This is a genomic window from Pelomonas sp. V22 (genome assembly GCF_030014915.1).
In the GTDB taxonomy this organism is placed as follows: Bacteria; Pseudomonadota; Gammaproteobacteria; order Burkholderiales; family Burkholderiaceae_C; genus JAUASW01.
Genome location: NZ_JAGIXS010000006.1, coordinates 167842 through 224748 on the forward strand (window position 1 = coordinate 167842; position 56907 = coordinate 224748).

Genomic DNA, 56907 nt, shown 5'->3' on the forward strand with positions numbered 1-56907 from the left:
CGGCGCAGCAGGGCCTCCAGGCCGCGGCTGGAGAGCGTGCCTTGCGGCGCGCGCAGCTCGCCGTCGCGCAGGCCCAGCTCCAGCAGCGGCGAGAACTCGAAGTCTTCTTCCTTGCGGCGCTGCGACAGCTCCTGGCGCTCGACACGGGCCGAGAACACGCGGCCCCAGTTGATCTGCAGGAGCTCGCGCTCCAGCTCGGTGGCCGTCATGCCGCTGGCGTAGAGGCCACCGATGATGGCACCCATCGAGGTGCCGGCAATCAGGTCGACCGGGATGCGCTCACGCTCCAGCACCTTGAGCACACCGACGTGGGCCAGGCCGCGCGCACCACCGCCGGAAAGCACCAGGCCCAGCTTGGGGCGCTGTACCGGCGGAGGCGGGGAAGCTTGCGCGGGATCAGCCGGGCCGGCGGCTGCTGCGGCGGCGCAGGCCAGCAGCACGAGACCGACCAGGCGGCACATCAGGAACCGAGGTCCTGCATCAGGGTATCGACCGCGCGCTGCACCACCGTCTCTTCGGCGAGCGAGGTGATCAGGCCGTTGGACAGCAGCTTCTCCAGCGCGCCGCGCGTCAGCGAATGGCGGTCTTCCGCATCCTGGCCGACGAACAGGAAGAACTGGCGGCTCTCGCTGATCCAGGCGATCTGGGCGGTCAGCCATTGGCTCTGGATGAACAGGTGGTGCCACTGGCCCACCTCCAGCCCGTCGACCCAGGCGGCCAGGGCGGCGCGCGACTCGGGGCTGTTGTCGGCATCGTAGAGCTGGGTCGGCACCGTGGGCAGGTGGCCCCGGTCGACCTGGTCATGGGCCCAGCGCGAGGGCATCTGCGATTCGCGCTCGGTCAGCAGCTGCTGCAGCAGCTCCTCGGGGCTGAGCTCGCGGTTGTCGGTGGCCTTCAGTGCAGAAACAGGCGCCACTGCGGGCTGGCCTTGCATGACGCGCTGGTGCATCTGGGCCAGCTCGTGGATCAGGGCCTGGGCCTTGGGCGCCGGCAGGGCGATGGAAGCAAAGCCCTGCTCCAGGCGCTGCACCAGGCCCGGCAGGCGGCTGCGCAGGCGCGCGAGCTCGGCCGGTGTCTTGCAGGGCTCGAGGCTGGACAGCAGCTCGTCCACGGTGTCGATGTGGGCGTGGGCCTCGGGCGCGTCGCGGCCATGCAGCACCATGGCCTGCACGATGACATCGACCCAGGTGGTCTTGAGGAAGGCGCGCAAAGCCGGGCTGACCGGTGCGTCGATCATCTGGTCGCCGACCTGCTCGCGCAGCACCGTCGTCCATTGCTCACGCATCTGCTCGCGCTCCAGCGCGGCCAGTGCCGTGGCGCTGCGCTCGCTGCGCTGGCGGGCCTGCGAGCCGATGTGCTCGTCGACCTGGGTCAGCACCTGCTGGAACAGCTGGGCGCTGGGCGAGGGCGTGGCCACCAGCATGGACAGGCGCGACTCCATGAACTGCAGGAACTGCTGCAGGCGCTCGTCGTTCGGGTTGTCGAAGCCCATGCCATGCGAGGCCACGCGGTTGAGCAACTGCCAGGTCGGATGCTCCTGGCGCCGCAGCAGGCTGGGGTCGATGCGGGCCAGGCGCACGACCGGGATCTGCAGCCGGGCCAGCAGGGCCTTGACCGGCGGCAGCAGGCGCGGGTCAGCGAGGATCTGGTCGTACAGCCGGGTCAGCAGGTCGCCGGTGCCGCTGGCAGCGGCCGGGCTGAAATTGATGGCACCCGGCGTGGGCGGCAGCTGGGGCTCTACGGCCAGCTTCTGCGGTCGGCTGTTGACCTCGTCGACACGCCGGGCCAGGCTGTCCAGTGTGGCCGGGTTGGCCTTGCCGGCTTCGGCCAGGTGACGCATCCGCGGATCCTGACTGCTGCCGGCACCGTAGCTGGACACCATCTGGCTCAATCGCGCGGCCTGAAGCTGGCTGCAAAGCGAGGCGTAGTGGTGCTGCAGGTTCTCGGTCAGCGGGCCGGCGGCCACCTTGAGCATGGCGTAGCGGCCCTCGGCGTCGAGGCTGGTGTCGACCAGGGCGTCGTACATGGCCTGGGCGAACAGGGCCGGGCGCAGCGGGTTGTCGTCCTTGCGGACAGCGGTGCCGCCGCGCAGCGCTGCGAAGAAGTTGCCGAGCTGGTGCAGCTCGGGCTTGCACTGCTCCTCGACCGTGGAAATCAGGTGGGCGATGGCCACGTCCTGCAGGGCCTGGTGCTCGTCGACCAGGCTCAGCGCGTCCAGCGTCAGCGGCGCGGAGCGGCGCAGCGGGTCCTGGCCGCGCCGGGCAATCTCGAGCATGGGGCGCAGCACGGCTTCGAAGGTGCTGGCAAAGCGGCCGCGCTGGCGGCGCCAGCCTTCCAGCAGGGCGAAATGCTGGGGGCGCCGCTCCAGTTCATCCTGGGTGGCATCCTGGACCGCGCGGGCAAACATCGGCAGGGCGGCGAGGGTGTCGTCGACCAGGGTCTGCAGGGTTGGGGCTTGTGACATGTCTTGACTTTGACGGATGCCGCATTATGAAGTGGCCGACCACGCAAAAGCTGATGGCGCGCAAGCCCCCCCTGAGGGTGAATGGTCTGGGCGACAGAGCATGAAATATCACCGCTTTTCGGCCGTTCCAGGCAATAAAAAAGGGCCGCATTGCTGCAGCCCTTCTTGTGCTTGAGCGTCGGATGCTCAGGCGACGAACATTACATGTCCATGCCCATGCCACCCATGCCGCCCATGCCACCAGGCATGCCGCCGGCCGGTGCGTCGTCCTTCGGCGATTCGGCGACCATGCACTCGGTCGTCAGCATCAGCGAAGCGACCGAGGCAGCGTTCTGCAGCGCGGTGCGGGTCACCTTGGTCGGGTCCAGGATGCCCATTTCGATCATGTCGCCATAGGTGCCGTTGGCGGCGTTGTAGCCATAGTTGCCCTTGCCCGACAGCACGGCGTTCACGACGACCGACGATTCCTCGCCAGCGTTGTAGACGATCTCGCGCAGCGGCGCTTCGATGGCCTTCAGGATCAGCTTGATGCCGGCGTCTTGATCGGCGTTGTCGCCCTTGATCTCGCCAGCAGCTTGCTTGGCACGCAGCAGAGCCACGCCACCACCGGCCACGATGCCTTCTTCAACGGCAGCACGCGTGGCGTGCAGCGCGTCTTCGACACGGGCCTTCTTTTCCTTCATTTCGACTTCGGTGGCAGCGCCCACCTTGATCACGGCAACACCGCCGGCCAGCTTGGCCACGCGCTCTTGCAGCTTCTCGCGGTCGTAGTCGCTGGTGGCTTCCTCGATCTGGATGCGCACTTGCTTGACGCGGGCTTCGATGTCGGCAGCAGCACCCATGCCATCGATGATGGTGGTGTTTTCCTTGCCCACTTCGACGCGCTTGGCCTGGCCGAGGTCAGCCAGCGTGACCTTCTCGAGCGTGAGGCCCACTTCTTCGGCGATGACCTTGCCGCCGGTCAGGATGGCGATGTCTTCCAGCATGGCCTTGCGACGGTCGCCGAAGCCCGGAGCCTTGACAGCCACGACCTTCAGGATGCCGCGGATGGTGTTGACCACCAGCGTAGCCAGCGCTTCACCGTCGACTTCTTCGGCAATGATCAGCAGCGGGCGGCCCGACTTGGCCACTTGCTCCAGCGTCGGCAGCAGGTCGCGGATGTTCGAGATCTTCTTGTCGTACAGCAGGACAAACGGGTTGTCCAGCAGGGCGGCTTGCTTCTCGGGGTTGTTGATGAAGTAGGGCGACAGGTAGCCGCGGTCGAACTGCATGCCTTCGACGACGTCCAGCTCGTTGTTCAGGCTCTTGCCGTCTTCAACGGTGATCACGCCTTCCTTGCCCACCTTGTCCATTGCCGAGGCAATGATCTGGCCGACGTCGGCATCGCTGTTGGCCGAGATCGTGCCGACCTGGGCGATTTCCTTGGAGGTGGTGGTGGCCTTCGAAGCCTTCTTCAGCTCGGCGACCAGGGCCGTCACAGCCTTGTCGATGCCGCGCTTCAGGTCCATCGGGTTCATGCCGGCGGCCACGTACTTCATGCCTTCGCGGACGATGGCCTGGGCCAGGACCGTGGCGGTCGTCGTGCCGTCACCGGCGTTGTCCGAGGTCTTGGAAGCGACTTCCTTGACCATCTGGGCGCCCATGTTCTGCAGCTTGTCCTTCAGCTCGATTTCCTTGGCGACGGACACGCCGTCCTTGGTCACCGTGGGGGCGCCGAACGAGCGCTCCAGCACCACGTTGCGGCCCTTGGGGCCCAGGGTCACCTTGACCGCGTTGGCCAGGATGTTCACGCCTTCGACCATGCGGGCACGGGCCTCGCCGCCAAAGATCACGTCTTTTGCTGCCATGTGTATTTCTCCGGATTCTTTAAAAGAGGGTGTTCAGCTGAGGGCAGGAATTACTTCTGCACCACGGCGAAGAGGTCTTCCTCGCGCATCACCAGCAGTTCGTCGCCATCGACCTTGACGGTCTGGCCGCTGTACTTGCCGAACAGCACGCGGTCGCCCACGTTGACGTTCAGGGCAATGAATTGACCCTTGTCGTCGCGCTTGCCCGGACCCACGGCCAGCACTTCGCCTTGATCGGGCTTTTCGGCGGCGGCGTCGGGGATGAAGATGCCAGAAGCGGTCTTGGTTTCTTGTTCGAGGCGCTTAACGATCACGCGATCGTGCAGAGGACGCAGGTTCATCACATCTCCTAGAAGGATTCTTGGGCTTTGAAAATGGAGATCCGCCAGGGCCCGGGGGCCGGGGCGGATCGTTAGCACTCTAGTTTGCTGAGTGCTAGCAGGAGGATTATAGGGTTGGCGAATCGGCTTTCAAGAGGGCCGGGTTTCTTGGACCGAGCTTTGCGGAGTTCGAATGACGCACATGGAACTATGCGCAAGACGCATAGGGTTAACCCGCATGATCTAGGTAATTTCCCTAGAATGGCGGCATTCGCAACGCAAAGAGGAGATAGAAAAAATGGAACTGCTGATCATCACCCTGGCCCTGTCGGCCGTCGCCCTGATCGTCCAACTGAAGGACCTGGTGCAGGCGGACCTCGGCACCGCGCTGTAAGCCCCGACCAACGACGAACAAGCCTCCCTAGGGAGGCTTTTTTATTGGCTGTGTGCTTTGGTGAGGCGCTTGGGCTTCAGCCGGTCAGCGCGCGCATCAGCAGGGCCTGGACCAGCAGATGCTCGAGCTCACTCGGGCTGCTGATCCGCAGCTCCTCGCTCCAGTCGAGCGGGCAGGCGGCCAGGCCGGCCTGGCTATCGAGCACGGGCACACCGCCGTGCTGGCGCAATTGCTCAAGCAACTCGGGCGGCAGGCCCTGGCATTCGATGGCGTCGTAGAGCCGGCCCAGCATGCGCGTGGTGGCCAGGGCGCTGGCGGGCTGCAAGAGGCCGGCATGACTGGGTCGTATCAGCGCGACCTGGGCTCCGAGGCCCTGGGCGGCCGCGATGAAGCGGGTGGCGGCGTCCTCATCGGGGTCCTCGCTCAGCAGGCCTATGTTCTTGCCGCGCAGCAGAATGCGCCCATGGCCGCTGGCAGCGGCATGCTGCAAGGCCTTGGCGCTGCTGAGCAGGGCGGCGAGTTCGGTGGCTGTCATTGGAGACTGGAGGAGGGCACGGCACATGGTTCGCCAGAATGCTAGTGAGCGGCCATCCCGGGGCGTTGACCGCGATCAACAAGCGAGCCTGCTGCAGGGAAAACCTGCCCCATCTGAGGGGTGTGCCTGTGCTGGGGCCGCCCGCTGTTACCGAGCATTTACCAAGCGCTTGCGCTTTGCTTCAAACCAGGCATGACGGTTGTCATGCTGTTGGCATGCCCTTCCTAGACTGCATGCATCGACAACACCGCAACACAGGGATCCACCATGATGAACAGCAGCAGCCCCATCGCCTTCAATCCGCAGGCCGCCGCCAACACGGTGGTCCTGCATGGACAGGCGACGCGTCGCATCGCCGAGCAGCGTGCCCAACTGAACGCCAGCCAGCAGATCGCCGATGCTCTGGCCCTGGTCAGCGACAGCCTGGCGCCGCAGCGCCTGATGGTGCGGGCCGGCGACGTGATCTGCCAGGCTGGCGCGCGCTTCGACTGCCTCTACCTGCTGAACTCCGGTTTCGTGAAGATCATCAGCCTGTCCAGCGACGGCCGCGAGCAGGTCGTGGGCCTCAAGTTCCGCGGCGACTGGCTGGGCTTCGACGGCATTGCCAATCAGCGCTACAGCTGCGACGCCGTGGCCATGGACACCGGTGAAATCTGGGCCATCCGCTATGACACCCTGCTCGAGGCCAGCCTGCGCCGTCCGGCCCTGCTTGGTTTGTTGCACCAGGCCATGAGCCGCGAGATCTCGAACGACCGCGACTCGCTGATGTCGGTCTGCACGCTGCCGGCCGATGCCCGTGTGGCCGACTTCCTGCGCTACTGGGCCGACGCGCTGGCCAAGCGTGGCCTGCGCACCGACCAGATCAAGCTGCGGATGACGCGTGCCGAGATCGGCAACTACCTCGGCATGACGCTGGAAACGGTCAGCCGTGGGCTCTCGCGCCTGGCCAAGGCCGGCTTGATCGAGTTCGCGGAAGGCGGCCGTCGCGACATCCTGATCCCCGAGGTCGATGCGCTGCGGGCCTTCATCCAGGGCGGCACGGCCCCGGCTCCGGCCCTGTTGCAGTGAGCCGGCAGTCCTTCCGTCTGCATCAAGGGATCAGCCGTTGACCAGCCGCGCAATCGCGGCGGCCAGCTCTTCGCGCCCGTAGGGCTTGCGCAGCAGTTCCCAGCTCGGTGGCGAATCCCGGTCTGCCTCCAGCAGCTCCGATGAATAGCCTGACATCAAGAGCACCGCCATCTCCGGCCGACTGGCCTGTGCGCGGGCTGCCAGCTCCGTGCCACGCAGGCCGGGGCCCAGGGCAATGTCGCTCAGCAGCAGATCGAAATGCGGGGGCTCCCCCTGCGGCGGCGTCAACAGCAACAGGGCTTGCTCTGCGCTGGCCGCCTGCTCCACCACACAGGCGAGGCCGAGCAGGAAGGTGTTCACGATGCTGCGCACCTCGGCGTCGTCCTCGACCAGCAGCACGCGCAGGCCTGCACGCAGCGGGGCTGGCTCCGGCACCACCTCGCTCTCGCGCACCGGGTCCCACGGCTGCGGGATGTAGAGCGTGAGCGTGGTGCCGGCACCCGGGCTGCTGGCAATGGCGATGGCCCCCTTGGATTGCTTGACGAAGCCATAGACCGTCGCGAGGCCGAGGCCAGTGCCGCGCCCGGCCTCCTTGGTCGTGAAGAAGGGCTCGAAAGCCCGCTCACGGACGGATTCGGGCATGCCCTGGCCGGTGTCTGAGATGCTGATCTCGACGAAGCGGTCCACTGCCGCGCTGGGGTCGTCCAGCTCCGCACGCAGCTCGTCCGGCAAGGCGGCACAGGCGCCTGCGCGGAAGCTCAGCCGCCCGCCTTCCGGCATGGCATCGCGGGCATTGATGGCGATGTTCAGCAGTGCCGATTCCAGCTGCGCCGGGTCGGCCAGCACCAGCGGGCAGGCGGCGTTCACCTCGACCTCGATGGCGATGCGCTGGTCCAGCGTGCGCGTCAGCATGTCGGCCAGCGAATGCAGCAGGGCCTGCAGGTCGATGGGCGAGGGCTGCAGCACCTGGCGCCGTGCGAAGGTCAGCAGCTTGGCCGTCAGCTCGGCGGCGCGCCGGCTGGCGCGCATGGCGGCCGCCAGCAGCGGTTGCGCCACCTCTGCCTGCTGCAGTGCCGGCAGTTCTTCCAGCACCTGCAGATTGCCCTGGATCACGGTCAGCAGGTTGTTGAAGTCGTGGGCAATGCCGCCGGTCAGCTGGCCCACGCTCTCCAGCCGCTGGGAATGGTTCAGCGCCTCCTCGGTCTGGGCGCGCTGCAGGCTGCTGGTCAGCAGATTGGCCAGCGATTCGAGGAAGTGCACCTCGTCGTCGCCGAAGCGCTGGCTGCGCGTGGAGCGCACCGTCAGCGCGCCCACCATGCGGCCGCGTTCGGCCAGAGGCACGGCCAGCGCGCTGCGCAGCCCGGCCTGCAGGTAGCTGTCGGGCACGGCAAAGCGGGTCTCGGTGGCGTAATCAGCCACCACCACGGGGCGGCCCTGACCGACGACGAAGCCGGGCGGTGTGTTCGGCCGGTTCGGCAGCACCGTGCCCTGCGGCTCGCCCGGCAGCAGGCCTACACCACTGGCCAGACGGAACTGCTTGCGCTCGCCGTCGAGCAGGAAGACGCCGGCCAGCTCCACCTGCATGGCCTCGGCCGCGATCGCACAGACGCGCTCCAGCAACTGCTGAGGATCGCGGTTGTCCAGCGCCAGGCGGCCGAGCTGGGCCAAGTGCTCGCTGTAGCGGGCCCGCTGCAGCGCCTGCTTGACGCGCGGATAGTTGCCCACGTCGCGGATCGCCGCCACCACGAGGCCTTGCTCGCGCAGCGGGCTCAGCGCGATCTCGACCATCACCTCTGAGCCATCGCGGCGCCGCGCCACCAGCTCCATCTGCGTGCCCATGGGCCGCGCGCGCGGCGCCTTGCCATAGGCCTCGCGGTACTCGGCGTGGCGCGGGCGTATCGCGTCGGGCACCAGGGCATCGACGGTCAGCCCGTGCAGTTCGTCAACCGAGTAGCCCAGCAGCTCGGACGCGGCCTGGTTGCACAGCACGATGTGCCCGGCCTTGTCGACCAGCAAGAGCGCATCCGGAAAGGCCTGGAACAGCGCGCGGAACACTGCTTCCGGGTTGAGGTCCGGAGGCAGGGCCGGAGTCTCGCCGCCGGGCTTCATGAGGACGCCGGGCTCACAGCCGGCACCAGGATGTAGCCGGCGCCACGCACCGACTTGATGATCTGCGGCGTCTCGGCTTCGGGCTCCAGCTTCTTGCGCAGCCGCCCGACCTGCACGTCGATCGTCCGATCAAAGGGCCCGGCCTCGCGGCCGCGCGTGTGCTCCAGCAGGAAGTCGCGCGACAGCACGCGCCCCGGGTGCTGGGCAAAGGCCAGCAGCAGGTCGAACTCGCCGCTGGTGAGCAGCACCTCCTGGCCCTCCGGCGAGCGCAGTCGCCTGGCCGGCACGTCGAGCTGGAAGCCGGCAAACGCCAGGCGTTCCCCGCTCGGTGGTGGCGCTTCCGCTGCCGGTTCGGCCGGCTGCAGGCGCCTCAGCACGGCCTTGACGCGGGCGAGCAGCTCGCGCAGGTCGAAGGGCTTGGTCACGTAGTCGTCGGCGCCGACCTCGAGGCCCACCACCTTGTCGATGGCGTCGCCACGCCCGGTCACGATCACGAGGCCACAGCGCCAGTGCTCGCGCAGCTGGCGGGCGATGGAGAAGCCGTCCTCGCCGGGCAGGCCCAGGTCCAGCAGCACGAGGGCGGGCGCATCGCTGCGCATCAGCTGCATCAGCGCATGGCCGCTGTGCAGTGCGGTGATGCGAAAACCGTGGGCCTGCAGATAGCTGCTCAACAGCTGGGTGATATCGGGCTCGTCGTCGACGATGGCAATGTGAGCGGCAACCGTATTCATCGGCGCGAAGCCTAGCAGGAAAGCCCGGCGCGGCGCTGACAATGGGCGCTGTTCGCAACGGTATGCCGAAGGCAGAACCGCAACCCCCTAATTCCAGAGTTCGCATGCCCGACCTTTCCGCTTCCCAACTGTGGGTGCTCGGTGTTTTTGGCACCGTCTACCTGGGCATGATCCTCGGCGGTCTGCCGCGCCTGCAGCTGGACCGCACCGGCGTGGCCCTGCTGGGCGCCATCGCCATCGTCGGTGCAGGCGTGATGACCCCCGAGGCCGCCGCGGAGGCCATCCACCTGCCCACCATCCTGCTGCTGTTCTCCTTCATGGTGATCTCGGCACAGATGCGGCTCGGCGGTTTCTACGGCGCGCTGACGCGCCGCATCGCCGCGCTGCCGCTGGGCCCGGCCGGCCTGATGGGCGTGGTGATTGCGGCGTCGGGTGCGCTGTCGGCCGTGTTCTCCAACGACATCGTCTGCCTGGCGATGGCGCCGCTGCTGCTTGAGGCCTGCCTGCGCCGCCGGCTCGACCCGATTCCGTTCCTGCTGGGCCTGGCCTGCGCCAGCAACATCGGCTCGGCCGCCACGCTGATCGGCAATCCGCAGAACATGCTGATCGGCGAGGTGCTGAAGCTGCACTTCGGCAACTACAGCCTGCAGGCCTTGCCGCCGGTGCTGGCCGGCCTCGCGCTGCTCTGGGCCTTGCTGGCCTGGCAGATGCGCCACGGCGCGCCGGCTGCCGAGCAGCAAGCGCCGCCGCCCGACGAGCCGCCGTTCGACGCCTGGCAAACGGCAAAGGGCCTGATCGTGGCCGGCGTGCTGGTGGCCGTGTTCCTGTTCAGCCCCTGGCCGCGCGACGTGGCGGCCCTGGTCGGCGCCGGCTTGCTGCTGCTCAGCCAGCGCTTCCATTCCAGCAAGGTGATGGGCCTGATCGACTGGGAGCTGCTGATCCTCTTCATGGGCCTCTTCGTCGTCAATGCGGCGCTGGAGCGCAGCGGCATGACGCAGGCGGCCATCCACTGGCTGCTGGCCCAGGGCCTGGACCTGAGCCAGCCCGGGCCCTTGTTCGGCGCCACGCTCGCACTGTCCAACCTGGTTTCCAACGTGCCGGCGGTGATGCTGCTGCTGCCCGGCGCCAGCTCGGCAACAGCCGCACCGACCGCGGGCGTGGCGCTGGCCCTGGTCAGCACGCTGGCGGGCAATCTGCTGATCGTCGGCTCCATCGCCAACATCATCGTGGTCGATGCCGCACGCCGCGCCGGCGTCGTGATCGACTGGCGCCGCCATGCGCGCACTGGCCTGCCGGTCACGTTGCTCAGCCTGGCTTTCACCGCGCTGTGGCTGGCCTGGCTGGCCCGACCCTGAGCCGGTTTCCAGGCTCGGTGAAACCCCTGTCGTAAGTCACTTGCGCGGTCTCGCGAATCTCTTCTACATTTGTAGTACTACATCTGTAGAAGAGATCCCATGGACGAAGACAAGAGCAATGACCTGGCCCTCAGCGAGCTGCAGCTGGCGCTGATGCGTGTGCTGTGGGCGCGTGGCGAGGCGAGCACGGCCGAGGTGGTCGAGGCCCTGCACGAGGCCGGCCGGCCGCTCGCGCACACGACGGTGGCGACGCTGCTGACCCGCTTGGAGAAGCGCGGCCTGATCAGCGCCAGCCGCGACGGCCGCCAGCTGCGCTACCGCGCGGTGGTGGACGAGCCCGAGGTGCAGCGCTCCATGGTCTCGGGCCTCCTGAGCACGCTGTTCCAGGGCCAGCCCAGCCGATTGATGAACCACCTGCTGAGCGAGGGCGAGATCGGCGAGGACGACCTCGTTCAGATGCGCGCCCTGCTGGCACGACGCGGAGGCCGCCATGCTTGAAGCCCTGGCCGCCTGGCTGCTCAACTACCTGCTGCACAGCAGCCTGCTGCTCGGCGGCGCGGCGTTGGCCGAGCGCCATCCCGCGCTGCAGCGATCACTGAATGCGCGCGAGCTGCTGTGGCGCATCGCGCTGTTCGGTGGCCTGCTCAGCGCCACGGCCCAAGCACTGGCGCCGCCGCTGCTTGATGCCTGGCGGCAGCTGCCGCAGCAAGCCAGCAGCCTGCCCGCCGAGCCGCGCAGCGCCGGCCTGGTGTTGGCGGCCGTGGAGCCCCTGGAGCGCGCGGCCGAAGGCCGGCTCGCGCCGGCACCGGTGGCGGAGCTCGCTGCGCCCGTCCGGATCAGGCAAGACCTGGCCCTGTCGGCGCGCGTCAGCAATGCGGTCGGCATCCTCACGCTGGCCTGGGTGCTCGTCGCCCTAGGTGGCCTGGTGCTGCTGGGCCTGCGCCTGGCGGCGCTGCGCTGGCAGGTGCGCCGCCTGCGCCTCGCCGCCGAGCCGGCCTGGCAGCAGGCCGCACAGCGCCTTGCTGGCCTTGCCGGCCTGCCCACACCCAGTCTGCGCCTGAGCGAGAACTGGCAAAGCCCGCTGGTGACGCCGGATGGCGCAATCTGCCTGCCGCGCTGGCTGGCCGCCAAGCTGGACGAGCGCCAATGCGAGGCCGTGCTGGCCCATGAAATTGCCCACCTGCTGCGCCGCGATCCGGCCTGGCGCCTGGCCGGCCAATGGGTGGCGGCGCTGGGCTGGCTGCAGCCGCTCAACCAACTGGCCCTGCGCCGCCTCGACGCGCTGGCCGAGCTGGCCTGCGACCGCTGGGCCGCTCAGGCCTCGGGCCAGCCGGTGGCCTTGGCTGAAAGCCTTTATGCCTGTGCCGAGCAGATCGTCCGCCGTGGCCGCGCGCCCCATCTGGCGGCTGCGATGGCGCGCCCCGATTCGGCGCTGCTGCAGCGCATCCGTTCACTGATGGAGGACACACCCATGCAAGAAGGACAAGCAGGCCTGGTGGCCAAGCGATTCAAATGGCGCTGGCTCGCGCTGGCCGCTGTGCTGTCAGCGCTGTTCGGCGCGGTGGCCGTGCCGGCCGTGGTGCTCGGCAAGATGGATTCCGACTGGGTGATGGAGCTGCAGGACGGCTTCAGCTTCCATCGAGGCACCCGCATCGTCAGCAACGACGGCCAGGGCTCGACCCGCGTCAGCGTGCGCGGCAGCGACCTGCGCTTCAACGAGGCCGAGGACGAGATCATCGGCGTGACCGGCTCGGTCAAGATCAGCGAAAAGCGCGGCGGCCTGCGCCGCGAGGCGTTCATCGAGAGCCAGCCGGGTGGTGCGCTCAAGACCAGCTACAGCGTCGATGGCAAGGTCCAGGAGTTCGATGCCGCCGGCCGTGAATGGCTGAAGACCATGGTGAGGCAGCTGGCCGACACCATGGTCAGCGCCGACGAGCGTGTCCGCAAGCTGTTCGCCAAGGGGGGTCTGGAGGCCGTGCTGACCGACCTCGACAAGCCGCGCTCCGACTTCGATCGTCGCGCCCGCATCGAAGCCCTGGTGGGCCTGCGCGAAGTCGGCGCCCTGACGCCGGCCGCGCTTGATCGGGTGATTGCGGCGGTCGGCGCCATGGGCTCGGACTACGACCGCCGCGCGGCCTTCGTGGCCCTGCTCGAGAACCAGAAGCTGCCGGCTACCCAGCAGGTGGCGCTGCTGGACGGCACGGCCCGCATAGGTTCGGACTTCGACCGCCGCACGGTGCTGGAGGCCCTGGTGCCGCAGCAGCTCGAAGAGGGCGCGGTGCTGCAGGCCTGGGTCAAGGTGATGCGTTCCATGGGTTCTGACTTCGACCGTCGCACCGCCATCGAGCAGCTGATGGACCGCAAGCCGCTGGGCAAGCCCACGCTGGATGCGGCACTGCAGGTCAGCACCCTGCTCGGCTCGGACTTTGATCGCCGCACCGCCCTGCAGCGCATCGCGCCGCGCCTGGACCTGTCTACCCAGGTCGAGGCCTACGTGCAGTCCGCCTCGCGCATGGGCAGCGACTTCGACCAGCGCGAAGCCCTGGTGACCCTGATCGAACGCGGACCGCTGGACAAGGCGGCCACGCTGCTGATCCTGGACGGCACCCGGAACCTGGGCTCGGACTTTGAACTGGCCAACGTGCTGAAGGCGCTGGCCGAGCAGATGCCGGCCGATGCCGAGCTGCTGAGCCGCTACCGCAAGGTGGCGCGCCGGCTCAGCGACCACGAACGTGGCCAGGTTGAAAAGGCTCTGGATCGTTTGGACAGAAGCTGAAATGAAAAGAGGGCCCGCAGGCCCTCTTCTCACATCAAGCGCGAGGCTTGCCTTACTTCTTGGCCTTGGCGGCCGGCTTCTTGGCAGCGGCGGCGGGAGCCTTGGCAGCCTTGCGGGCAGCGGCCTTCGGGTCCACGGCGGCCTTGAAGGTGGCGCCAGCGGTGAACTTCGGCAGCTTGGCGGCGGCGATCTTGATCTTGTCGCCGGTCGAGGGGTTCACGCCGGTGCGGGCGGCGCGGGCATGCTGCTTGAACGAGCCGAAGCCGGGGATCGTGACAGCGCCGCCCTTCTTGACGGTGGTGACGATGGCGTCCAGCAGCGTTTCCAGCACGCGGCCGGCTTCGGCCTTGCTCAGTTCGTGCGCGCTGGCCAGGTGTTCAATCAGTTCCGATTTGTTCATTGTTCAGAGTCTCTGTGGGATGACGCCCGACCATCTCGGGCGGCGTGATTGTCGCTCTAGCCGAGAGACACGCGATTTCGGCCGTCCTGCTTGGCTTTTTGCAGCGCCGAATCGGCCGCCGCCACGAGCTTCTCCAGCTCGTGGCCACAGGCCTCCGAGCTGCAAAGGCCGATGCTGACCGTGTAATTCAATTCAGCGTTAGGCAGCTTGATGCGCGCCTCGACCACCTGCCTGCGCACACGCTCGCAGACCCGTTCGGCCGCCGCGCCGTTGAGCCCATCCAGCAGCACCAGGAACTCCTCGCCGCCGTAGCGCACCACCAGGTCGCCGGGGCGCAGCTGTGCGAGCAGCAGGGCGGAGAGCTGGCGCAGTACCTCATCACCGGCGGCGTGGCCGAAGTTCTCGTTGATGTGCTTGAAGTGGTCGGCATCGATCATGGCCACGGCAACGCTGCGGCCCGAGCGGCGCGCCCGCTGCAGCATTCGCTGGCCGAGGCTGTCGAGGCCGGCGCGGTTGTAGGCACCGGTCAGGCGGTCGGTCAGCGAGAGCCGGCGCAGCTCCTCGGCATAGCGCCGCGTGATCATCAGCACGAGGCCGAAGGCGATGCAGACCTGAGCCAGCGGAATGACGAACAGCGTGCCGTTCATCACCAGGGCCTGATCGGCCGGCGCATCGCCGCGCAGCAGCAGCCACAGGGTCCGCAGCGTGAGCGCGGCGGCGAGCACGCCGAAGCCGGTGGCGGCCACCCACATCACCGGCCGGGTGCGGTCGCGCACGCCGCGCACCAGGGTCACGAGGCAGGCGATGTCGAGCGCTGCGAAGCCGAAGCCGCTGACAACCAGGCGGCCGGTCAGGCTGGGTTCGGCCCAGCTGAAGTAGCCGGTCAGCAGCATCGAGGCGAGCGTCACGGCGGCCAGGGTCTTCGGGGACAGGTCTTGCCCGCAATAGCGCCGCACGCCCCGCCAGACCAGGGCCTGGCCGAGGCCCATGAAGCCGTAGCTCAGCACAGCGTGGAAAAAGATGGGCGTGCCGGTCTGCACGCCAAGGGCCAGGCCCAGGCAGGCGCTGACATTGCCGAAGGCCCAGAGCCGCAGCTCGGCTTGCCGGCCCACGCCCAGGGCGGCCGCCACCAGCAGGGCCGTGGTCAGCAGCGTGAAGCAGACTTCAACCAGCAGCAGCGTGGATTCGTGGAGCATGGCGTCCCAGGAGTTGCTGGCCCAGTCTAGGGCAGCAGGCCGGCTTGTGGGCGCGGCGGCCACCGGTCGTCCCGGCCAGCGCACGCCGCTCAGACGCCCGTAGAACGCCGCTCAAACGCGCCGCGCGACCAGGGCGACGTTGCTGCCGCCGAAGGCGAAGGAGTTGGACATCACGGCCTGCAGCGCTGGCGCCTCGCGGCCGCTGCTGCGTACGATGTCGGCCAGCGGGTCCAGCTCGGTTTCGCGCAGATGGGCCGAGCCCGGCAGGCGGCCGCGTCGCAGCGCCTGCACGGCGGCCACCAGCTCCAGCGCCCCACCAGCACCGATCAAGTGGCCGTGCAGGGCCTTGGTGGCGCTGACCGGCACGGCCCGCATGCCGAAGACCTGGGCCAGCGACAGAGCCTCGACCGTGTCACCCACGTCGGTGGCCGTGCCGTGGGCGTTGACATAGCCGATGCTGGCGGGTGCGAGCTCCGCATCCGCAAGCGCCTGGCGCATCGCACGGCACTGGCCTTCCATGTCGGGTCGCGAGAGGTGCATGGCATCGCAGCTGTGGCCATAGCCCGCGAGCTCGGCCAGCGGCGTGGCGCCGCGCCGGCGTGCATGGTCCTCGGTTTCCAGCACCAGGGCGGCAGCGCCCTCGCCGAGCACCAGGCCACGGCGTTGGCTGTCGAACGGGCGGCAGCTCTGCGCAGGATCTTCGGCATCCGGGGGCGCCATCACGCCCATCGCCTGCCAGGCGGCCAGCGAGCCTCGGTTGAGCATCGCTTCAGACCCGCCCACCAGGGCCAGTTCAGCCGCGCCGCTGCGCAAGAGCCTCAGGGCATCGCCAATGGCCTGGGCCGAGGAAGCGCAGGCATTCGAGACGGCGATCATGCTGGCCCGCAGATGGTGCTGCAGCGCCAGGTGGGCGGCGGCCGAATTGCTCATCACCCGCAGCACGGTGTAGGGGTGGACGCGCGGCTTGTCGCGCGTCAGCAGCTCGGTGTAGGACTGCTCGATGGCGTTCGAACCGCCGAGGCCCGTGCCCCAGGCCACGGCCGCGCGCAGCGGCTCTCTGGCCTGCGCGGGCAGGCCGGCCTGGCCCCAGGCTTCGGCGGCAGCGCGCAGGGCCAGCAGGCTGTGGCGGTCGTGCAGGCTGCGCTGGGCCGGCGTCATGCCGGTATCGATGGCCTGCAGCACTGGGGCGCCGACCATGGGGGTCGGGCGGTGCAGCAGGCGCACGCCCGAGCGCTGCTGCTCCAGCGCATCGGCCAGGGCTTCTGCGCCATCGCCCAGCGCGCTGCAGGCGCCGAGGCCGGTGATCCAGACCCTGGTCCTCGGTGGGCTCATGCCGCGAGGGCCGTCTTCTCGGCGTTCAGCTGGTCCACGAGCTTGGCCAGGCCGTTCAGCGTCGGATCGACCATGGCGGACGCATGGTCGACACCGATGTCGTAGTGGTCCTCGATCGCAAACATGAACTCGACCAGGGTCAGCGAATCCAGGCCGAGCTCGGTGAACGAGACCTGGTTGTCGAGCTTGTCTTCGGGCACGCCGAAATGCTCGCTGACCATGATGCGCAGCTGCTGCAGGGTGGGGCTTGTCATGGGGGTTCTCCTTGTCAATCGGCGGCCGGCAGGGGCGCCGGTACCAGCCTTTGCAGAAAGTCGCGCGCGGCATGGGCCACGGCGACGCGTTCGTTGTCCAGCGTCAGCATGTGATAGCTGTCGTGGAACCAGTGGACCTCGGGCGCCTGGCCGAGCCGCTGCTCCAGCTCCCGCACCGAGCGCGGGCCGCTGACCTCGTCTTCGCTGGCATGCAGCACCAGGGCGGGCACCTCGATCTCGGGCAGGCTCTTGCGCACATGGCGCAGCAATCGGCTGGCCTGGTAGAGCGAGGCCGCCGGCAGGCGCGCCGCGCCGGCGGCCGATACGGCATCGGATTGCATGGCCTGCGCCACCCATTCGCGCAGCCGCTCGTTCTTCAGGCCGAAGGGCTCGGTCTCCTTGAAGCTCAGCCAGCCGCGCAGCGGCGGCAGGTAGGCCAGCGGCAGCAGGCGCCGCCAGGGCGAGACATTCCAGCCGTCGAAATGCAGGGTGGTGGAGATCAAGAGCAGGGCCGCCGCCGGGCGCTGCCGCGACAGCGCCAGGGACAGCACGGCGCCCATGCACAGGCCGCCGAGCACGACCTGGCCGTGGCGCTCGGCCAGCGCGTCGTAGTGCTCGCGTGCCTGCGCCAGCCATTGCTCCCAGGGCGGCACGGCCGCATCGGCAGGGCCGCCCGGAATCACGCCATAGCCGGGCAGCGGCGGCACCTCCACCACATAGCCGGCGGCGCGCAGCACGCGGGCCAGCGGCATCAGCTCCAGCGGGTTGGCGCGCAGGCCATGCAGCAGCAGCACGGCGGGTCGTGGGTCGGGCGCAACAGCCTGGAGGCTGGCTTCGACATCGGTCGAAAGGGCAGGGAGGAGCATGGCCGGGAGGCTAGCGAGCGTGCATGTCGATCGCTTGTCGCCTAGCTTGCAGAAAGCTGTCGCGCTCGGCTGGCGCACTCCGGGACGGTGGCCGGACGTGTTGATGAAGGCTTGCCGCAAGCTTGCGACTTCAGCGGGCGGGGCTAGCGCTTATGCTGCGCAACGGCCGTTCTTGCGGTCGCTGCTCCCACTCCACGACATGCGCATCCTGCTGGTCGAAGACGACGAACTCCTGGTCGAGTCGACCTCCCGCGCCCTGCGCTCGCAAGGCTGGGTGGTCGATGCCACGGCGCGCGGCGAGCCCGTGCCGCTGTCGCTGCGCCAGGACCGCTACGACCTGTTGATACTCGACATTGGCCTGGCCGGCATCGACGGCTTCGAAACGCTGCGCCGCGTGCGCGCCCAGGGCCTGGACCTGCCGGTGCTCTTGCTCACCGCCCGTGATGCCGTGGAAGACCGTGTGCGCGGCCTGGAGGGCGGGGCGGACGACTACCTGGTCAAGCCTTTCGCGCTGAGCGAGCTGATCGCGCGCTCGCGTGCCCTGGTGCGCCGCAGCCAGGCGCGCAGCGGCAACGAGCTGCGTTTCGCCAACCTGCGCATGGACCTGGAGGCGCGCCGTGCCTTCGCTGGCGAGGAGCCGCTGGCCCTTTCGGTGCGCGAATGGGATGTGCTGGCCTACATGCTGCCGCGTGCCGGCAAGGTGGTGGCCAAGGAGCAGATCGCTTCGGCCAGCAACAGCTGGGACCAGAGCGTCACCGACAACGCCATCGAGGTCTGCATCTCGCGCCTGCGCTCCAAGCTGGAGACGGCCGGCGTGCTGGTGCGCACCGTGCGGGGCTTCGGCTATCTGCTGGAAGAGGCCCAGGTCGATGATGAGAAACAGCCCGGCGGCTGAGCCAGCCCGCAAGCCTGCCGGCGCGCCGCTGAGCCTCAAGCAGCGCCTGCTGTGGTGGCTGATGCTGCCGCTGTTGGCGGCGGTGCCTGCCGGCAGCTTCGCGCTCTATGGCGTGATGCGCGGCACGGCCGTGGCCTGGCTGGACCAGGCGCTCGGCGACACCGCGCTGGCCGTGGCCAACTTCATCCGCGTGCGCGATGGCAAGCCGGTGGTCGAGGTATCCATGCAGACCGACCGCGCGCTGCGCTTCGACCGCGTGGACCGTGTCTACTACGAGGTGCTCGACCCCCAGGGCCGCACCCTGGTGGGCGACGCCATGCTGGCCGGCGTGCCCGTGCGCGTGCGCGCCGGCGAATGGCGCTTCCTGGATGCGCAGCCTGAAGTAGAGACCCTGCGCATGGTGGTGCTGGGGGTGGTCTGCGGGCCGGCGGCCGTGTGCCAGGTGCGCGTGGCCGAGACCGTCTTCAAGCGCGACGCGCTGCGCAAGCAGTTGCTGCTGGCGGCCACCGGCATGATGGTGGTGCTGGCTGCGGTGCTGGCCATCGCCGGGCGCCTGGCCATCCAGCAAGGCCTCAGGCCGCTGGACGAGCTGAAGTCCGAAGTGGAAGAGCGGCAACTGGACCGTCTCGAGCCCCTGAGCCAGAACGTGCCGGCCGAGGTGCAGCCTTTGATCGCCGCCATCAACCGCCTGTTCGAACGTCTGCGCCTCGCTGCGCTGGCGCAGCAGGACTTTCTCGCCAACGCCGCCCATCAGTTGCGCACGCCGCTGACCTCGCTGCGCACCGACATCGACCTTGCGCTGCTGGAGCCGCATGACGCGGCCCAGGAGCCGCTGCTCAAGCGCCTGCAGAAGAGTGTGGACCGCAGCGCCCGTCTGGCCCAGCAGATGCTCGCGATGGCGCGGGCCGATGCCACGGTCACCGAGGCAGGCAAGCCGCTGGACCTGCGCGATGTGGCCGCGCAAGTGGCCGAGGACTGGGTGCCGCGCGCCGTCGAGGCCGGCCTGGACCTGGGTTTTGACCTGCAGGCCGCGCCCGTGCTGGGCCAGGGCTTTCTGCTGCGCGAGCTGCTGGAGAACCTGATCCACAACTGCCTGAGCTATGCCGGGCCCGGTGCGCGTGTGACGGTGCGCACCGCCAGCGAGGCCGGCTGGGCCGTGCTCGAGGTGGAGGACAACGGGCCCGGCATTCCGGCCTCCCATCGGGCGCGGGCGCTAGAGCGCTTCCAGCGCGGCGCCGCCGCACGCGGCCTGGGCAGCGGCCTCGGCCTCGCGATTGCGCTCGACATCGCCAAGCGCCATGGCGGCGCTTTGAGCCTGCATGACGGCACGCAGGGCGTGGGTCTGCTGGTGCGAGTGGAGCTGCCCCTTCGCGCCTGATCAGTGCTGGCGCAGCCGCCGGTGTGTGGCGCGTGCGTGCGGCACCCAGGCCAGCCGCGCCCAACGCCGCCACATGAGCAGGCCGCGCACCCACTCATCCAGCGCATAGGCCACCCACACGCCGACCAGGCCCCAGTGCATGCCGAGCACCCAGCTGCCGCAGGCGAGCACCAGGATCATCGAGGCGCTGCCTGCCATCACCGGATAGCGCGCATCGCCAGCGGCGCGCAGCGCATTGATCACGACGAGGTTGAAGGTGCGGCCCGGCTCCAGGATGACGGTGATCCACATCAGCGTGGTGCCGGTGGCGATGATCTCTGGATCGCTGGTGAACAGGCGCAGGAGCCAGGGCGCGGCCAGCGCGGCGCTCAGCGCCACCGCCAGGCTGAGCAGCAGGCCGCGGCCGAGGGCCTTGCGCACAAGCTGGTGGGCCTGGTGCAGCTCGCCCGCGCCAATCAGGTGGCCGACCACGATCTCGGCCGCGAAGCCGGTGGCCAGGCCCGCCAGCAGCACGAAGTACATCAGCTGCTGCGTGTAGGCCTGGGTGGCCAGGGCGATGGCGCCGAGCTTGCCGGCCACCGCCACGCTGACCATGAAGGCCAGCCGGTAGGCGATGTTCTCGGCCGCGCCCGGAAGGCCGATGTGCAGCATGGCCGCAAGCTCGGGCCGTGGTAGCCGCCACCAGTCGCCCCAACGGGGCCTCAGGTCGAGCCGCGCGCGCCACAGCCACAGATGCAGGGCGATGCCGAGCAGGCGGCTCGCGCCCATGGCCACGGCAAAGCCGGGCAGGCCGATGCGCGGCATCAAGAGCCAGGCCAGCAGCAGGTGGCTGGCATGCATGGCGACGATCACGGCCAGCGTGTCGCGGGTGCGCAGGTGGGCGCGCATCACACTCGCCATCGAGGCGTTCCAGGCGTCCAGCGGCAGGGCCGGTGCCAGCGCCAGCAGCAGGGGCAGGGCCAGCGGCACGACCTCGGCCGGCGCATTGAGCAGGTGCAAGAGCGGCTCGGCGCCCAGCGAGGCCAGCGCGGCGATGAAGAGCCCCATCCAGGTGCTCGCGCCCAGCGCTGCACGGGCCAGCGCATCGGCCTGGTCGCGGCGGCCGCCGCCGAGGCTCTGCGTGATCACCACGCTGACACCGGCGCCGATGATGCGGAACAGGATGAAGAGCATGCCCACCACATGGTTGGCGAGGGCGAATGCCGCACCGCCGGTGTCCGACACACGCGCCGCGAGGGCAGTGCCGAGCATGCCCACGGCGATGCCGAGGCAGAGTTCGAGAAATAGTGGCCAAGCCAGTGAAACAAGGCGTGGTGCAGCCTGGGTCATGTCATACAAGGGCGTGGGGGCCGCCGTAGGATCACGACCAGAGGCCCGTTCAAGTGGGTGATTGTGCGGAAGTAATGCAATGAAACCGGCCCGTCGTCGTTGGATGGCTGCATTGGCAGCCGGCCTGAGCCTGCTGGCTCCGGCTGCCGAGGCGCGCCAGCCCGGAGCGCCGGCGGCTCCGCTGCACGTGCTGGTCGACAACACGGCCGAGATGCCGCAAGCCTTGATACAGCGCGGTCAGCTGAACGACGGCATCCTGCGCGACGTGGGCATCGCGCTCGCCGACAAGCTGGGGCGCGAAGCGCAATTCCATGTGCTGCCGCGCAAGCGCCTGGCCGACGAACTGGTGGCGGGCGCCGGTGCCGACATTGTCTGCGGCTATTTGCCGAACTGGCTGCCCGGCGAACTGGACTGGAGCAAGCCCTTCCTGCCCGATGAGCAACTGTTGCTGAGCAGCAAGCCCGGGCCTGCACCGGCCCGGCCCACGGACCTCGGCGGCGAGCGCATTGGCACGGTGCTGGGCTTTGTCTACCCCGAGATGCAGCAGCTGCTGGGCCCGGCCTTTGTGCGCGACGACGCGCTGGATGCCGGCGCCAACCTGCGCAAGCTGAGCCTCGGCCGCATGCGCCATGCCATCGTGGGCCGGCTGCAGTTCGACTACCAGATGCGGCTCGGCAGCTACAAGCTGGACCTGCATCCGCCGCTGGTGATCTCCAGCTTCATCAGCCAGTGCGGCCTGTCGCGCCGCAGCAGCCTCACGCTGGCCGAGCTGAACAAGGCCATCGCTGCGTTGCAGGCCGAAGGCGGCGTGCAACGCATCCTGGCGAAGTACCGCTAGGCGATTGATCAGCCGTTCTTGACGCGCTGGGCCAGGTGGGCCAGCGCTTCCTCGACCTGGTCGACCAGCACCAAGCACAGCTCGCCCGGCTGCAGCTTGTCCAGCGCGCGGTCGATGGCGATGAACTCGCCGCGGATTTCCTCGACATGGCTGGTGCGGCTGGCGCCTTCCAGGCCCTGGCGCAAGAGGGCCAGCACCTCGCCGTCCTCGCGGCCGCGCTGGCAGGCATCCTGGAACAGGATGACCTCGTCGAAGGCCTTGCCGAGGATCTGCGTCTGCACGCGGATGTCCTCGTCGCGGCGGTCGCCGGCGCCGGAGATCACGACCGAGCGGCGCGTGGCCGGCAGCGCCTCGACGGCGGCCACCAGGGCGTTCATCGCGTCTCCGTTGTGGCCGTAGTCGGCGATCACGGTGGCACCGCGGAAGTCCATCACATTGAAGCGGCCAGGTGCGTTGTCGGCGTCATTGGCGAAGCTGGCCACGCCACGGCGGATGGTGTCCCAATCGAGGCCCATGCCCCAGGCCGCCGCCACCGAGGCCATGGCGTTCTCGACCTGGAAGCCGATGGCGCCGTTGCGGGTGATGGGGATCTCACGCAGCGGAATGGTCTCGCGCCAGGCGCCTTGCGCTGCCACGAGCTGATCGCCGTCCACATAGACGCAGCGCTTGCCCTGCGAACGGTGCGCGGCCATCAGCGGATGGTGGCGGTCGGCGGCGAAGAAGATGATCTGGCCCGGGCAGACACCGGCCATATTGGCCACCACCGGGTCGGCCGCGTTCAGCACGGCATAGCCGGTGGGCGCCACGTTCTGCACGATCACGCGCTTCACGAGGGCCAGTTCCTCGACGGTGTTGAGGAAATTCATGCCCAGGTGGTCGCCGGCACCGAGGTTGGTGACGACCGCGACCTGGCAGCGGTCGAAGCCCAGGCCTTCGCGCAGCACGCCGCCACGCGCGGTCTCGAACACGGCCGCTTCCACGTCCGGGTGCATCAGCACATTGCGGGCGCTCTTGGGGCCGGAGCAATCGCCGCTGTCGATCTGGCGGCCGTCCACGTAGACGCCGTCGGTGTTGGTCATGCCCACGCGCAGGCCCATGGTCGCGAACAGGTGGGCGATCAGGCGGGTGGTCGTGGTCTTGCCATTGGTGCCGGTGACGGCGACGACCGGGATGCGGCCGTCCTCGCCCTTGGCCGTGGCAAGGCCGTACAGATGCGAAATGATGGCCTCGCCAACATTGCGGCCCTTGCCATAGCTGGGGCTCAGGTGCATGCGCAGGCCCGGCGCGGCATTCACTTCGACGATGCCGCCGTTCACTTCCTCGAGCGGCTGATGCACGCTCTCGGCCACCACGTCGACGCCGCAGACATGCAGGCCCACCACCTGCGCTGCCGCCACGGCACGCGCCGCCACCTCGGGGTGCACGTCGTCGGTCACGTCGGTGGCAGTGCCGCCGGTGCTGAGGTTGGCGTTGTTGCGAAGGATCACGCGGCGGCCCTTCTCGGGCACCGATTCCGGGCTCAGGCCCTGCAGCTCCAGGCGGGCCACGGCGATGTCGTCGAAGCGGATCTTGGTCAGCGAGGTGGCATGACCATCGCCGCGTTTCGGGTCGGCATTGACCTTGTCGACGAGTTGCTTGACGGTGAGCGTGCCGTCGCCGATCACATGCGGCGGGTCGCGACGCGCGGCGGCCACGAGCTTGTCGCCCACCACCAGCAGGCGGTAGTCGGAGCCGGGCAGGAATTTCTCGACCATCACATGGCCGATCTCGTCGGCCGCCTTGTAGGCGATCTCCAGATGCTCGCGGGTCACGACGTTGACGGTCACGCCCTTGCCCTGGTTGCCGTCCTGCGGCTTGACCACGACCGGCAGGCCGATCTCCTGCGCCACGGCCCAGGCCTCGTCGACCGAGTCCACCGGGCTGCCCACCGGCACCGGCACGCCAGCCGATTGCAGCAGGCGCTTGCAGAGGTCCTTGTCTTGCGCAATCGATTCGGACACGGCCGAGGTGGCGTCGACCTCGGCGGCCCAGATGCGGCGCTGCTTGGCGCCCCAGCCGAACTGCACCAGGCTGCCTTGCGTCAAGCGGCGGAAGGGGATACCGCGAGCGACTGCCGCGTCGACGATGGAACCGGTTGACGGGCCGAGGCGCACATCTTCATCCAGTTCGCGCAACTGAGCGACGACCTTGTCGTCATCGAACGTGCCGCCGGTGGTGGCGGCCTCGATCAACTCGCAGGCAGCCTTGAAGGCCAGGCGGCCCACGTCTTCCTCGCTGTACTCGACGACGACCTGGTAGGTACCCGCTTCGGAGGTGGTGTGGGTGTGGCTGAAGGTGACCGGGCAGCCGGCCTGCGCCTGCAGCGCCAGCGTGGCCTGCTCCAGCACGTGGGCGAGGGACATGCCAGCACGCAGCGCGCCTATGCCGGGGAAGAGTTCGCGCAGACGGGCTTCGAAGCCCGGCTGGCTGGTGATGGCGAGCTCGGGGCCGCTGCAGCTGACCACCGCTTCGATGGCGGTGTGGCGGCTCCACATATTGGGGCCGCGCAGGGCACGGGTGCGGGAGACTTCCATGGTCGTCGGTCTTTCTCGGGATTCTTTGCTTGCTTCAGGTGGCCAGCTCAGGCCGCCAGTTCCGGCACGAAGGTATCGGCACCCGCCGAGATCAGCTCGGGCGAGATGTGCAGGGCCCAGGCCGTGGCGACGGCGGCCAGCAGCGTGGCGGCGTCGGTCGCGATGCCAGCGCGGGCGAAGCGCTTCAAGAGGGCATCGATGTTGGCGCCTGAGGTCTCGCCCTGGCCTTGGGCCAGCACGGCGGCACCGCCCTGCAGGAACACGGCGCGGCCGCCCTTGGCGCGGTGCGCAGCCAGCGCGGCGTTGTTGCCGTCCAGCGCGTAGAGCAGCACCTCGCCATCGCTCAGCTCGGCCATCTCCACGAGGCGTGGCTCGGCCGCATTCAGCACGGCCACGCCATCGGACAGCACCACGTCGATCTGGGTGCGCAGCACCTTGAAGAGCTGGTCTTCGGTGCGGATGTCGTGCTCGTCTAGCGAGCCGAGACCGCCCATGTCGCAGACCACGCCGACGGCGCAGCGGTCATAGGCCAGGCCGTCTTGCAGGATCACGCTGGCATTGCTCTCGGCCACGACGGCATCGACGCCGCGGTTCATCAAGAGGCGGTGCGCCGCCTCCCAGCGGGCGCCGCGCTTGTGCTCGACGCGGCGATTGCCGAGGAAGAGGCCGTCGCTGCACGACAGGCCCACATGGCGACCGTTCAGGTGCAGGAGCCAGGCCACCAGGCGGGCGATGTTGTTGCCGCCCTGAGAGGCAGTGATGCCGACGATGGGGATGCGGCCGGTCTCGTCGGATGAGAACAGGTGGTCGATGATGGCCTGGCCCACGGGCTGCGGGTTGCCCGCGGCCGGCTTCAGGTGCATCAGCAAACCGGGGCCTGCATTGACCTCGACGATGGCGCCGCCGGTCTCGTACAGCGGCTTGGAGATATCGCTGGTGACCAGGTCGACGCCGGCGATGTCGAGGCCGATGGTGCGCGCCGCCAGCGAGACCTGGAAGGCCACGTCGGGGTGCATTTCGTCTGTGCAGTCGATGGCCACGTTACCGTTGCGCTGGATCAGCACGCGCTGACCGGCGGCAGGCACCTTGTCCACACCCAGGCCCTGGCGCTGCAGGTCCAGCAGGATCACGCCGTCCTCGGCGATGTTCAGGCGGTTGAGGGGGAATTCCTCGGTCGTGCCGCGGCGCGGGTCGCTGTTGATCTGCAGCTCCACCAGCTCCAGCACGGTGTGCTTGCCGTCACCGGTGACGGCGGCTTCGTCGCCGCGGGCGGCCGCCACGACCTGGCCGCCCACCACCAACAGGCGGTGCTCGTTGCCAGGGATGTAGCGCTCGACCAGCACTTCGGAGCCGTGGCGCTCGGCCACCTCGAAGGCTGCGGCGATGTCCTCGCGCTTCCTCAGGTCCAGCGTGACGCCGCGGCCGTGGTTGCCGTCCGACGGCTTGACCACCACCGGCAGGCCCAGGTCCTCGGCGGCCTCCCAGGCTTCATCGGCGTTCTTGACCACGCTACCGGCCGGCACGGGCACGCCGACGGCCTTGAGCAGGTCCTTGGTCAGGTCCTTGTCGCGCGCAATGCCTTCGGCGATCGCGCTGGTCATGTCGGTCTCGGCGGTCCAGATGCGGCGCTGGCGGGCGCCATGGCCCAGCTGCACGAGGTTGCCGTCGTTCAGGCGGATGTGGGGAATGCGGCGCTCGGTGGCCGCAGCGACGATTGCGGCGGTGGAGGGGCCGAGGTAGCAGTCGTCCACCTTGTCGCGGACCCGCTCCACGGCGGCGGCCACGTCGAATGCATCGCCATTGATCTGGGCCATCAAGAGGGCATGGCCTTCGGCGAGCGCCTGGCGGGCAACCTGCTCGTCGCGAGCACGGAACACCATCCGGTAGACGCCGTGCTGCGAGGTCGAGCGGGTCTGGCCAAAGCCCGTGGGCATGCCGGCCAGATTCAAAAGCTCGATCACCACGTGCTCCAGCACATGGCCCATCCAGGTGCCTTCGGTCAGGCGCTGCAGGAAGCCGCCGCGCTCGCCGACGCCGCAATGGTGCTCAGCGAGGGCCGGCAGGGCGGCGGTGAGGCGTTCGGTGAAACCGGGCAGCTTGTTGCTGGGGAATTCTTCCAGGGGCCCCAGGTCCAGCCAGGTTTCCAGCACCGGCCGGTAAGTCCACATATTGGGGCCGCGCAAATAGTTGACGCGCAAAAGCTTGATGTCGTCGTGTCTGCTCATGGAGGGCAAGAGGCTGGTTCGGGGGGCTTTTTGAAGCTCAGGGCACCATTGTGCGCGCTTCTTTGCGGACTGCCGTGGCCGGCCGTTTTGTGGCAGGCGCCCGGCATCGGTCAAAATCCGCTTAATTACAACAAGCGCCGAACTGGCGAATAGGGCCTGAAAAGGCTCAGTTGGCAGAACAAACAATGCAGCATCAACATCCCGAAGTCGCGCCGGACCCAGTGCATCCGGAGTGGTCTGCCCTGAAGGCGCGGCTCATGACGGACGAGAACGTCGTCGGCGAACTGGAGGTTGACCTCGACTCGCGACTGCACTTCGCCCGGGGCCTCTTGGTGCTGACCAGCCGGCGCCTGCTGGCCTTCGACCCGGCCACGAGGGCCTGGAGCGAATGGGCCCTGAATCCGCAGCTCGCCATGCGCATCTCCGACCATGCCGGCGTCGGCAGCCTTGAGCTCGTGGACGGGCAGCAGCGCTTGGCCGTCTGGCGCTTCACCCTGCAGATGAATCTGCAGGCCCAGCGCTGGCAGGAGCTGTTCGAGCGCCGCGACGAGGGCGCCCGCGATGCCGCCGAAGACGTGGAGTTCTGCCCCAGCTGCAAGGCGCCGCTGCCGCCGGAGAGCGAGGAATGCCCGACCTGCGCCCGCGAACTGCACACGCCGCCCTCGACCTGGGTGCTCTTGCGCCTGTGGCGCTTTGCGCGGCCCTACCAGGGCCAGCTGGCGCTCGGCTTCGCGCTGATGCTCGGCTCCACCGGCGCGACCCTGGTGGCGCCTTACTTGAGCATGCCCTTGATGGACAAGGTGCTGATCCCGTTCCAGAACGGCCAGCAGATCGATCCCTGGCTGGTCGGCATGTACCTGGGTGGCCTGTTCGGGGCCGGCCTGGTGTCCTGGCTCTTGGGCTGGGCCAAGACCTACATCCTCGCCCTGGTGTCGGAGCGCATCGCGGCCGACCTGCGCACCGCCACCTTCGAGCACCTGCTGTCGCTGTCGCTGGAGTATTTCGGCAGCAAGCGCACCGGCGACCTGATGAGCCGCATCGGCTCTGAAACCGACCGCATCAGCGTGTTCCTCTCGTTGCACGCGCTGGACTTCATCACCGACGTGCTGATGCTCGGTATGACGGCCCTGATCCTGTTCTCGATCAACCACTGGCTGGCCCTCGCTACCCTGCTGCCGCTGCCCTTCATCGCCTGGATGATCCACCTGGTGCGCGACCGGCTGCGCACCGGCTTCGAGAAGATCGACCGCGTCTGGGGCGAAGTCACCAGCGTGCTGGCCGACACTATCCCCGGCGTGCGCGTGGTCAAGGCCTTTGCGCAGGAGAAGCGCGAGGCCCAGCGCTTCCGAGCTGCCAATGCCCACAACCTGGCCGTGAACGACAAGCTGAACAAGACCTGGAGCCTGTTCTCGCCCACGGTCTCGCTGCTCACGGAAATCGGCCTGCTGGTCGTCTGGGGCTTCGGCATCTCGCTGGTGGCCAAGGGTGACATCACGGTCGGTGTGCTGACCGCCTTCATCGCCTACATCGGCCGCTTCTACGGCCGCATGGATTCGATGAGCCGCATCGTCTCGGTCACGCAGAAGGCGGCGGCCGGCGCCAAGCGCATCTTCGACATCCTCGACCATCAATCGAACGTGCCCGAGCCGGTCAACCCGGTGAAGCTCGACAAGGTCGAGGGCGGCATCCAGATCGAGGGCATCGGCTTCCGCTACGGCAACCGTGCCGTGATCCGTGGCCTCAACCTCGAGATCAAGCCGGGCGAGATGATCGGCCTGGTGGGCCACTCGGGCTCGGGCAAGAGCACGCTCGTCAACCTGATCTGCCGCTTCTACGACGTGACCGAGGGCGGCATCCGCGTGGACGGCGTGGATCTGCGCCGCATCGGCGTGGCCGACTTCCGCCGCCACATAGGCCTCGTGCTGCAGGAGCCCTTCCTGTTCTTCGGCACGATTGCCGAGAACATCGCCTACGGCAAGCCCGAGGCCACGCGCGAGGAGATCGTCGCCGCCGCGCGTGCCGCCCATGCGCACGAGTTCATCCTGCGCCTGCCGCAGGGCTACGACTCGCTGGTCGGCGAGCGCGGCCAGGGCCTGTCGGGCGGTGAGCGCCAGCGCATCTCCATCGCCCGCGCCTTGCTGATCAATCCGCGCATCCTGATCCTCGACGAAGCCACGTCTTCGGTCGACACCGAGACCGAGAAGGAAATCCAGAAGGCACTGGACAACCTGGTGAAGGGCCGCACGACGATTGCCATCGCTCACCGCCTGTCCACGCTGCGCAAGGCCGACCGCCTGGTGGTGATGGACCGCGGCCAGGTGGTCGAGGTCGGCCCGCATGACGAGCTGATGGAAAAGAAGGGCGCCTACTGGAGGCTGTACGAAGCGCAGGCGCGCCGCGTCGACGCGGAGGAGGCCGAAGCGATGGCCTTGCCCAATCCCAACGCCCACACGACGGTGGTCGCATGAGCACGAGCAACATGAGCTTCAAGTCGCTGAGCCGCAATGCCTTCGGGCGCCTGGTGCTGGTGGACGAGCAGGGTGTCGAGCACCAGGGCGTGGTGCCGGTGCGCGCCCATCCGATCTCGGCGCCGGATGAGGGCGTCTCCCTTGTCGGCACCGACGGCCATGAGCTGGCCTGGATCGATCGCCTGTCCGGCCTGCCGGCGCCCGAGCGCGAACTGCTGCAGGCCGAGTTCGCGGCCCGCGATTTCATGCCCACGGTGCTGCGCATCGCCAAGGTCTCGACCTTCTCCACGCCCAGCCAATGGACGATAGAGACCGACCGCGGCGAGACCCAGTTCATCCTGAAGACCGAGGAAGACATCCGCCGCCTGGGCGAAGGCCGGCTGATGATCACCAGCAGTCACGGCCTGCAGTTCATCCTGCCGGACCGATTTGCGCTGGATCGGGCGTCGAAGAAGATCCTCGAGCGCTTCCTGTAGGAGCGCGGCAGGTCTGGCGAGATCGGGCCTTCGGGCTCTTGCTTAGGTAAGTTCACGGACGAGTCTGGCCGCCAGATCACGCCCTAGAATTGACGTTTACGTAAACGTAAGTCGAGCTCCATCTGCCAGCCCTCGGGCTTAGGATGGCTGCCGCCTCCAGGAGACAAACAATGAGCAACTTGCCCGGCCTGAATTTCCAACTTGGTGAGGACATCGACGCGCTGCGCGATGCGGTGCGCGCCTTTGCCGATGCCGAGATCGCGCCCCGTGCGGCCGAGATCGACCGCTCGGACCAGTTCCCCATGGACCTGTGGCGCAAGATGGGCGAGCTGGGCGTGCTCGGCATCACCGTCGGTGAGGAATACGGCGGCGCCAACATGGGCTACCTGGCCCACATGGTGGCGATGGAAGAGATCAGCCGCGCCTCGGCCTCGGTGGGCCTGTCGTACGGCGCGCACAGCAATCTCTGCGTGAACCAGATCAAGCGCAATGGCACGGATGCCCAGCGCAAGAAGTACCTGCCCAAGCTGATCTCGGGCGAGCATGTGGGCGCGCTGGCGATGAGCGAGCCGGGCGCCGGCTCCGACGTGATCAGCATGAAGCTGAAGGCCGAGGACAAGGGCGGCTACTACGTCCTCAACGGCAGCAAGATGTGGATCACCAACGGCCCCGATGCCGACACCCTGGTGGTCTATGCCAAGACCGAGCCCGAGCTGGGCGCACGTGGCGTCACGGCCTTCCTGATCGAGAAGGGCATGAAGGGTTTCAGCATCGCGCAGAAGCTCGACAAGCTGGGCATGCGCGGCAGCCACACCGGCGAGCTCGTCTTCCAGGACGTGGAAGTGCCGGCCGAGAACGTGCTGGGCGGCCTCAACATGGGCGCCAAGGTGCTGATGTCGGGCCTGGACTACGAGCGCGCCGTGCTGACCGGCGGCCCGCTCGGCATCATGCAGAGCGTGATGGACAACGTGATTCCGTACATCCACGACCGCAAGCAGTTCGGCCAGAGCATCGGCGAGTTCCAGCTGATCCAGGGCAAGGTCGCCGACATGTACACGGTGCTGCAGGCGGCCCGCTCGTTCGCCTACACCGTGGCCAAGAACCTCGACCTTTTGGGCACGGACCATGTGCGCCAGGTCCGCAAGGACTGCGCCTCGGTGATCCTCTGGACCGCCGAGAAGGCCACCTGGATGGCCGGCGAGGGCGTGCAGATCTTCGGCGGCAATGGCTACATCAACGAGTACCCGCTGGGCCGTTTGTGGCGCGATGCCAAGCTGTATGAGATCGGTGCCGGCACTTCGGAAATCCGCCGCATGCTGATCGGGCGGGAACTCTTCGCGGAGACGATGTAACTCTCTGCCGCTATGAAGCCGCTGCACCTCAATACGCCGCTGCTGCGCGCCGCGCCCGGCCTGTTCCCGCAGGCCGAGGTGTGGCTGAAGATGGACGCGCTGCAGCCGAGCAGCAGCTTCAAGCTGCGCGGCGTGGGGCGGCTGGTTCAGCAGGCGGCGGCTGATGGGGCGCGCGAGATCGTCTGCGCCTCCGGCGGCAATGCCGGCCTCGCGGCGGTGTTCGCGGCACGCTCGCTCGGCCTGCCGGTCACCATCGTGCTGCCGAACAGCAGCAGCACGGCCGTGGCCGAGACGATCGCGGTGCGCGGCGCCTCGGTCTTGCGCCATGGCGCCGTCTGGGATGAGGCGCATCTGTTCGCCGTGCAACTGGCGGCCGAGCGCGGTGCAGCCTATGTCCACCCCTTCGACCATCCGCTCCTGTGGGACGGCCATGCGACGCTGATCGACGAAGTCGTCGCGACCGGCCTTGAGTTCGATGCGGTCATCACGGCCGTGGGCGGTGGCGGCTTGTTCGCCGGCATCGTCCAGGGCCTGCGCCGCAATGGCCTCGAGCAGGTGCCGGTGATCGCCGTCGAGACCCTGGGTGCCGACAGCCTCAGCCAGAGCCTGGCGGCTGGCGAGGCCGTCACGCTGCCAGCCATCACCTCCATCGCCACCTCGCTGGGCGCCCGCCGTGTGGCCGACGAGGCGCTGCGCCTGGCGCAAAGCCATCCGACGGTCAGCCTCACGGTCAGCGACAGTGACGCCACGCAAGCCTGCGTGCGCTTCGCAGACGCGATGCGCGTGATGGTGGAGCCCGCCTGCGGCGCAGCGCTGGCTGCCTTGAGCGTTCACGAAGCGCAGCTCGCCCGATTCAAAAGACCCCTGATCGAAGTCTGCGGTGGCATCGCTGTCAGCACGGCGTCGCTTGCCACATGGACAATCCACGCATGAGCACCCATCTTCAAGAACTCCTCGAGAACAACAAGCAATGGGCCGCCGACACCGAGTCGCGCGAGCCGGGCTTCTTCTCCCGCCTGCTCAAGCAGCAGACGCCGCAATACCTGTGGATTGGCTGCGCCGACAGTCGCGTGCCGGCCAACGAGCTGGTCAACCTGCTGCCGGGTGAGCTCTTCGTGCACCGCAACGTGGCCAACGTGGTCGTGCACTCGGACCTCAACTGCCTGTCGGTGATGCAGTTCGCCGTCGACGCGCTGAAGGTCAAGCACATCATCGTCGTGGGCCACTCCAACTGCGGTGGCGTCAAGGCAGCCCTGCTGGACCAGCGCACCGGCCTTGTCGACAACTGGCTGCGCCATGTGCAGGACGTGCGCAACGAGCATCTCGACTGGCTGGAGACGCTGGCACCCGAGCAGCGCGTCAACGCGCTGTGCGAGCTGAACGTGCTGGCACAAGCTCGCAATGCCTGCCAGACCACGGTGGTGCAGGACGCCTGGGCGCGCGGTCAGGAGGTGGTGGTGCACGGCTGGGTCTATGGCCTGCACAACGGCCTGCTGGAGGACCTGTCGCTGACCGTGGCGTCTGCCGACCAGGTGGGCGATGTCTATCGCCAGGCGCTGGCTGCTGTGAAGAAGCGCTACGAAAGCGCGAAGCTGAGTTCCGCCGCCTGAAACGAGCTGGGCACGCCATGTTCCCGCAGAAGCTGACCGATGCCCGCGCGTTCGAGATTGCGAACACCTTGCTCGGCGGCTTCAACAAGCATTACCGCCTGTTTCGTGCCACCACGGCCGAGGCCAAGCAGCGCTTCGAGCGGGCCGACTGGCAGGGCCAGCAGCGCGCGCAGGCGCAGCGCATCGAGTTCTACGACCAGCGCGTCGATGAGGCCGTGGCCTTGCTGGAAGAACGCTTCCAGATTGGCAGCCTGGCCCTGGACGTGTGGCAGCAGGTCAAGCTGCACTACATCGGCCTTCTGACCGACCACCACCAGCCCGAACTGGCCGAGACCTTCTTCAACTCGGTCTGCACGCGGGTGCTGCACCATAGCTACTTCCGCAACGACTTCATCTTCGTGCGCCCGGCCATCTCGACCGAGTACCTCGAGAACAACGAGCCCGCGGCCAAGCCCACGTTCCGCTGCTACTACCCGACCCGGGACACGATGCGCGAGACCCTGGTCCGCATCGTCAACAACTTCCAGCTCGACCTCGATTTCGAGGACCTCGGGCGTGATGTTGATGGCGTGCTGAGCGCGGTGCATCAGGAGCTGGGTCTGTTCCGCTGGCGCGCCAATTTCCAGATCCAGGTGCTGTCCTCGCTGTTCTACCGGAACAAGGGCGCCTATGTGGTCGGCAAGATCGTCAACGGCTTCAGCGAGACGCCGTTCGCGCTGCCCATCCTGCACAACGAAGGCGGCTTGCTCTACATCGACGCGGCACTGTTTGGCGAAGACGATCTGCTGACCTTGTTCAGCTTCGCCCACGCCTACTTCATGGTCGACATGGAGGTGCCCAGCGCCTGCGTGGCCTTTCTGCGCTCGATGATGCCGCGCAAGCCGCGCGCCGAGCTCTACAACGCCATCGGCCTGCAGAAGCACGGCAAGAGCCTGTTCTACCGGGACTTCCTCCAGCACCTGCGCCACTCGTCCGACAAGTTCCGCACCGCACCCGGCATCAAGGGCCTGGTGATGCTGGTGTTCGACCTGCCGAGCTACCCCTTCGTCTTCAAGCTGATCAAGGACAACTTCCCGCCGCAGAAGGAGCACACGACGCGTGCCTCGGTGCAGGGCAAGTATTTGCTCGTGAAGCAGCACGACCGCGTGGGCCGCATGGCCGACACGCTGGAGTTCAGCAACGTGGCCTTCCCGCGCTGGCGCTTCGACGAGGCGCTGATCAAGGAACTGAAGCTCAACTGCGCCAGCCTGGTGGAAGAGCAGGGCGACGACCTGATCCTCAAGCATGTCTACATCGAGCGCCGCATGGTGCCGCTCAACATCTACCTGCAGGAAGCCACGCCGGCACAGCTGGAGCAGGCCGTGATCGAGTACGGCCACGCGATCAAGGACCTGGTGGCGGCCAATATCTTCCCCGGCGACATGTTGTGGAAGAACTTCGGCGTGACCCGGCGCGGCAAGATCGTCTTCTACGACTACGACGAGATCGAGTACCTCACGGATTGCAACTTCCGCACCGTGCCGGCGCCGCGCAACGAAGAGGAAGAGATGAGCGGCGAGGTCTGGTACCGCGTCGGCCCGCGCGACGTGTTCCCCGAGACCTTCGGCCCCTTCCTGCTCGGCCACCCGGGCGTGCGCGAGGTCTTCATGAAGCACCATGCCGAGCTGCTGGATGCCGCCTATTGGCAAGGCCACAAGGCCCGCATCCAGGCCGGTCACGTGCACGACGTTTTCCCCTACGAGGCGCACAAGCGCTTCCCCCGATTCATCAGTAACGCTTTCAAGGAGAGCCACCATGTCTGATTCCATCGTTATCGTTTCCGCCGCACGGACGCCCATCGGCGGCCTGCTCGGCGACTTCGCCGGCCTGCAGGCCTGGGAACTGGCCGCTGTTGCCATCAAGGCCGCGGTCGAGCGCGCCGGCGTTCCCGGCGACGCGATCCAGGAAGCCTTCATCGGCAATTGCCTGATGGCCGGCCAGGGCCAGGCCCCGGCACGCCAGGCCGTGCTGAAGGCCGGCCTGCCGCAATCGGTGGGCGCGGTGACGCTCTCGAAGATGTGCGGCGCCGGCATGCGCGCCACCATGTTTGCCCACGACACCTTGAAGGCCGAAAGCGCCGACATCCTGATCGCGGGCGGCATGGAATCCATGACCAATGCGCCGCACCTGATGTTCGCGCGCAAGGGCGTGAAGTACGGCGCCGCCCAGATGTACGACCACATGGCCCTCGATGGCCTGGAAGACGCCTACGAACGCGGCAAGGCCATGGGCGTGTTCGCCGAGCAGTGCGTGAGCAAGTACGCCTTCACGCGCGAGGCTCAGGATGCCTTCGCCATCGCCTCGACCGAGCGGGCCCAGCGTGCCAACACCGACGGCAGCTTCGAATGGGAAATGGCCCCGGTGACCGTGGCCGGCCGTGGCGGCGACACCGTCATCAGCAAGGACGAGCAGCCCTTCAAGGCCAAGCTCGACAAGATCGCCGGCCTGAAGCCCGCCTTCAAGAAGGACGGCACGATCACCGCCGCCACCTCTTCGTCGATCTCTGACGGCGCGGCGGCGATGGTGCTGATGCGCGAGAGCACGGCTGCCAAGCTGGGACTCAAGCCCGTGGCCCGCATCGTCGGCACGGCCGTGCATGCCAATGCGCCGGAGTGGTTCACCACCGCGCCGGTCGGAGCGATCCAGAAGCTGCTGGCCAAGAATGGCTGGGATGCCAAGAGCGTCGATCTGTGGGAGGTCAACGAAGCCTTCGCCGCCGTGACCATGGCTGCGATGGCAGAGTTCAAGCTGCCGCACGAGATCGTCAACGTGAACGGTGGCGCTTGCGCGCTGGGCCACCCGATCGGCGCCTCCGGTGCCCGCATCCTGGTCACGCTGCTGGGCGCGCTGCGCCATCGTGGCCTGAAGCGTGGTGTGGCGGCACTGTGCATCGGTGGTGGCGAGGCCACGGCCGTGGGCGTGGAGCTGCTCTGAGGCGCAGGGCAAGAGCTCGCAGCCTGTTGCGGAATTGACCTCGGTCATTTCCTGCAGGCAGTCCCTCCAAAGGCAGCGCAAGCTGCCTTTTTTTATTTCGCGAATTTCAAGTTCAAACTAGGGTGTCGCGTCGACTTACAGGTGCTCGCACAGCAGCGCGCTGCCAGTCGGCAATTCCTTGATTGCATGGGATTTTTTTGGCTTGGCATGCCTTATGCAGCTCGAAGCCGACGGGTTCTGGACGCCATGTCTTATTCATTCCTTCAAGGAGACGAGACCATGAAAATTACCCTGTTGGCCCGACTGGGCCGCTGGCTGCTCGGGCCATTTCTGTGGCTTGTCGTTGCTGGCCTGGTGCAAGCGGGCCCGGTGCTGACCGCGGCCGCATCGGGCGCCGGCTTCGGGCTCAGCCAGTTTGCCGATAACTTCCCGACCACCGGTTTCTGCTGCGGCCCGCTGGGCATCGCCTTCGTCGACGGCGGCGGCGTGATGGTGAGTGACTATCCGGGCAATGTGCGGGTCTTCGGCAGCCATGCCGATGGCCAGCATGCCAACCTGGTGGCCGCCAGCCAGAGCTATGGCAACGGCAATGCAGTCGGACTGGCCCGCCTGGGCAGCTATGTCTACATGGCGCAGCAGTCCTCCGGTAACGTGGTCAGGCTGAACCAGGATGGCACCTACCACTCCGCGGTGGTCAGCGGCATCCCGTCGGCCACCGGCATCGTCGCCAACCTGGTGACCGGCAAGCTCTATGTCTCCGACTGCTGCAGCAATACCGGCATCTGGGAGGTGGACCCCGTCAGCAACACCAAGACCCAGTTCAAGGGCTTCGGCAGCTACGACGGCATGAGCATCTCGGCCGATGGCAGCACCATCTATGCCGAGCTGGGCAGCCACATCATCGGCTATCGCCTCTCCGATGGCGTCCAGGTCTTCGACTCCGGCTTCATTCCTGGCGGCGCCGACGGCACCGAACTGGGCGCCGGCACGCTGGCCGGCCAGATCTTCGTCAACACCAACTCCGGCGATCTCTGGCAGATCTCCCTGGTCGATCCGACCCTGCAGCTGCTGCTGGTCACCGGAGGCAGCCGTGGCGATTTCGTTACCGCCGACCCAGATGGCAGCCTGCTGTTCACGCAGACCAGCGACATCTGGCGCCTCACCGCGCCGGAAGGCGGCTGCATCGGCCGGGATTGTGGCGGCGGCGATGTGCCGGAGCCTGGCAGCCTGCCCCTGGTGGGCCTGGCGATGTGCTGCCTGCTGGGTCTGGGGCGCAGGGCGTCCCGGCACTGAAGCGCTCCTGCCCCTGGCAGGTTCGCCAGGGGCCCGCCGCGCATGCCCGGGCAAGCCGCTCAGGCACAATCCGGGGCGTGCCGCAGGCTGATTCGTGTCCGTCGAGACTGCCGGGCAGGCCTGACAGCCTAGCCTGGGAGTTGTGGTCGGATGCCGAATGTCTTGTTGATTGGAGCGTCGCGGGGCATTGGCCTCGAATTCGTCCGCCAGTACCGGCAGTCCGGCGCCCAGGTCGTGGCCACCGCCCGCAGCGACGAGGGCCTGGCGGCCCTGCGGTCGCTGGGCGCCACGGCCCTGAAGCTGGACGTGGCCGATACGGCCAGCGCCTCGGGCCTGGCCTGGCAGATTGACGGCCACCAGTTCGACCGCGTGATCCTCAACGCCGGCATCCACGGCACGCGCACCACCGGCCTGCAGACGCCCCCGCAGGACGAGTTCGACGCGGTGATGCGCACCAATGTGCTGGGCCCCATGCGCATCCTGCCGCAGTTGCCGGACTATCTCGCGCCCGGCGCGCGTCTGGCCATCCTGTCGTCCCGCATGGGCTCGATGGCCCTGCGCAATGCGACGACCAGCTGGCTCTACCGCGCCTCCAAGGCGGCGGCGAACTCGGTGCTGCGCGATGCGGCCCTGGCCTTCGAGGGGCGCGCCATCTGCGTGTCCTTCCATCCGGGCTGGGTGCGCACCGACATGGGCGGCAGTGGCGCCGATCTTTCTGTCGACGAGAGTGTGGCCGGCATGCGCGCCACGCTCGCTGCCCTGACGCCGGCCGACAACGGCGCCTTCCTCAATTACGACGGCCAGCCGCTGGCCTGGTGAGAACAAGATGATCCTCAACGAAGACCACCGTGCCGTGCAGGACGCCGTTCGCGCGTTCGTGCAAGACCAGATCGCGCCCAAGGCGGCCGAATGGGACAAGAGCCACCATTTCCCTGCCGCCGAGCTGAAGGGCCTGGCCGAGCTCGGCTGCTATGGCGTGGCTGTTCCCACCGAGTACGACGGCGCCGGCCTCGATTACCTCGCCCTGTCCATCATCCTCGAGGAGATCGGAGCCGGCGATGGCGCCACCTCCACCGTGGTCAGCGTCAACAACTGCCCCTGCTGCTCCATCCTGATGGCCTTCGGCAATGAGCCGCAGAAGCAGCAATTCCTCAAGCCGCTGGCGCGTGGCGACATGCTGGGCGCCTTCTGCCTGACCGAACCGCATGTGGGCTCGGAGGCCGGTGGCCTGAAGACGACCGCAGTGCGGGACGGCAATGACTACGTGCTGAACGGCGTCAAGCAGTTCATCACCAGCGGCAAGAACGGCGACGTGGCCATCGTGATGGCCGTCACCGACAAGGCCGCCGGCAAGAAGGGCATCTCCGCCTTCCTCGTGCCTACCAAGACGCCCGGCTACACCGTCGCCCGCATCGAAGACAAGATGGGCCAGCATGCCAGCGACACGGCGCAAATCCTGTTCGAGAACTGCCGCATCCCGGCCAGCTACCGCCTCGGCGAAGAAGGCCAGGGTCTGAAGATCGCGCTGTCGGGCCTGGAGGGCGGTCGCATCGGCATTGCCTCGCAGTCGGTCGGCATGGCGCGTGCGGCCTTCGAGGCGGCGCTCAGGTACAGCAAGGAGCGCGTGGCCTTCGGCGTGCCGATCTTTGAACACCAGGCCATGCAGCACAAGCTCGCGGACATGGCCACCCAGATCGAGGCGGCGCGCCAGCTGATCTGGCATGCGGCTTCGCTGAAGGATGCCGGTCAGCCCTGCCTGAAGGAAGCGGCGATGGCCAAGCTTTTCGCCTCAGAGATGGCCGAGAAGGTCTGCTCGGCCGCCATCCAGATCCACGGCGGCTATGGCTATGTGAGCGACTTCCCGGTCGAGCGCATCTACCGCGATGTGCGCGTGACCCAGATCTACGAGGGCACGAGCGAGGTGCAGAAGATCCTGATCGGCCGTGCGCTGATCTGAGCTTAAGAAAACGAAGAAGAACAGGAGCTCCCCATGTGCCGCAACATCAAGACCCTGTTCAACTTCGAGCCGCCGGCCACCGAGCTGGAGATACGCGATGCATCGCTGCAGTTCGTGCGCAAGCTGAGCGGCTTCAATGTGCCGTCCAAGGCGAACGAGGAGGCCTTCAATCGCGCCGTGGAAGATGTGGCACGATCGGCGCGCGCGCTGATCGCCGGCCTTGTGACCACGGCCGAGCCGCGCGACCGCGAGGTCGAGGCCGCCCGGGCCCGGCAGCGCAATCTCGAACGTTTCGGAAGCCGTTGAATGACGACCCATGCTCTCGCGTCCTCTCCCGCCGAACAGGCCCGGATCCCCGAGCTCGACCGTATCGAGCTGATCACCGTCAGTCTCCCCTTCGTCCAGCCCTTTGCCACCAGCGTGCACAGCTGGGCGGTCAAGGAGGCGCTGCTCTTGCGCCTGGAGTCCGGCGGCGTTGTGGGCTGGGGCGAGTGCGTGGCCGACCCGGATCCGTACTACTCCTACGAAACCACGCAGACGGCCCGCCACATCTTCAAGGACTTCCTGCTGCCCCAGGTCGAGACCGGGCTCACCTTCGCCGAACTGGGCCAGCGCCTGAAGCCGGTGCGCGGCCACGGCATGGCCAAGGCCATGCTGGAGAACGCGCTGCTCGATCTGGTGGCGCGCCAGCGCGGCGTGCCGCTGCATGAGCTGCTCGGCTGGCCGAGCCGGCGCATTCCCTCCGGCATCAGCATTGGCATCAAGGACACCATCCCCGAGCTCGTGAGCGCCGTGGAAGACGCGCTGCGCCGGCCCTATCACCGGGTCAAGGTCAAGATCATGCGCGGCAAGGACGTGGCCTGGGTGCGGGCCGTGCGCCAAGCCTTCCCGCAGATCGCGCTGATGGCTGATGCCAATGGCGACTACCGGCCTGAAGACGCGCCTCTGCTGCGCGAGCTCGATGCCTTCGGCCTCACGATGATCGAGCAGCCGCTGTCCTTCAGCGACATCATCCAGCACGCGGCCCTGCAGCGCGAGCTGGCTACGCCGCTGTGCCTGGACGAATCGATCCACGACCTCGACGACGCGCGCGCCGCGCTGTCGCTGGATGCCTGCCGCATCATCAACATCAAGCAGGGCCGCGTGGGTGGCCTGCTCGAGTCCTTGCGCATCGCGGCCCATTGCCACGAGCGCGGCATCGGCGTCTGGTCGGGGGGCATGGACGAAACCGGCATAGGCCGGGCCTTCAACCTGCACCTGCAGGCGGCAGCGGGCTTTACGCTGCCGGGCGACACCTCGGAGACCTCGCGCTACTTCGCCGAGGACATCGTCGAGCCCGGCGTGGTCTTGTCGCCCGACGGCTTCATTGAGATGCCGACGGGCCCCGGCATCGGCGTGCAGGTGCTGGAAGACCGCATCGCCCGCTTCGAACTGCAGCGCGAGCGCCTGCGCTGAGCCTCCGTCAGTCGTCCAGGTCCAGACTGGTGCTGAAGCCGCACAGCTGGCCGGCCCAGATGAACACCAGCCACACCAGGATGCCGAAGGGCAGGTAGCCGGCAAAGCCGAGCAGCGGCATCTCGGCGAAAAGATGTATCACGTTCACGTAGGGAATGTTGTAGACCCAGTAGTTCGGGTTGGTGGCGAAGGATGGGTCCGGATGGGCGCTGCCCCAGTTCCAGACCTCCCAGAACAGGCCGTTGAACAGCGAACCGAGGGCCACCAGCACGGCTGGCGTCCAGTTGCCTTCGGCCAGAGCCGCGATGGGCGTCCAGATCTTGAGCCGCTGCAGCAGGCCCATCAGCACGGCCATGGGGCCAATCCACAAGACCCAGAACAGCGGCAGCGGCCACACGACCAGGGCGCCGCAGAGCGCGAGGCCACCCCAGATCAGCAGATTGCTGGGCAGCACCAGCTTGGGCCCTACGGCATAGCGCGCGGCCAGGGTGGGGAAGGTCTGCAGCAGCGTGTACCACTCCAGCAGGGCCGGCCAGACCGTGGTGTAGGCGATCAGGAAGAGCGCCACGATGGTGGCGTGGCTCAGCGCCGGCATGGCGCCGTTCGGGTAGTACCAGTCGCCGAGCGCGAAGTAGTCGTAGTACTCGAAGAAGCCCCAGCCGACCACCGAGACGAGGGCGCTGATGAACAGGGTCTTGGGCTTGCGCGAGAGCAGTGAGCGGCCCGCGTTGCGGCGGTAGACCAGGCCGTCCAGCACCAGGATGAAGCCCCACCACAGCGGCGAGAAGGCGTAGTAGGCCCAGGGCAGCGCGCGGCCGAACATGATGGCCAGGAACACCACGGTCAGCATCGCGCCCGCCCAGAACCAGGCCGGGAAGGCCACCGGCAGCGGCCGGGGCGGCTGCGGTTGTGGCGGCTGGAAGCCGAAGCGCGTGGGCCAGATCAGGAAGGCCGCGATCACCAGCACGGCTGCCAGCACGAGCAGGAAGTACGGCAGCCAGAAGGCCGGGAAGGGCTCGACCAGCACCGGCGGGAAGACGCCGAACTTGGGCGGCAGGTGGGTCTCCGGGTAGACGAACCAGGACACGATCAGCGGCACGACGATGACCAGCAGCATCGGCCACAACAGCGGCCATTTGCTGACGATGGGCAGGGCAGCAGAGCGGACGCTCGGCTGGGTGGTGTCGGTGGAATTTGACATGGGCTCCCTCTGCTGGCCGTCGTCGCGGCCGTGCCGTTGGTGATGGCGCCTGTGCCCGGCGCCTTGGCCTCAGGACCTCAGGGCTCCGAGGTCTGGTAGGCCACGCGGGTACGAACCCGGCGGCCCTGGTGCTTTTGCTGGTACATGCGGGTGTCGGCCAGGTGCTTGAGCTGCTCCAGGCTGCCGGACTCGCGCAGGCAGGCGCTGCCAAAGCTGGCGCCGCTGAACTCGACGCAGCAGGCCCGGGTGGTGGCGGCGGCTTCCTGGATCTTGAGCTCGACGTAGCGGCTGTCGCCGCTGGTCGAGAGCACGGCGAACTCGTCGCCGCCGAGCCGGTGGGCTGTGGCCTGCGGCCCGAGGCTCTGCCGCAGGTTCACGGCAAAGCTGTGCAATACCTGGTCGCCCACGGCATGGCCGAAGCGGTCGTTGATCTGCTTGAGCCCGTCCAGGTCGACGAAGGTCAGGCAGCCGGTGATGGGCAGCGCCGCCAGCGCCTGCTCCATCGCGTAGCGGTTGGGCAGGCCGGTCAGCGCGTCGGTGGTGGCGAGTTGCAGGCCTTGCTCGGCGCGCGCGAGCGCCGCTTCACGCTCACGCTGCAGTTCGCCGAACTGATGGGCCTGGACCATGGCCAGCAGCAGCACCTCGATGGCCACGGCCAGCAGGCCCACATGCTCGACGTAGAGCGTGTCCAGGCCCTGGAAACTCGGGAAGGAGATGGAGAGGATACCGGTCAGGAAGAAGCCGATATTGGCCGCCAGGTAGACACGAGCCAGCCGCTGCCCTGCCACGGCCTGGACCACGCCTGCCGCCATGCCGTAGCCGAGGAACAGCGCCACGCCGGCACGCGCAAAGTGCAGCGACCAATGGGGCAGCATCAGCGCGGCGGCGGCCATCAGGCCCATCAGCACGAGCAGGCCCTGGCCCAGGCGATGCATGCGCGGCGCCTGCTGTGCCGTGATGCCCAGCAGGCGCATCACGAAGGCGACGTAGGCCATGTTGGAGAACACGATGGGCAGGCTGATCAGGTAGAAGGCGCGCACGCCCAGCACATCGGCCACCACGTTCAGGGCGGTGGCGTTGTAGAGCAGGTTGCCGAGGATGAACAGCGCATAGCATCCCTCGACCCAGCGGCGCCGGAACAGGGCCAGCGTGCCGTAGAAGAAGCCGAGGCCGATGAACAAGCCCAGGCACACCAGGGTCAGCGTGTTGCCCGGCTTGATGGCGGCGAGGTAGTGCGCCTCGTCATCGATGAAGACCTGGGGCTGGCCGAGCAGGAAGGGCGTGTCGATCACCGTGTGCAACTGGTAGCGCCCGGCAGGCAGTTGCAGCGTGCGGCCATGCCGCAGGAAATAGGGGTTGGGTGCGGCGCTTTGCAGGCCGCCTTCCAGCCGGGCGACCAGCAGGCCGCGTTCGTCGCGCAGCTCATGCTGGAAGCGGCCGATGACGCTGGAATTGTTGAAGTCGATCACCCGCCGGCCGCCCTCGGCCAGCTCGACGCGGGCGATGAACTCGAAACGTCCGCCCTCCAGCGGCAGGCTCTGCACCGCCTCCAGCGCCGCGCTCGGCGTGGCGCGGAGGTGCCAGCGGCCTTCAAGCGGCGAGGCCAGCGCGAGCACGGGCAGCAGCAGCCCCAGCAGGAGCAGGGCGCCGCGGCGGAGTCCGTCGCGCAATCGCAAAACCAGGGCCATCAAAGTGTCTGCATCAAGGGCCGGGAGGATACGCCGGCATGCTGGGCTGGGTCGAGACGGTATTCTCGGTGGGAGGTGAGCGCAGCGGGTTGCATCCTAGGCACGCGAAATGACACCCGCATCGGTGCTTTCACTTGAGCAACGCTGGTCTGCGATTTTTCACCGGGAATGGTGGGATTTATCGGCGTTAGGGAGCGTCATGCAGCGGGGCTCCCGCAGCTGGGCCCTGTGCCAGCTCGGCCTTGACGAAGCCGACGAAGGCCCGCGCCGTCTCCGAGGCGGCCGGTGCCGGCAGCGTCAGCGCCTGCACCCACTCGCCCTCGGCGACCGTCAGGCGCCAGCCGGGCAGCAGGTCCACGAGCACATCGCCGGGCGGCACACAGAAGTCCGGCGCCATCACCACGCCGGCGCCGGCCCGCGCCAGGGCCAACAGCGATTCGATGTCGCTGCCCCAGGTGCTCGCCTGCAGCATCAGCGATTCGCGGCGGCCGTCGTCGTCGTGCAGCCAATGGCTGGCGAGCGGCTCCTCGTGCTGGCCGAGCAGCAGCAGGGGACGCTGCAACAGGGCCTCTGGATCACCGAGCAGCGGCGGCAGGCCATAGGCCCGCACGGCGAAGTGGCGCACCGGCTGGGCCACCCAGTCCTCGGGCGGCCGGGCGGTGATGCGAAAGGCCAGGTCCAGGCCTTCGCGCAGCAGGTCGACGCGGCGGTCGGTGAAGAACAGCTCGTAGCGCAGCGCCGGATGCAGGGCCTGGAAGCGCGCCAGCAGCGGCGCCAGCACATGGCGGCCGAAGCTCGGGGTGGCGCTGATGCGCAAGGTGCCGCCCAGTTGGTCGCGCGTGCTGCGCAAGGCCAGGCGTGCGCCTTCGGCCGCCTCGCGCACCAGCTTGGCCCGGGCATGCAGGCGTCGCCCGGCTTCGGTGAGGCCGAGGCTGCGCGTGCTGCGTGCAAACAGCGCCAGGCCCACGGCAGCCTCGATGGCAGCGATGCGCCGGCTCACCGCTGCGCGGGTCAGCCCGAGCTCGCGCGCCGCCGCCGCAAAGCTGCCAGCGGCGGCGATGCGGGCGAACAGTTCCAGGGCATTGGCATCGAGCGCGGCCTCGGTCACGGTGCGGCGGTAGCGGGATGGGGGCGGGGCTTTTGTCGCCATTTTGGAAACAATGTGTCGAAGAAGTGCAGTCTAGTGGCTTGTAAGTTGCCAATCTAGACTGGCTTTCATGGACAAGACCCACGCTCCCTTCCGCCTCCGGCACACCCAGCTGCGCTGCAGCGACGGCCGCCTGCTGGCCGCCAGCTGGCATGAGCCGGTGGGCCCGGTGCGGGCCGTGGCCGCGGTCAGCCCGGCCACGGCCGTGGCGCGCGGCTTCTACCGCGCCTTTGCCGAATGGCTGGCCGGGCGCGGCTATGCGGTGCTGAGCTACGACTACCGGGGCATAGGCGAATCGCGCGAGCAGGCCTTGCATCAGGAGTCGGCCCGGCTGCGCGATTGGGCCCAGCTCGACATGGGCGCCGCCCTGCATGCGGCCCAGCGTCGCCGCCTGCTGGAGCAAGCGGCGCAGGGCGAGCCGCTCGGCCTGCTCTGGATAGGCCACAGCTTCGGCGGCAATGCCGTGGGCCTGACACCCGGCTACGAGCAGGCCGACGCGCTGCTCGGCGTGGCGGCCCAGGCGGCGGACTGGCGCTTCTGGGCCGGCTTTGCCAAGCTCAAGGCTTGGCTGTTCTTCCACGCCATGCTGCCACTGAGCAGCCATGCCTTGGGCCATGCGCCGGGCTGGCTGCTGGGCGCGCGGGCCCAGGGCCTGCCCAAGGGCGCGGCGCTGGAGTGGGCGGCCTGGGGCCGGCGGCGCGGTTTCATGTTCACGGACCCCACGCTGCAGGGCCAGCTGGCTTACGACCGCTTCGAAGGGCCGGTGCACCTGTGGAACATCACCGACGACCACCTCTTCGGCCCGGCCCCGGCCGTCGACGAACTGGCCCGCCAATTCACGGCCGCCAAGGTCGCGCGCCACACGCTGGACCCGGCCGCCCTCGGCCTCAGCGAGATCGGCCATTTCGCGATGTTCCGGCGCGAGCTCGGCGCGCGGCTGTGGCCGCTGCTGCTGGCGCCGGTCGAGGCCGCCACGCCGCTGTTGCGCGCCCGCTTGCAGGGCTGATCCCTGGTTGCCGGGGCCCGGCCCCTACCATCGCCCGCAGCCAACCATGCTCCGGGGAGGGCGCCATGTCGCTGGCACCGATGTCGTTCTATGCAGGCCAGGGTCAGCTGCTCGAGATGATGGCGCGCGGCGCGCCGCTGCACGACACGCTGATCCGCCTGGCCCTGCTGATCGAAGCCCAGTCCGAGGGCCTTTATTGCACGGTCCTGCTGCTGGACGAAGACGGCATCCATGTGCGGCCCGGCGTCGGCCCGCGCATGCCGGCAGCCTATCTGCAGGCGCTCGACGGCTATCCGATCGGCCCGGACGCCGGTTCCTGCGGCAGCGCGATGGCCCGCAAGCAGACGGTGATCGTCAGCGACATCTGCAGCGACCCGCGCTGGACGGCCTACAAGGGCCTGATCGAGGGCGAGGGCTTTCGCGCCTGCTGGTCCACGCCCATCCTCTCGACCGAGCAGCGTGTGCTGGGTTCGTTCGCGATGTACTACAAGGACGTGCGCTCGCCCGGCCATGCCGAGCTGGAGTTGCTCGCCGTCGCCACCCAGCTGGCCGGCATTGCCATCGAGCGCCAGCGCAAGCACGACGAGATCACGCGCTACCAGTCGCAGCTGGAGGCCCTGGTGGAGCAGCGCACGGCCGAGCTGGAACACACGCTGATGGAGCAGCGGGCCATCTTCGACAACGCGACCGTGGGCATCCTGGTGGTGGATGGGGACCGGATCGTCCGGCGCTGCAACCGCCGCGCCGAAGAGTTGCTCGGCTATGGCCCGGGCGAACTCGTGGGCTTGTCGACGCGGGTGTACTTCGACTCGGACGAGCGCTGGCAGGCCTTCGTCCGGGCCGCCGGACCCTGCATCGCCTCGGGCCAGGGTTTCTCGGCCGATGCACCGCTGCGCCGCAAGGACGGCAGCGAGATCTGGTGCAGCAGCCATGGCAAGGCCATCGACCCTTCGGACCTGTCCAAGGGCACGATCTGGGTCGGCATCGAGATCACCGAGCGGCATCGTGCCGAGGCTCAGCGCAAGCAACTGCTGCTGGAGTACGAGGCCATCGTGGACAACGCCTCGGTCGGTATCACCTTCACGCGTGATCGGCACTTCGTTCATTGCAATGAGCGCTTCGGCGAGATGCTCGGCTGGCAGCCTCACGAGCTGGTGGGCAAGCCCACCCACTTGGTGCACCGGGACCGTGGCTCGTTCGAGGAGTTCGTCGTCAAGGTCAACAAGGTGTTCGACCGACGCGAAAGGCTGGATATCGAGCTGCAGCTGAAGCGTCGGGATGGCAGCCTGCTCTGGTGCCGTGTTCTCGCCAAGTCCATCGACCCGGACGACGACAGCAAGGGCACGATCTTCATCACAGAGGACATCGATGCGCGCAAGCAGGCCGACCAGGCGCTGCAGCAGGCCTTGTTCGAGCTGCAGGCCATCTTCGACAACACCAATGCCGGCATCATGCTGGTGCGCGACCGCCACATCCTGCGCTCCAACCGGGGCAGCGAGCAGATGCTCGGCTACGCGGTCGGCGAGATCACCGGTCAGTCCACGCGCCTGCTGTTCCCGACGGAGGCGCATTACGAAGCCTTCGGCCAACGGGCCTACGAGACGCTGAACAAGGGCGAGACCTGGATCGGCGAAAACCAGCTGATGCGCAAGGACGGCCAGCTGATCGAGGTCAGCAGCCATGCCAAGGCCATGGACCCGGACGACCCGTCCAAGGGCACGCTGTGGGTCTCGCATGACATCACCGCGCGCAAGCAGGCCGAGGCCGCGCTGCGCTCAGCCAACGAGAAGCTGGAGGGCAGCCTGGCCATCGTCGGCCAGACCTACCGCGAGGTCAGCCTGCTCGGCGAGCTCTCGTCCTTCCTGCAGGCCTGTGAAACGCCGCAGGAAGCCTACGACTGCCTGCGCCGCTACGGCCCGCGCCTCTTCCCCGAGAGCGGCGGTGCGCTCTACCTGCTGGGCGAGGGCAGCGAGCTGCTGGAAGAGCAGCTGAACTGGGGCCGCCTGGACGAGGCCGACGCCAGCTTCTACAGCAATGAATGCTGGGCGCTGCGGCGTGGCCGGCCGCACCAGCCTAATGGTGAAGGCCAGCACCTCTGCTGCCCGCACCTGCGCCTGGCCGGCAGTGGCCTGGCCAGTGCCTGCCTGCCGCTGATGGCCCAGGGCGACACCTTCGGCCTGCTCTTGATACTGCACCGCGCCTCGGCGCCGGAAGCCGAGCAGCGCGACATGCGCCAGCGCCTGGCCGTGGCCCTGGCCGAGCAGACCGGCCTCGCGCTCGCCAACATCCGGCTGCGCGAGACGCTGCGCCTGCAATCGATCCGCGACCCGCTCACCGGCCTCTACAACCGCCGCTTCCTCGACGAGGCGCTGCGCCGCGAGCTGGCGCGGGCCAGTCGCAAGCAGGGCGGCCATGCGCTGGCCCTGGTCGACGTGGACCACTTCAAGCAGTTCAACGACCAGCATGGCCATGAGGCCGGCGACCTGGTTCTGCAGCAGGTTGCCAGGGCGCTGGAGTCGCGCGTGCGCGAGAGCGACGTGGTCTGCCGCTTCGGGGGCGAGGAGTTCGTCGTGCTCTTGACCGAGCTGGACCCCGAACTGGCCCTGCGCCGGGCCGAGGAGCTGCTGGAGGCCGTGCGGGCGCTGCAGCTCAGCCATGCCGGCCGCTCGCTCGGCAAGCTGACGGCCTCGCTGGGCCTGGCCTTCTATCCGGCCCATGGCGACAAGCCGCAGGCCCTGATCGAGGCCGCCGATGCGGCGCTCTATGTGGCCAAGCGCGGCGGCCGTGATCGGGTGGTGGTGGCGGGCCGCGGGCCGGCGGCCGCTGCGGCAGCCGACTAGCTAGCTGTCGCTGACCTGCACCACCTTGCGCCGCTCCACATAGCCGGGCGCGAGGGCGCGGCTGTTGTCCGGGCAGGCCGTGGAATTGCAGGCGATGGCGTCTATCGTGTAGACCCGCAGCGTCTTGGCCGTGCCGGGGCTCGCCGGGTTCTCGCCCTCGTTGTAGAGGCTGGAATTGCAGGTGACGGTGACGCGCATGCCCAGTGCGCTGCTGAAGTCCAGCGTCTGGCTCAGGTTGGCGCAGGTGGTCCATGTGCCCTTGAGCGCCTGGTACAGGCCCCACTGCGTGCCGGCCTGCGCGGCCTGCAGCGCGCGGGACGCCGTCACGTCCAGGGCGCTGGCCTGGGCCGCGCTGCTGGAAAGCCGCACGATCGCCGCCGCCAGGCCGGCCAGCACGACCAGCACGATCAGCACCGCCACCGCGCCGAGGCCGTTTTGCTGTTGGAGTTGCTTTTTCATGGGGCGTTCACCACATGAGCGCCGCCGGTGACGGTGCTGTCCTCGCCGCTGCGCGTCAGCTTGAGCTGCACCCAGACATAGCCGAACTGCGGCGAGGCGCCGGGGTTGGGGTCATAGACGAAGCTGCAGCTGGACAGGCCGCTGGCCACGCGCTTGGCGCCGGCAACGGCTGGACAGCTGGACGGGTAGGCGGCGTTGAAGCCGTAGTTCGAGAGCCGCCACAGCGAGCCGCCATTGCAGACATAGAACACTGCTTTCTCGGAGGCCGCGACGACGCTGAAGCGGCCGCTGTCGAAACCGGGCGGAAACTGGGTCGAGGCGATGCTCAGGCGGTGCTTGCCCTGCGTGGCGGCCGGCGTGCTGATGCCGGTGAGCGCGGCACGGTTGGCGCCACTGTAGACATCGTTGGCATTCTGGTTGCCGAGCACCAGGAAGTCGCCCACCGAGGGCAGGGTGGTGAAGGGCGTCAGCACGTCGAGCGTGCTGCTGGGCTGGCTGGTGTCCAGGCCGGCGGCACAGGTCGAGCTGGGGGAGCAGCCGGCATTGCTGTCGAAGCTGAGGTCGGGCCCCATGCGCAGCCGGCCACCGGCAATGGTGGGCACCAACTCCAGGCATTGGTCATTCGGGATGCGCACCGAGTTCGGCACCGCCGAGCGCACGTCGCGCAACAGGCGGCGCAGCGCGGTGTCGGCGTCGTCGGCCAGGGCCGCGCGCGATCGGCTGCTGAGGTAGGTGTCCAGCGCCGGACGCAGGAACAGGGCCAGGGCGACCGCAATCACGCCGGTGATCACGATCACGATCACCATCTCGATCAGGGTGAAGCCGCGCTGGCCGCTCGGTCGGGGCATGCTCATGACGCGTAGTTGCTGCGATAGCCAAAGAGGGTCAGGCTTTGACCGGCCTGCCGCACGGTGACCGAGATCATCATCATGCTGACTCCCGACACCGTGGTGGGCTGCATGCCCACGGCCACCGAGTAGCTGCTGAGGGCCGGGATGGCCGTGCCGTCGATCGCGCAGATCTTGTTGGTCGTCTGGTAGCCGTTGTAGTCCTGGATGTCGTTGAAGGTGTTGCGCGCGCAGCCGGACGGAGCGGCATTGGCGACCGACACATAGGGCCGCAGCTGGATCTCCTCCATCATCTCCTCGGCAATGCTCAGCATCTGCTTTTGCAGCACGGGGTCGGCAGAGCCCCGGCCCACGGTGGAGAAGGCGATCAGCACGCCTGCCAGGCCCACGCCCAGCACCACGATGACCATCAGCATCTCGGGCAGCGTGAAACCGGTACTCCGGTTCGCCAAGCCGCGTGAGCGCCGCCTGCCTCGCTCATTCCACATGGCCGGTCTCCCCGATGACGCTGACGCTGGCTTGGCCGCTGATGGTGATCGTGAAGTCGCTGGCCGTCGTGCCGGCGCCATCGCTGGTGACCCGGCCCGAGGGCTGAAAGTAGAGCGTGGCGCTGCTGGTGGCGGGAGCCTTGCTGCTGGCCGTGTAGTTGGCGCCGCCCTTGTAGCCGGGCAGATTGGCGCTGCAGCTGCTGGCCGGGTTGGCGCCGGCGATGCTGAGCGTCACCGCGCCGGTACTCACCGTGGCGCAGACCAGGCGCCGCGCCGCCACCGCCGTGTGGTGGCCGTGGCGCAGCGCCGAGACCACGTCCTGGTGCCAGGCCTCGTCATCGAAGCCCACCGTGCTCTGCAGGCGCGGCAGGGCGACGACGGCCAGCACGCCGACGATGATCATCACCAGCACCAGTTCCGGCAGCGTGAAGCCCTGCTCAGAAAATCTCGCGCGCATGGATGCTCTTCTTGGTTTCGGGCGAGAAGATGCCGAAGCTGGCCCGCGCGCTGGGGTCGCGGTCCCAGGCCGTGCCGCAGCCACCGGCGCTGCCGTACTGCGAACGCAGCCAGGGCAGGGCGGCGCCGGTGGTGGCAGAGCGCGTGGCGCTGCTGCAGGCCTTGTCGACGGCCGTGCCACTGCCGAGGTTGATCGCCAGGTCCAGGCTGCCGGCGACCGCCGGGCTGGCGGCGGAGAGCGTGAGCGTGCCGGCGCCGCCGCTGATCGCCACGGCCGCCGACACCGTGTTGTTCAGCACCGTGTCGGGGTTGGGCGGGGAGGCCGGTGGCGGCGGTGGCGGGGCGCCCAGCTGCTTGTTGAACAGGGCGATGGCGGCGGCTGGAATGCTGGTGCAACTGTCCTGGGCATTCTTGATCCAGGCCTTGCCGCTCCAGTACTGGGCTTCCACGGCCAAGGGCAAGGAACTGCTCTTGGAGCCGAAGGCATTCGAGAGCCGCAGCCGGCCGCTGCGCTCGCTGGTGCTGCCTTCGGTGAAGCCGGCCGAGCTGATGCCGTCGGCGTCGACGGCCCGCAAGCCCAGCAGGCCGGCGGCGGTCAGCTTGGTCGTGAACGTGAAGGTGACGGCCTTGTTCAGCGTGGCCACGCCGCTGGCGAAATTGCTGGCCGCAAAGCTGGTCGGCGACAGCGTGCCCGCCAGCGGGCTCGCCGTGTTCGCATCGCTGAGCGTGAACGCCTTGGCGAAGCTCGGCGACATGCCACTGGCACCGCCCACACCGTCGTAGTTGACGGTGGTCTGGCCCGCCAGGTTCTGGGCGGTCACCTTGACCTGGAAGATCGGCTGGCCCGAGTAGGTGAACGGTGCCGTGCAGCTTGTGGGGTGCTGCACGTCGACGACGAAGTGATGCGGAATGAAGGGCCCGACCGCGCTGGCGCTGCCGGTGGCCCCGAGGCCGCTGCCCAGGTAGTTGCTGAGCGTCATGCCCAGGTTGATGCGTCCGACCTCGGTCCAGCTCATGTTGGTGGCCGTGGCGCTACCCCCGCTGAAGCTGCTGAGGCTGCCGTCGTTGATGATGCCCACGCTGTAGCCAAAACCCGTGGGCTGGGCGTGGCTCTTGGTCTGCAGCAGCGTCCTGGCACCCGACTCCAGGCCGAAGTTGGGCGTGGCCGCGCCCGCGCTGTTCAGCGCCGTGTAGCTGGTGGAGAAGGGGTTGCCGGCCTTGATCGGAGTGGCCGTCAACAGGCTGACACCGAAGCTGGCCGGCGCGGCGACGAAGCCGTCGCTGCCCGTCATGGTGACGCCGGCATCACCGGTGGCGGCCGAGCCCGTGTAGCTGGCGTTCAGCGTGACGCGGCCCACGTCGGCGTATTGCAGCGCAACCGTGGCAACGCCGCTGGCATTGAAGGCCAGGCTCAGCGTCTGGCCCGTGCCGTCGCACTTGGCGCTGCTGCTGTTGCCCGAATTCAGGGCCTTGCCGCCCAGACGTATCGGCAGCGTGCCATTGCCGGGGTCGTCATAGCTGCAGGTGAAGCGCACCGTTCGCGTGGTGTTGGCCAGTGCCGCAGCGCAGCTGCCGCCCGCGCTGCTGAGCGAGGAGATGCTGACCGCCTGGCTGGTCTCGGCCACATGGTCGGGCACGTCGAAGGCAAAGCCCACATTGACCACGTTGATGCGGCAGCTCGGCGAGCCGAAGTTGCAGCTGTTCGTGCCGGTGGGGCTGGGCGAGAGCCCGGTCAGGCCGATGTCCACAAAGCCCGCCGTGCTGCCCTGAAAGCGCTTGGTGACCGAGCTGCTGCCGTTGGGAATCGTGAAGCCGGCGCCGGCGGCATTGCCGCTGCTGCTGTCCCAGGTCACGCTGCTGGTGCCGCCGGCCGTCAGCGTGCCGCTGATGCCGCTGGTGTAGAGCGCCGAGCAGCTGGCGTTCTGGCAGGCGCGGATGGTGATGGTGCTTGGGGCGCAGGTCAGGCCATTGCTGCCGCTGTACTGGATCTCGAGGTGGTCGAGTGTGTAGCTGGCGCAGCTGCGCGTCGCGGCCATCAGCGTGGTCACCTGGGCGCTGGTCAGCACGTAGTTGTAGATGTTGATCTCGTCGATCAGGCCATTGGCGGAGTTCAGCGTGCCATTGGTGTCGGCCACGCCGAGCGGGTTGTCGCCGAGATGGAGGTAGTCGGTCGCGGTGCTGACCGTGCCCGAGGAGGTGAAGGCGCTGCTCGTGGCCGTGCCACCGTTGACGATGATCTGCAGCTTGTCCTGGTTGCTGCCGGCGGCGCCGTTGAAGTCCCAGCTGACGGCGATGTGCGTCCAGGTGTTGGCGGCAATGGAAAGTGCCGAGGTGTTGACGCTGCGCAGGCTGCCGGTGCTGTCCTTGATCACGAAGTACAGCTGGCCGCTTGCCTTCTTGTTCAGGTAGAACCATTCGCCGCTGGGCCCCGAGCCGTCGAGCAGTTGGGCGTCGGCCGCGCCGGCGCCGCTCCAGGCCGCATTGGAGCGGTACCAGAAGGCCACGGTGCCCGCGCCCTGCAGGTTCAGTGCCGAATCGGCAACGCGCACGCCGGTCTTGATCGCATCGACCGTGCTGCTGGAGTTGGCCGGGATGGAAGCGGCGCGGCAGAGCTTGCCGGCCACCGAGTTCACGGCGCCCAGCGTGCTGCCGGGCCGGCTGCCGCTGCTGTCGGGCACCTGGCCGCTGACGCCGGCCGCCCAGGCCGCTTCGTCCATGTAGTAGCTGGCGATGGGCTTGGGCAGGTAGAACTTGATGGCGCTGTTTGGCGCAGGTTCGGTCGCGGCACCGAAGCTGAGCACCTGGTAGTCGCTGCTCGTGAGCTGCCAGCCGATCTGCGCGGTGCCGGTGCCGCCATGGCTGATCACGCCGTACTGGTAGACGAAGCTGCCGTCCTCGTTGAGGATGACTTGCAGGTCAAAGCTGCCGCTGGTGTTGCTGGCGCTCACCCATTCGGGCACGTTCTTCCAGGTCACGACGAACTGGCGCGAGGGCGCCGTGCCCAGCGTGGCCACGGCCACATAGCAGCTGCTGGCGCTGGTGCAGGGCGTTTTGCTAGAGGCCGATGGGTAGTTGGGCTTGTCGACCAGGTTGGTGTGGTCCAGGTCCACGCCGAACACCTTCATCGTCGCGTTCATCGACGCGTTCGGGTATCCGTAGGTATAGGTCTGCGGCGGGCCGATGCTGTTGGTGCCCGAGCCGCAGGTCACGTTGCCGAACTGCAGCCGGCCATTGCTCATCACGTACAGGCTGGTGTAGTCCGTCGTGCCGAAGCGGAACGTGAAGCCGATGGGGATGGGGCCGGCCAGTGTGTCATCGAGGACGGGCGGCGTGGTGCCGCAACCGCTGGCAGCCACGAACTTGTAGGGCGTGGTGTTGTGGCCGACCTTGCTGTGGCCGCTCGCGTCGATCCAGCTGAAGGTCGTCGAGCCGCTGGAATAGGTCTGGGCGGCGGCCGGTACTGCGGCGGCAAGCAGCAGCAGGGCGGCCGCGCAGCGGCGGACCAGCAAGATCACCGCACTGGTCCGGCTCGCCTGGCTCAGGCGCCGTTGCCGGCCGAAATGCCGGTGAATGTCGCGGTGCCTGCAGCGCCCGTGGTGCCGGTCTGGGTCACCGTGCAGGTCGCGTTGACGCCGTTGCTGCCGGCAGTGCCCGCGCCGATGGCGGCAGCCGTCACGGTATAGCCGTCAGGCACGCCGCCTTGCAGCACGTCTTTGACGTCGGAGCAATTGGCGACCTTGATGCACTTGGCGCCCGGGGCGTGGTTGGCGATGGCACAGGAGCCGAAGTTCAAGGACATCGCACTGTTGGACGCGCCGACCACGCCTTGCAGTGCGGCCGCCCTGGCTTCCGAGCCCAGATCGAAGAACTTCGGCAGGGCGGTGGCCGCCAGCACGCCGAGGATGACGATGACGACGATCAGTTCGATCATCGTGAAGCCCGCTTGGGCCGAACGCTTCTTCAGAGACTTCATGGCACGACTCCTTCTTTCTTCACGACGCCGCAGGCGGGCGTCTGTTTGGATGCCGGCGCCGTGGCGCAGGCGGCTTGCTCAAGCGCCGAGGCGGCGCGCTCTTGCGATTGTTTGAACTCCTGACTGACCCGCTGACCCTGCCCGCCTAACTCTCCAAGTCGGGCCAGGGCGATGCAGATCAGGAGCGCTGTCACGAGGGTGATGATGGCAAATTCCAGCTTCGCTGTGCCACGCTGGCCCGCAAAAGCCGGCCGGCCGGCACTTGTTCTCAATTTGTAAGCTGCGGGCCATGGCGGGCGCGCAACGCACAGCCCTGTTGTCGGCCGCCCTGGCGGCAGCTTGAACCGGTGGGCGTGAACTTTGACCATGACGCCCTGCTTGGCGCCCTCTCAGCGCTTCATGGCCACCCGGCCCAGGTCCCAGATCGGCAGGAACACGCCGAGCGCCAGGATCAGCACCAGCACACCGAGGAAGACGATCAGGATGGGCTCGATCTGCTGCCCCAGCGTCTTGAGCTCGTACTGCACCTCGTTGCTGTAGAGCGTGCCGACTTCGTCGAGCAGCTCGTCCAGCGCGCCGGTTTCCTCGCCGACGGCAATCATTTGCAGCACCACCGGCGTGAACACGCCGCTCGCCGCCGCCGCGCGCAGGATGGAGTCGCCGCGCTCGACACTCTCGCGCATCTTCTCGACCTTGCCCTGCATGAACTTGTTGTCCACCGTCTGGGCCACGACCGTGAGCGCCTGCTCCACCGGCACGCCGGCTTTCAGCGAGAGGCTGAGCGAGCGCGTCATGCGGGCCAGCATGCCCTTCTTGACGATCTTGCCGGCCAGGGGCAGGCGGAGCTTCTTCTCGTCCCACCAGAGGCGGCCGAGCTCGGTGGCCGTCCAGCGCTGCCAAAGGAAGAAGCCGGCCACGGCGGCCAGGGCCAGCAGCCAGCCGTACTTGATCGTGAATTCCGAGGTGCCGAGCAACAGGCGGGTGGCCAGCGGCAGCTCGGCATTGAAGCTCTTGAACACGCCGGCAAAGGCCGGGATCACCATCACATTGATCACACCGATGGCGATGGCCATGGCGATGCCGACGAACATCGGATAGCGCAGCGCGGCCTTGACCTGCTGGCTCATGAAGAGCTCGAACTCCAGGTGGCTGTAGAGGCGCAGGAGCACCTCGTCGAGCCGGCCGGTCATTTCGCCCACGCGCACCAGGGCCACGTAGAAACCGCTGAACACCGAGGGGTGCTGGGCCAGCGAGGTAGAGAAATCGATGCCCGATTCCAGGCTCTGGCGCAGGGCCAGCAGGGTGGCCTTGAGGCGCAGGTGGGTGGCTGAGTCCTGCAGGCCGGCCAGCGCGCGCAGGATGGGCACGCCCGAGCGCAAGAGCGTGTGCAGCTGGCGGCTCATCAGCATCAGGTCGACGGTGCCGACGGCCGGCAGCGTCCAGCGCTCGAACAGCTTCGGCAGGCTCAGGGCCTCGCTGCCGGCCGGCTTGCCGGTCGGCTTGATGCTGACCGGCAGGTGGCCGCGGCCGCGCAGCAGCTCGGCCACCTCGCCCGGGTTCGCAGCCTCCAGCACGCCGCTGATGGCATCAGCGCCGTTGCGGGCGGTGTAGGCGAAATGCGGCATCGGCTTGCGGGCTCAGCCCTCAGTCGATCTGGCTGGAGACGCTCATCGCGTCCGCCACCGTGGTGCGACCGGCCAGGGCCAGGGCCAGCGCTTCCTTGGCCAGCGTGCGGCCCTGCATCTGGTGGCGGGCCACGTCGGCCACGCGGTTCGGATCCTCGAGGTTGACCGCCTGGATCATCTCGCGGTCCATCTCCAGGAACTCGTAGACGCCCATGCGGCCGGTGTGGCCCGTGTGGTTGCACTTGGCGCAGCCGGGGCTGTGGCGCAGGCCGCTGGTGTCGGGCTCGACGCCGCCGGACAGCGCGCGCAGCCAGGCTGCTTCGTGCGCATCGGGCTGGTAAGGCTGAGCGCAGTGGGCGCACAGCACGCGCACCAGACGCTGGGCCAGCACCAGCTGCAGCGAGGTGGCGACCATGAAGTGGGGCACGCCCATGTCGATCAGGCGCACCGGTGTGGAGGCGGCGTCGTTGGTGTGCAGCGTGGACAGCACCATGTGGCCCGTCATGGCCGCGCGCAGGCCGATCTCGGCCGTCTCGAGGTCGCGCATTTCGCCGACCAGGATGATGTCCGGGTCCTGGCGCAGCGCTGCGCGCAGCACGCGGCCGAAGCTCAGGTCAATCTTGTCCATCACCTGCACCTGGTTGATGCCGGGCAGGCGGTACTCCACCGGGTCTTCGACGGTGATGATCTTGCGGCCGGTGCTGTTG

At 68.0% G+C, this 56907-nt stretch carries 48 protein-coding genes (2 of these 48 cut by a window edge); 21 read left to right on the plus strand and 27 right to left on the minus strand.

The features are described from left to right. The 5 genes from J7U46_RS18430 to J7U46_RS18450 form a co-directional block, all read right to left on the minus strand. On the minus strand, positions 1–461 hold the start of the coding sequence (locus J7U46_RS18430) for a patatin-like phospholipase family protein (RefSeq protein ID WP_282828470.1). It extends 1789 nt beyond the left edge of the window; only the first 461 of its 2250 coding nucleotides appear in the window; its start codon is at positions 459–461; its stop codon lies beyond the left edge, outside the window. After that, on the minus strand, positions 461–2464 hold the full coding sequence (locus J7U46_RS18435; protein ID WP_282828471.1) for a DUF1631 family protein: 2004 nt from the start codon (positions 2462–2464) through the stop codon (positions 461–463). Before J7U46_RS18435 ends, J7U46_RS18430 begins: the two co-directional genes overlap by 1 nt. 200 nt (positions 2465–2664) lie before the next feature. Further along, positions 2665–4311 carry a chaperonin GroEL gene (groL, locus tag J7U46_RS18440; RefSeq protein WP_282828473.1) on the minus strand — a complete coding sequence of 549 codons (1647 nt, stop codon included), beginning with the start codon at positions 4309–4311 and terminating at the stop codon, positions 2665–2667. Between the two features lie 50 nt (positions 4312–4361). Beyond that, complete coding sequence (locus J7U46_RS18445) at positions 4362–4652, minus strand: co-chaperone GroES (RefSeq protein WP_282828475.1); 291 nt, start codon at positions 4650–4652, stop codon at positions 4362–4364. A 449-nt stretch (positions 4653–5101) separates the two neighbouring features. After that, the gene (locus tag J7U46_RS18450; protein WP_282828477.1) at positions 5102–5560 is read right to left on the minus strand and encodes an ornithine carbamoyltransferase; all 459 of its coding nucleotides are present in this window, start codon (positions 5558–5560) and stop codon (positions 5102–5104) included. A gap of 267 nt (positions 5561–5827) precedes the next feature. Here J7U46_RS18450 and J7U46_RS18455 point away from each other — a divergent pair, with 267 nt between their 5' ends. Beyond that, complete coding sequence (locus tag J7U46_RS18455; RefSeq protein ID WP_282828479.1) at positions 5828–6628, plus strand: helix-turn-helix domain-containing protein; 801 nt, start codon at positions 5828–5830, stop codon at positions 6626–6628. Between the two features lie 30 nt (positions 6629–6658). Here J7U46_RS18455 and J7U46_RS18460 read toward each other — a convergent pair whose 3' ends face one another. Both J7U46_RS18460 and J7U46_RS18465 read right to left on the minus strand, forming a co-directional pair. Further along, the gene (locus tag J7U46_RS18460; protein WP_282828481.1) at positions 6659–8737 is read right to left on the minus strand and encodes a PAS domain S-box protein; all 2079 of its coding nucleotides are present in this window, start codon (positions 8735–8737) and stop codon (positions 6659–6661) included. Further along, complete coding sequence (locus J7U46_RS18465; RefSeq protein ID WP_282828482.1) at positions 8734–9468, minus strand: response regulator transcription factor; 735 nt, start codon at positions 9466–9468, stop codon at positions 8734–8736. The genes J7U46_RS18460 and J7U46_RS18465 overlap by 4 nt, the downstream gene beginning before the upstream one ends. A 104-nt stretch (positions 9469–9572) precedes the next feature. On the opposite strand from J7U46_RS18465, the gene J7U46_RS18470 reads away from it, so the two are divergent. From J7U46_RS18470 to J7U46_RS18480, 3 genes are all read left to right on the plus strand, one after another. Further along, the gene (locus tag J7U46_RS18470) at positions 9573–10823 is read left to right on the plus strand and encodes an anion transporter (protein WP_282828483.1); all 1251 of its coding nucleotides are present in this window, start codon (positions 9573–9575) and stop codon (positions 10821–10823) included. Positions 10824–10922: 99 nt separating this feature from the next. Beyond that, the gene (locus tag J7U46_RS18475; RefSeq protein ID WP_282828484.1) at positions 10923–11321 is read left to right on the plus strand and encodes a BlaI/MecI/CopY family transcriptional regulator; all 399 of its coding nucleotides are present in this window, start codon (positions 10923–10925) and stop codon (positions 11319–11321) included. Further along, complete coding sequence (locus tag J7U46_RS18480) at positions 11314–13599, plus strand: M56 family metallopeptidase (RefSeq protein ID WP_282828485.1); 2286 nt, start codon at positions 11314–11316, stop codon at positions 13597–13599. Before J7U46_RS18475 ends, J7U46_RS18480 begins: the two co-directional genes overlap by 8 nt. 52 nt (positions 13600–13651) lie before the next feature. Here J7U46_RS18480 and J7U46_RS18485 read toward each other — a convergent pair whose 3' ends face one another. From J7U46_RS18485 to J7U46_RS18505, 5 genes are all read right to left on the minus strand, one after another. Further along, positions 13652–13999: an HU family DNA-binding protein gene (locus J7U46_RS18485; RefSeq protein ID WP_282828486.1), complete on the minus strand. Its 348-nt coding sequence runs from the start codon at positions 13997–13999 to the stop codon at positions 13652–13654. Between the two features lie 56 nt (positions 14000–14055). Further along, positions 14056–15195 (minus strand): GGDEF domain-containing protein, encoded by a 1140-nt coding sequence (locus J7U46_RS18490; RefSeq protein ID WP_282828487.1) that lies wholly within the window; start codon positions 15193–15195, stop codon positions 14056–14058. 111 nt (positions 15196–15306) lie between these two features. Further along, positions 15307–16527, minus strand: coding sequence for a beta-ketoacyl-[acyl-carrier-protein] synthase family protein (locus J7U46_RS18495; protein WP_282828488.1), 1221 nt, complete (start codon positions 16525–16527; stop codon positions 15307–15309). Further along, on the minus strand, positions 16524–16781 hold the full coding sequence (locus tag J7U46_RS18500) for an acyl carrier protein (RefSeq protein WP_282828489.1): 258 nt from the start codon (positions 16779–16781) through the stop codon (positions 16524–16526). The genes J7U46_RS18495 and J7U46_RS18500 overlap by 4 nt, the downstream gene beginning before the upstream one ends. Positions 16782–16795: 14 nt before the next feature. Continuing rightward, a complete protein-coding gene (locus tag J7U46_RS18505) occupies positions 16796–17647 on the minus strand; it encodes an alpha/beta fold hydrolase (protein ID WP_282828490.1) in 852 nt (283 codons plus the stop codon). A 199-nt stretch (positions 17648–17846) separates the two neighbouring features. Here J7U46_RS18505 and J7U46_RS18510 point away from each other — a divergent pair, with 199 nt between their 5' ends. Beyond that, complete coding sequence (locus tag J7U46_RS18510; RefSeq protein WP_282828491.1) at positions 17847–18542, plus strand: response regulator; 696 nt, start codon at positions 17847–17849, stop codon at positions 18540–18542. After that, positions 18517–19920: a sensor histidine kinase gene (locus J7U46_RS18515; protein ID WP_282828492.1), complete on the plus strand. Its 1404-nt coding sequence runs from the start codon at positions 18517–18519 to the stop codon at positions 19918–19920. The genes J7U46_RS18510 and J7U46_RS18515 overlap by 26 nt, the downstream gene beginning before the upstream one ends. Here J7U46_RS18515 and J7U46_RS18520 read toward each other — a convergent pair whose 3' ends face one another. Further along, on the minus strand, positions 19921–21249 hold the full coding sequence (locus J7U46_RS18520; RefSeq protein WP_282828787.1) for an MATE family efflux transporter: 1329 nt from the start codon (positions 21247–21249) through the stop codon (positions 19921–19923). Positions 21250–21328: 79 nt separating this feature from the next. Here J7U46_RS18520 and J7U46_RS18525 point away from each other — a divergent pair, with 79 nt between their 5' ends. Then, the gene (locus tag J7U46_RS18525; protein WP_282828493.1) at positions 21329–22087 is read left to right on the plus strand and encodes a transporter substrate-binding domain-containing protein; all 759 of its coding nucleotides are present in this window, start codon (positions 21329–21331) and stop codon (positions 22085–22087) included. 8 nt (positions 22088–22095) lie between these two features. Here J7U46_RS18525 and cphA (J7U46_RS18530) read toward each other — a convergent pair whose 3' ends face one another. Next, a complete protein-coding gene (gene cphA / locus J7U46_RS18530; RefSeq protein ID WP_282828494.1) occupies positions 22096–24660 on the minus strand; it encodes a cyanophycin synthetase in 2565 nt (854 codons plus the stop codon). A 47-nt stretch (positions 24661–24707) separates the two neighbouring features. Continuing rightward, on the minus strand, positions 24708–26885 hold the full coding sequence (gene cphA / locus J7U46_RS18535) for a cyanophycin synthetase (RefSeq protein ID WP_282828495.1): 2178 nt from the start codon (positions 26883–26885) through the stop codon (positions 24708–24710). A 185-nt stretch (positions 26886–27070) separates the two neighbouring features. Here cphA (J7U46_RS18535) and J7U46_RS18540 point away from each other — a divergent pair, with 185 nt between their 5' ends. The 12 genes from J7U46_RS18540 to menC all read left to right on the plus strand — a co-directional run bounded on the left by J7U46_RS18540 (position 27071) and on the right by menC (position 40469). Beyond that, positions 27071–29353, plus strand: a complete 2283-nt coding sequence (locus tag J7U46_RS18540; RefSeq protein ID WP_282828496.1) for an ABC transporter ATP-binding protein — start codon at positions 27071–27073, stop codon at positions 29351–29353. Then, positions 29350–29829, plus strand: a complete 480-nt coding sequence (locus J7U46_RS18545; protein ID WP_282828497.1) for a DUF1854 domain-containing protein — start codon at positions 29350–29352, stop codon at positions 29827–29829. The genes J7U46_RS18540 and J7U46_RS18545 overlap by 4 nt, the downstream gene beginning before the upstream one ends. Before the next feature lie 170 nt (positions 29830–29999). Then, positions 30000–31181 carry an isovaleryl-CoA dehydrogenase gene (locus tag J7U46_RS18550; protein WP_282828498.1) on the plus strand — a complete coding sequence of 394 codons (1182 nt, stop codon included), beginning with the start codon at positions 30000–30002 and terminating at the stop codon, positions 31179–31181. 12 nt (positions 31182–31193) lie between these two features. Next, complete coding sequence (locus J7U46_RS18555; protein ID WP_282828499.1) at positions 31194–32114, plus strand: pyridoxal-phosphate dependent enzyme; 921 nt, start codon at positions 31194–31196, stop codon at positions 32112–32114. Next, complete coding sequence (gene can, locus J7U46_RS18560) at positions 32111–32791, plus strand: carbonate dehydratase (RefSeq protein WP_282828500.1); 681 nt, start codon at positions 32111–32113, stop codon at positions 32789–32791. The genes J7U46_RS18555 and can overlap by 4 nt, the downstream gene beginning before the upstream one ends. Positions 32792–32808: 17 nt before the next feature. Continuing rightward, positions 32809–34593, plus strand: coding sequence for a bifunctional isocitrate dehydrogenase kinase/phosphatase (gene aceK, locus J7U46_RS18565; protein WP_282828501.1), 1785 nt, complete (start codon positions 32809–32811; stop codon positions 34591–34593). Further along, positions 34586–35764, plus strand: coding sequence for an acetyl-CoA C-acyltransferase (locus J7U46_RS18570; RefSeq protein WP_282828502.1), 1179 nt, complete (start codon positions 34586–34588; stop codon positions 35762–35764). The genes aceK and J7U46_RS18570 overlap by 8 nt, the downstream gene beginning before the upstream one ends. Before the next feature lie 279 nt (positions 35765–36043). Then, on the plus strand, positions 36044–37057 hold the full coding sequence (locus J7U46_RS18575; RefSeq protein WP_282828503.1) for a PEP-CTERM sorting domain-containing protein: 1014 nt from the start codon (positions 36044–36046) through the stop codon (positions 37055–37057). Between the two features lie 150 nt (positions 37058–37207). Beyond that, a complete protein-coding gene (locus J7U46_RS18580) occupies positions 37208–37876 on the plus strand; it encodes an SDR family oxidoreductase (RefSeq protein ID WP_282828504.1) in 669 nt (222 codons plus the stop codon). Positions 37877–37883: 7 nt separating this feature from the next. Then, positions 37884–39014: an acyl-CoA dehydrogenase family protein gene (locus J7U46_RS18585; RefSeq protein ID WP_282828505.1), complete on the plus strand. Its 1131-nt coding sequence runs from the start codon at positions 37884–37886 to the stop codon at positions 39012–39014. 33 nt (positions 39015–39047) lie between these two features. Continuing rightward, entirely contained in the window at positions 39048–39320 is a 273-nt protein-coding gene (locus J7U46_RS18590; protein ID WP_282828507.1) for a DUF2277 domain-containing protein, read from the plus strand. Beyond that, positions 39321–40469 carry an o-succinylbenzoate synthase gene (gene menC / locus J7U46_RS18595; protein WP_282828509.1) on the plus strand — a complete coding sequence of 383 codons (1149 nt, stop codon included), beginning with the start codon at positions 39321–39323 and terminating at the stop codon, positions 40467–40469. 7 nt (positions 40470–40476) lie between these two features. On the opposite strand, the gene J7U46_RS18600 is transcribed toward menC, so the two are convergent. The 3 genes from J7U46_RS18600 to J7U46_RS18610 all read right to left on the minus strand — a co-directional run bounded on the left by J7U46_RS18600 (position 40477) and on the right by J7U46_RS18610 (position 44508). Beyond that, positions 40477–41670, minus strand: a complete 1194-nt coding sequence (locus J7U46_RS18600; RefSeq protein ID WP_282828511.1) for a hypothetical protein — start codon at positions 41668–41670, stop codon at positions 40477–40479. 77 nt (positions 41671–41747) lie between these two features. Beyond that, on the minus strand, positions 41748–43358 hold the full coding sequence (locus J7U46_RS18605) for a diguanylate cyclase (protein ID WP_282828513.1): 1611 nt from the start codon (positions 43356–43358) through the stop codon (positions 41748–41750). A 187-nt stretch (positions 43359–43545) separates the two neighbouring features. Continuing rightward, the gene (locus J7U46_RS18610) at positions 43546–44508 is read right to left on the minus strand and encodes a LysR family transcriptional regulator (protein ID WP_282828515.1); all 963 of its coding nucleotides are present in this window, start codon (positions 44506–44508) and stop codon (positions 43546–43548) included. Between the two features lie 67 nt (positions 44509–44575). Between J7U46_RS18610 and J7U46_RS18615 the strand changes: the two genes are divergently transcribed. Then, positions 44576–45511 carry an alpha/beta hydrolase gene (locus J7U46_RS18615; RefSeq protein ID WP_282828516.1) on the plus strand — a complete coding sequence of 312 codons (936 nt, stop codon included), beginning with the start codon at positions 44576–44578 and terminating at the stop codon, positions 45509–45511. 65 nt (positions 45512–45576) lie between these two features. Beyond that, positions 45577–48351, plus strand: coding sequence for a diguanylate cyclase (locus J7U46_RS18620; protein WP_282828518.1), 2775 nt, complete (start codon positions 45577–45579; stop codon positions 48349–48351). On the opposite strand, the gene J7U46_RS18625 is transcribed toward J7U46_RS18620, so the two are convergent. The 9 genes in view from J7U46_RS18625 to J7U46_RS18665 are tightly spaced (at most 23 nt apart) and all read right to left on the minus strand, a layout consistent with a single transcriptional unit that may run on beyond the window. After that, positions 48352–48810: an MSHA biogenesis protein MshP gene (locus J7U46_RS18625; protein WP_282828520.1), complete on the minus strand. Its 459-nt coding sequence runs from the start codon at positions 48808–48810 to the stop codon at positions 48352–48354. Further along, the gene (locus J7U46_RS18630) at positions 48807–49664 is read right to left on the minus strand and encodes a prepilin-type N-terminal cleavage/methylation domain-containing protein (RefSeq protein WP_282828522.1); all 858 of its coding nucleotides are present in this window, start codon (positions 49662–49664) and stop codon (positions 48807–48809) included. Before J7U46_RS18630 ends, J7U46_RS18625 begins: the two co-directional genes overlap by 4 nt. Next, positions 49661–50146, minus strand: a complete 486-nt coding sequence (locus tag J7U46_RS18635) for a type II secretion system protein (protein ID WP_282828523.1) — start codon at positions 50144–50146, stop codon at positions 49661–49663. Before J7U46_RS18635 ends, J7U46_RS18630 begins: the two co-directional genes overlap by 4 nt. Further along, complete coding sequence (locus J7U46_RS18640) at positions 50136–50603, minus strand: type II secretion system protein (protein ID WP_282828525.1); 468 nt, start codon at positions 50601–50603, stop codon at positions 50136–50138. Before J7U46_RS18640 ends, J7U46_RS18635 begins: the two co-directional genes overlap by 11 nt. Beyond that, positions 50584–54117 carry a LamG domain-containing protein gene (locus tag J7U46_RS18645; protein WP_282828527.1) on the minus strand — a complete coding sequence of 1178 codons (3534 nt, stop codon included), beginning with the start codon at positions 54115–54117 and terminating at the stop codon, positions 50584–50586. Before J7U46_RS18645 ends, J7U46_RS18640 begins: the two co-directional genes overlap by 20 nt. Positions 54118–54140: 23 nt before the next feature. Continuing rightward, positions 54141–54575 carry a type II secretion system protein gene (locus tag J7U46_RS18650; RefSeq protein WP_282828529.1) on the minus strand — a complete coding sequence of 145 codons (435 nt, stop codon included), beginning with the start codon at positions 54573–54575 and terminating at the stop codon, positions 54141–54143. Beyond that, entirely contained in the window at positions 54572–54943 is a 372-nt protein-coding gene (locus J7U46_RS18655; protein ID WP_282828531.1) for a hypothetical protein, read from the minus strand. Before J7U46_RS18655 ends, J7U46_RS18650 begins: the two co-directional genes overlap by 4 nt. A 21-nt stretch (positions 54944–54964) precedes the next feature. Then, on the minus strand, positions 54965–56200 hold the full coding sequence (locus tag J7U46_RS18660) for a type II secretion system F family protein (protein ID WP_282828533.1): 1236 nt from the start codon (positions 56198–56200) through the stop codon (positions 54965–54967). A gap of 19 nt (positions 56201–56219) precedes the next feature. Continuing rightward, positions 56220–56907: the end of a GspE/PulE family protein gene (locus tag J7U46_RS18665; protein ID WP_282828535.1), read on the minus strand. The gene runs 1022 nt beyond the window's last position; 688 of the gene's 1710 nt are visible here — the last part of the coding sequence; the start codon falls outside the window, past its right edge — the gene reads right to left on this strand; its stop codon occupies positions 56220–56222.

Excerpts from the sequence above, each read along its gene's own strand:
- J7U46_RS18435 (WP_282828471.1), bottom strand. The coding sequence starts at position 2,464 with ATGTCACAAGCCCCAACCCTGCAGACCCTGGTCGACGACACCCTCGCC.
- groL (WP_282828473.1), bottom strand. The coding sequence starts at position 4,311 with ATGGCAGCAAAAGACGTGATCTTTGGCGGCGAGGCCCGTGCCCGCATG.
- J7U46_RS18445 (WP_282828475.1), bottom strand. The coding sequence starts at position 4,652 with ATGAACCTGCGTCCTCTGCACGATCGCGTGATCGTTAAGCGCCTCGAA.
- J7U46_RS18450 (WP_282828477.1), bottom strand. The coding sequence starts at position 5,560 with ATGACAGCCACCGAACTCGCCGCCCTGCTCAGCAGCGCCAAGGCCTTG.
- J7U46_RS18455 (WP_282828479.1), top strand. The coding sequence starts at position 5,828 with ATGATGAACAGCAGCAGCCCCATCGCCTTCAATCCGCAGGCCGCCGCC.
- J7U46_RS18460 (WP_282828481.1), bottom strand. The coding sequence starts at position 8,737 with ATGAAGCCCGGCGGCGAGACTCCGGCCCTGCCTCCGGACCTCAACCCG.
- J7U46_RS18465 (WP_282828482.1), bottom strand. The coding sequence starts at position 9,468 with ATGAATACGGTTGCCGCTCACATTGCCATCGTCGACGACGAGCCCGAT.
- J7U46_RS18470 (WP_282828483.1), top strand. The coding sequence starts at position 9,573 with ATGCCCGACCTTTCCGCTTCCCAACTGTGGGTGCTCGGTGTTTTTGGC.
- J7U46_RS18475 (WP_282828484.1), top strand. The coding sequence starts at position 10,923 with ATGGACGAAGACAAGAGCAATGACCTGGCCCTCAGCGAGCTGCAGCTG.
- J7U46_RS18480 (WP_282828485.1), top strand. The coding sequence starts at position 11,314 with ATGCTTGAAGCCCTGGCCGCCTGGCTGCTCAACTACCTGCTGCACAGC.
- J7U46_RS18485 (WP_282828486.1), bottom strand. The coding sequence starts at position 13,999 with ATGAACAAATCGGAACTGATTGAACACCTGGCCAGCGCGCACGAACTG.
- J7U46_RS18490 (WP_282828487.1), bottom strand. The coding sequence starts at position 15,195 with ATGCTCCACGAATCCACGCTGCTGCTGGTTGAAGTCTGCTTCACGCTG.
- J7U46_RS18495 (WP_282828488.1), bottom strand. The coding sequence starts at position 16,527 with ATGAGCCCACCGAGGACCAGGGTCTGGATCACCGGCCTCGGCGCCTGC.
- J7U46_RS18500 (WP_282828489.1), bottom strand. The coding sequence starts at position 16,781 with ATGACAAGCCCCACCCTGCAGCAGCTGCGCATCATGGTCAGCGAGCAT.
- J7U46_RS18505 (WP_282828490.1), bottom strand. The coding sequence starts at position 17,647 with ATGCTCCTCCCTGCCCTTTCGACCGATGTCGAAGCCAGCCTCCAGGCT.
- J7U46_RS18510 (WP_282828491.1), top strand. The coding sequence starts at position 17,847 with ATGCGCATCCTGCTGGTCGAAGACGACGAACTCCTGGTCGAGTCGACC.
- J7U46_RS18515 (WP_282828492.1), top strand. The coding sequence starts at position 18,517 with ATGATGAGAAACAGCCCGGCGGCTGAGCCAGCCCGCAAGCCTGCCGGC.
- J7U46_RS18520 (WP_282828787.1), bottom strand. The coding sequence starts at position 21,249 with ATGACCCAGGCTGCACCACGCCTTGTTTCACTGGCTTGGCCACTATTT.
- J7U46_RS18525 (WP_282828493.1), top strand. The coding sequence starts at position 21,329 with ATGAAACCGGCCCGTCGTCGTTGGATGGCTGCATTGGCAGCCGGCCTG.
- cphA (WP_282828494.1), bottom strand. The coding sequence starts at position 24,660 with ATGGAAGTCTCCCGCACCCGTGCCCTGCGCGGCCCCAATATGTGGAGC.
- cphA (WP_282828495.1), bottom strand. The coding sequence starts at position 26,885 with ATGAGCAGACACGACGACATCAAGCTTTTGCGCGTCAACTATTTGCGC.
- J7U46_RS18540 (WP_282828496.1), top strand. The coding sequence starts at position 27,071 with ATGCAGCATCAACATCCCGAAGTCGCGCCGGACCCAGTGCATCCGGAG.
- J7U46_RS18545 (WP_282828497.1), top strand. The coding sequence starts at position 29,350 with ATGAGCACGAGCAACATGAGCTTCAAGTCGCTGAGCCGCAATGCCTTC.
- J7U46_RS18550 (WP_282828498.1), top strand. The coding sequence starts at position 30,000 with ATGAGCAACTTGCCCGGCCTGAATTTCCAACTTGGTGAGGACATCGAC.
- J7U46_RS18555 (WP_282828499.1), top strand. The coding sequence starts at position 31,194 with ATGAAGCCGCTGCACCTCAATACGCCGCTGCTGCGCGCCGCGCCCGGC.
- can (WP_282828500.1), top strand. The coding sequence starts at position 32,111 with ATGAGCACCCATCTTCAAGAACTCCTCGAGAACAACAAGCAATGGGCC.
- aceK (WP_282828501.1), top strand. The coding sequence starts at position 32,809 with ATGTTCCCGCAGAAGCTGACCGATGCCCGCGCGTTCGAGATTGCGAAC.
- J7U46_RS18570 (WP_282828502.1), top strand. The coding sequence starts at position 34,586 with ATGTCTGATTCCATCGTTATCGTTTCCGCCGCACGGACGCCCATCGGC.
- J7U46_RS18575 (WP_282828503.1), top strand. The coding sequence starts at position 36,044 with ATGAAAATTACCCTGTTGGCCCGACTGGGCCGCTGGCTGCTCGGGCCA.
- J7U46_RS18580 (WP_282828504.1), top strand. The coding sequence starts at position 37,208 with ATGCCGAATGTCTTGTTGATTGGAGCGTCGCGGGGCATTGGCCTCGAA.
- J7U46_RS18585 (WP_282828505.1), top strand. The coding sequence starts at position 37,884 with ATGATCCTCAACGAAGACCACCGTGCCGTGCAGGACGCCGTTCGCGCG.
- J7U46_RS18590 (WP_282828507.1), top strand. The coding sequence starts at position 39,048 with ATGTGCCGCAACATCAAGACCCTGTTCAACTTCGAGCCGCCGGCCACC.
- menC (WP_282828509.1), top strand. The coding sequence starts at position 39,321 with ATGACGACCCATGCTCTCGCGTCCTCTCCCGCCGAACAGGCCCGGATC.
- J7U46_RS18600 (WP_282828511.1), bottom strand. The coding sequence starts at position 41,670 with ATGTCAAATTCCACCGACACCACCCAGCCGAGCGTCCGCTCTGCTGCC.
- J7U46_RS18605 (WP_282828513.1), bottom strand. The coding sequence starts at position 43,358 with ATGGCCCTGGTTTTGCGATTGCGCGACGGACTCCGCCGCGGCGCCCTG.
- J7U46_RS18610 (WP_282828515.1), bottom strand. The coding sequence starts at position 44,508 with ATGGCGACAAAAGCCCCGCCCCCATCCCGCTACCGCCGCACCGTGACC.
- J7U46_RS18615 (WP_282828516.1), top strand. The coding sequence starts at position 44,576 with ATGGACAAGACCCACGCTCCCTTCCGCCTCCGGCACACCCAGCTGCGC.
- J7U46_RS18620 (WP_282828518.1), top strand. The coding sequence starts at position 45,577 with ATGTCGCTGGCACCGATGTCGTTCTATGCAGGCCAGGGTCAGCTGCTC.
- J7U46_RS18625 (WP_282828520.1), bottom strand. The coding sequence starts at position 48,810 with ATGAAAAAGCAACTCCAACAGCAAAACGGCCTCGGCGCGGTGGCGGTG.
- J7U46_RS18630 (WP_282828522.1), bottom strand. The coding sequence starts at position 49,664 with ATGAGCATGCCCCGACCGAGCGGCCAGCGCGGCTTCACCCTGATCGAG.
- J7U46_RS18635 (WP_282828523.1), bottom strand. The coding sequence starts at position 50,146 with ATGTGGAATGAGCGAGGCAGGCGGCGCTCACGCGGCTTGGCGAACCGG.
- J7U46_RS18640 (WP_282828525.1), bottom strand. The coding sequence starts at position 50,603 with ATGCGCGCGAGATTTTCTGAGCAGGGCTTCACGCTGCCGGAACTGGTG.
- J7U46_RS18650 (WP_282828529.1), bottom strand. The coding sequence starts at position 54,575 with ATGAAGTCTCTGAAGAAGCGTTCGGCCCAAGCGGGCTTCACGATGATC.
- J7U46_RS18655 (WP_282828531.1), bottom strand. The coding sequence starts at position 54,943 with ATGGTCAAAGTTCACGCCCACCGGTTCAAGCTGCCGCCAGGGCGGCCG.
- J7U46_RS18660 (WP_282828533.1), bottom strand. The coding sequence starts at position 56,200 with ATGCCGCATTTCGCCTACACCGCCCGCAACGGCGCTGATGCCATCAGC.